Genomic DNA, 57,671 nt, shown 5'->3' on the forward strand with positions numbered 1-57,671 from the left:
CCACCAGCAAAAGCCGGCTTATAGCCTATCTTTTTCATTAAAGGTATCGTAATGACTCCACTTGTTGCTACATTACTAGAAGGCGAGCCAGACAATGATCCTAAAAACGCACTTCCTAATACAGCTGCCTTAGCTGGTCCCCCTCGCGACCAGCCAGTTATAGCTATCGCTAAATCGAGAAACCAATCGCCTGCACCAGATTTCTGCAATAGTTGTCCGAATATTAGGAAAACTATAATGATAGACGTAGCAATCCCTAATGGTAGACCATATATTCCACCTGTACCTACATAGAATGCGTACGTTAATCGATCTAATGTAAATCCAGGTCCATGTAAAAGCCCTGGTAAAAAATGTTGGTACGAGGCCATAAGCAGCATGATAACGATCAAAATGGGTAAAACCCACCCAGTTAATCTTCGTACAGCCTCTAATAAGGAGATTGCTAAAAATAAAGCTAAGAAGATTCCCAAAACGTCTAAATATCCGTACGAACTATACTCAATAACGCGGGAATTATAGAATAGTGCAACATAAGCTGTTCCAACTAAACCCATCAGCAAAAATATAACATCTAAAGCTTTCCTTATTTTACTATTACCTGTATCATTTTGTTGCCCAAAACGAAGAAAGACTAATATTAATATAAATATTAGACTAATAGCGCGATGAACTGTAGCTGGGACAATAAATCCTAGCATTGTTGGTAATCCACTTATAACGATAATCTCATATAAAGCCGTTATTCCGGCTATTATATTAAGTACCTTTTTTGAAGTAGTAATAGTACTCCCTCCCTTAGGAATTCCGGAATCCATAGAGATTCCGGAATTTTATATTCTATTAGGTTATTTTAATAATTCATCTTGTCGTTTTTGCAGTTCATCTGTCCAAATTCCCTTTTCTTCAAAATACTTGATTGCTCCTGGATGGAACGGTACTGAAAAATTAGTATTCTTTATACTATTTTCAGCAACCCAAGCACCTCCGCTTGCATGAACAGCACTTAGTTGGTCTTTATTCTCATCTAGGCCTTTAACGATTTCATAAACTAACTCGTCTGATAGACTGCTAGCACCTGCTAACACTGTTGAATACGTTAAGAATGGATAATCCTCGTCTTGACCTTTATACGTTCCCGCTGGATTAACAGATATAAAAGCTCCATTAGTTACATTTGGATGATTCATAATTTCTTGCATTTTGTCATCTGTAATCTTAACAAATACGACATCGGTTGTTTGTGCTAACTGGGCAACTTGCGGGGTAGCAATTCCCCCTGGTAAAACAACAGCGTCTACAGTTCCCTGTTCCAACGCTTGGACGGTCTCATTCGTTTCAGAAGTTTGCATGACTTTTACATCGTCCTCAGTAAGCCCATATACATCCAATACCGTTGCGGTAAATTCATCGATACTTTTTAATGCTGGTCTTTTTCCAATAAGCCGCTTACCTTTTAAATCGGCAGGTGTTTCAATACCAGCATCTGCTCGCGCAATCAAATAAACTCCTGTTTCTTGTCCTTGAAGAACTTGTCTCACGTCAACTTTTTGTTCGAAAGGTTCCTCACCTGCATAAGCTCTTCTTAACGCCCATGTGTGAACCATACCCATATCTGTTTTACCATCACCTATTGCACGTAATGTTGCATCTGCTCCGCCAGTAGTAATCGCACTGGCTGATATACTTGTATTCTTAGAAACAATATCTGCAAAGCCTACTGTTAAAATATTATAAAGACTTCCTGCAGAAGAAGTTCCAATGCTTACCGTTTGTTTTTCTTTTGCTTTTTCGTCATTTCCACCTTGTTCTTGTTGGGTATTCCCTCCGTTTCCACTATCTGTAGCTGACGAATTTGTAGAATTTGTAGAATTTGAATTTGTAGAGCTACATGCAGCTAAAAAAAATAGAAAAAGTACCGATAGAATTAAAGTCTTGTAATTCACCTTCTGAATTTTCATTTACCTAACCTCCTTGTAATAATTATTTTTTAGATTTAAAGTGTTTTTACCGATTTAAAAACACTAGGAGTAAATTGTTTCAACTTTGGCATCACACCTTCTGCAAAACGATTCATATTCTCAATTACCTGGTTATGCGGCATCGTTCCAAACTGCAGCATCGGAACAACCATACCAGCTCCTACCTTATCAGCGATTTCCATAATCGTTTCAGCAACAGTATCTGCACTTCCAACAATCGCATATTTCGTTTCGATTAATTCCTCATATGGCTTTCCTCTTGTCGCACCACCCTTCATTTTTAATACTGCTTCCATTGAGCGTTCAGATAAGTAGCCTGGTGGAAATAACGATTGCGGTGGGCGATGTTGTAGTTTTTGCACTAAATATTCTAAATGCGGCTTCGCTTCGTTATAGGCTTTTTCATCTGTGTCACTTATATATACCGGCATCGCCCAACCTACTTGGTCCTCCGTAGGAGTATAGCCAAAATCCTCCTGACAGGCATGATGGAAACTCCCCAACACTTTTTCGATGTTCTTGATTGGGCTGAATGTTTGCAGCAATGTATAGTGGTTTTCAGCTACCCAATCAATAGTTTCTCCGCTCCCCTGAGTAGGAATCCATATTGGAGGATGTGGATCCTGATAAGGCCGTGGCCACGGATTTACGTACCTTGCACTATAATGCTCCCCGTACCATTCGAACGGACCTGGTTTTGTCCAGGCTGCGAGTATTAAATCATGTGCTTCATGGAATCGATCTCTAGAGGTAGTAGGATCAATCGGAAATACATGGTATTCACTTCCTATACCTCTCACAAATCCACAAATAATTCGCCCCTTGCTCATGTTATCTAACATTGCTACTTCCTCGGCAATCCTTAATGGATGCTGTCGTAAAGGGAGTGCATTACCTAATAATGCAATTTTCACCTTAGAGGTTCGTTGTACTAATGCCGATGCCACTACATTAGGGCTAGGCATTAATCCATAAGCTGTTTGATGATGTTCATTTACACAAATGCCATCAAATCCTAAATCTTCTGCATAGCTTAATTCTGTTAAGTAATTTTCGTATAATTCAGCACCCTTTTTAGGATCATAATTTTCATTGGAATATGTTACCCATGAAGATTTGTTATTTTCTTTAAAATCATCTGGCAAGTACTGCCAAGGCATTAAATGAAACATAAATACTTTCAATGAGTTCCCCTCCTACTGTTTAATGTCTCTCTAGGAAAGCAGTTACCATCTTGACAAAATAATCTGCTTGTTCCAATTGTGGAACATGTGAGCTTTCCTCTACATATTGGATTTGTGCATGTGCGATATACTTTTTAAATTCCTCTGCATAGCGTGCTGATAAAATCTTATCTTCTTTTCCCCAAACAATAAGTGTTGGCGCCTTAATCCGATGTAATCGGAATTTTAGTTTAGGATCATGAAAACGCGGCGTCCAAGCTAATCTTGACGTCATTGCTTGAGCTCTGGCCAATTCTAAAAATTCTAGCTCTCTTTCTACTTTATTTTCCGAATTAAAATATCTAAGTTTATTATGTTCTTCACTTGAGATCATATATAAATCTGGTATTCTTAAATCTGGTCGATAAAGCCCCATAGAATCTACTAATATTAAATTTTTTACGCGTGCTGAATATCGACTTGCAAAATCAGCAGAAAGCCATCCGCCTAATGAATGTCCAACAATATTGACTCTTTCTACCTTCAGATTATCTAAAATATCAAGCAAATAAAAAGACAAATCATCCATCTTAGTTAACCAATCTGGTCTTTGCGATTCGCCAAAACCAGGTAATTCAAGCGCAATTACGCGATAATTGGCTGACAATTGTTCCTGAAATGAATGCCATTGTGTCACTCCATTATAATCGTGTAAAAAAAGTAAAGGTTCTCCCGTCCCTTTCTCTTGATAACGAATTTTTTTTCCATTTATATCAAGTTCTTCAAATGTCAATTGTGTTGGCGACATTAATGTCCCTCCTTATCACTTGCTGAATATCAGATATTTCTATAAATTCTGAAATCATTTATCAGAGTAATTCTACCTTCCCATTGATAATTCCTTTTTTAATTACGGAGATAACTGCTCATTGAAACCACTTCTTTTGCTAATTCCCCAATCCTTATTTTCACATCTTGATCAACTATTTGATTTGTACTATCAAAATGTTCACTATGTGCATAAACAAAACCCGGGGCAATGTAAGATCTAAAATAGCCACCTATTGGTTTCAATTGGTTCTCGACAACTAAGAAATGCTGATAAGTTCCCCCATTTGCTACAAATCCGATTACTTTTTTACGAAAGGCAGTCGGAGGTATTAAATCAAATAAGTTCTTTAACACTCCGGTCATTGAACCTTGAAAAATGGGTGTACCAATAATATAGGCATCTGCACAACAAACCTTATCAATGACTATTTTAGTATCACCTGTATAGGTGGCTGGGTCTCTACCATCACAGAATTGGATGTTATAATCCTTCAAATCAAGCAATTCTATGTCAACCTCTTCTATACCACTGCTCATTTGCAGAATTTCTTCTAGTACATTCTCAACTAACACTCTCGTTTTCGTGCCTACGATCGTCCCAGAAATCCCTAATATTTTCATATTAAGACTCCTTTCACATTTTACTACTTCGCAAAGAAACTAAGTATAAAGTATAAGCCTTTACAATATCTTAAAATTAAATAATAATAGAAAAAAGAATTGCTATAAAATGGTTATGTTTAATAAATAGAATGCTGGGGGTTTTTATTATGACATTTGATCAAATCTTAACGTTTGTAAGCGTTGCCACTACAAATAGCTTTACTAAAACTTCACAAGAGTTACACCTATCACAGCCTTCAGTAACTAGTAGAATTAAGAACCTTGAAGAAACATTAGGTGTAACCCTATTTGACAGAGATAATAAGAAATTAAGCTTAACAAAAGATGGCGAAATTCTACTAAACTACTCGAATCAGATTATTGATCTTTATAGTAAACTTTTAACAGACCTCAACAAAGCTTCTAATGAAGTTACCATAGGTGCAACACCTACAATTGGTATTTACATTGTGCCTGAACTTGTAGAAAAGTTACTAGTCCTAAATTCCAGCTATACGTTTGATTTAAAACACGGCTCTTCTGCTCAGTTACTAACGATGATTTTAGACGGGAAAATTGATTTAGGTTTTGTCATTGAAAAAATTGATCATCCGGATGTATATCATTTCGAAATAAGAGAATCGTTAAAAGTCAAATTAGTTGCTTCAGCAGGTCATCCAATCCTGAAAGAAGAAAAGATCAGTTTAGAGATGCTGCAAAGCTATAAGATTGTTAAATTAGATAATATGGGCTTATTTTGGGAACAAATCAATGATCAACTAAAACAAATAAATATGAAAACATTAATTAAAGTAGATCATCCCGAAACCGCCAAAAATATCATGCATAATACAACCTCATTGGCTTTTATGCCCAATGCTGTAATTGAAAAAGAACTTAAGGATGGCAGCATTAAAACGATTAATATTGATGGTATATTACCTTATGACTTCCCAATCTACCTGCTATATCATAAGCGTCAAGAAAGCATCCCAAAGTTCAAACAACTATTAAAACTTTTTAAAGAAATAGTATAGAGCACTCTCTTCGCTAAAGATCATTGAAGAATTCTATCTATCTAATAAAAAGCTAACGGCTAATCGATTGAACTGCTCATGGTGCTCAATATGTGCGCAATGTGAACAATTATCAAACATTTCCAGATATGAATTTGGAATTTTATCGGTTAATTTTATACCATAGTCTACATCTTTTAGTGGATCTTGTTTCCCGCCTACAATAAGTGTAGGTATTTTTATTTGACTGTAGTCTGTTAGTTCTCGTGACCTTTTTGGGGCAAATGGTGCTTTAAATCGTGCTGCAGCTGTGCATTCCCATGAACCTGGCTCCAAGCTTGCCTCATACCTCTTTTCAAGAAACGGTCCTGAATGCCATTTTTCATCATAAAAACACACTTGGAGTATTTTTTTATAATGACCCATCGAGCCATCATATTGACTTAGAATAGCACGCGCGGCATTTTCAGGTGCATTTTCCCCACCACTGATTGCAATTAACTTCTTTATATTCCACCTTGGATTGGTCTCAGCTGCAACCTCAAGGAGCATACTTGCCCCCATCGAATTACCAATAAAATAAGCGCTTTCAATATTTAGTGTTTTCATAAATTCCTTAATATGCTCTTTCCGTTTATTCCGCATATCTGTAAAATCAAATAGCTTTTCAGTTTTCCCATAACCGAGCCAATCTGGAGCATATACCTTAAAATATTGACTTAAATAGTCAATATTATATTCCCAAGAAGTTTCCGCACATCCCCCATATTCGCCACTATGTAATAAAATTAAAGGTTCACCTGAACCTTCTTCAAAATAATGCGTCTTAATGCCACCAGCATATACATATTTTCCTTCTATTCGCACATTTACCACCCTTCGTAATAGAAACTAATGTAATGAAATCGTACGGTTTGTTTATAGTGACTGCGGTACGTTCCATGTTTTAATAAGTTCATCGGTCTTTAGAACACCGCCAAACTTTGTTCTTACATTTCTTACAGCACTTTCATGTTCTTCAACAGAAGGGGCAGAGGTTCCATCTTCGACTAATGTTACATGGTAATCATAACTAATCGCATCTCTAAGCGTACTTTCCACACATACATTCGTCTCTAGACCAGTAAATATCAATGAATCTCTTTTTAAAGATTGAAGAATCATATGAAGATTCGTTCCAGCAAAAGCACTATATTTATTCTTAGTAATGACTATATCTTGTTCCTGTGGAGCAATTTCATAAAAATCAGCACCCCATGTGCCTGTTTTACATTTTGTAGTATTGGGATTGTAGCTAGTATTTTTACGATGGCGGTAAATCCATGCTGTTGAATCAACAATGGCATTATGTTCGGTACGTATAAAAATAACGGGGATATTTCTAGAGTGTGCGGATTCGATGCATTTTTTTATATTAGAAACCATAGGATCTATTTGCTTAATATTTTTCCCCTCAAGACTGCATAATCCATTAGGGTCACAAAAATCATTTTGAACGTCAATAACAATTAAAGCACATCTATTTCCACTAAAAACATCTATTGTGTTAATAGTAATTCCTCCTCTTATTCACTTGTTATTTTATTGATTATTTGGAATTTATTGAAAACTCATTTTACAATGTTAATTATAGTCTTAATATTATTAATATGGAAATAGAATTATTTTATCAATTTATTAAAAACTTCTATTGTAAACTTTCTTGAATAATAAAAAGGTGTCAGCTATATAGTGCATTAGAATAAATGACACTATGCTGACACCTAATTATTCAGATTTAACTTTGTTCACAATAAGGAGGTACCAGAATCCCCCTAAGTTACCCCATTACTTGAGATTTAGACATTACATCATTCAAGGCAACCTGCAATGTTCCTTTAAATTCAGCATGATGGTTAATGGCTACGTTAGATTGGATAATATTTTTTACAATTTCTGCGCGCAAGCCTGTAATAATTGTTTTACATCCCATCATTGAAATCCCTTCTATTATTTTGAGTAGCTTATTTGTTATTTCTTGTTCCATCGGTGTAACCCCAGAAAGATCAATAATAAGTGTTTGGATATGGCGATTCTCAATTTCATTCAGTACTTTATCTTGAATCGTATTTATTCGCACTGAATCAACCAAACCAATAACAGGTAGTATACAAATATCACTGTTGATAGGAATAATTGGTACTGAAAGATTTTCTACTAACTTTCGTTGTTTTTCTAACAACTCATCACGATATCTTGTATAACTAATAAAGAAATAGGTCAGAAATTGATCAATCCGCTCATTTATCTTCTTTTCTAAAGAATAAAATTCTATCCGGTCCGGTACAGTTTTACTATATGAATCAAAGTTATAAAGAAAGTCCCATAAAGTTCTTCGAATGGCCTGTATCCATTCTAGTTTAAATGCCAGCGTTAAGGAATACTTCGCCCATGCCACCCCTTCTTGTTTAGCCAATGAAATTAATTCGTGCTCTCGTTCCTCTACAACAAATAGCACAAGTTTATGCGCATTATTTAATAGATTAATATTACCAACGTTATGTATTTCTTCTATTTTATCTTTTACATTGATCGCCTCAGCTAGCAATCTTTCTTCAAATTCATTACGATTTTCGTGCAGAAATTCTTTTATAGTGAATGTATGTTCATATTCTAATTTCAAATTTTTCACCCCAAGTTTTTGAATAGGATTTTGCTTAGGTAATGTAATCGTAAACGTTGTGCCATGATTTTCTATACTGTCTACACTTATTTTTCCACCATGCTGATATATTACGGAAAACACCTGTGTTAATCCCATTCCTGTACCTTGTTCCTTTGTTGTATAAAATGGGGTGCCTAACATCGATAGCTTTTCTTGTGGAATTCCGACTCCTGTATCACTTATAGTCACGATCACTTCAGATTCATTTGAAACATGTGTAATCGTAACACTCCCACTGCCATCAATAGACTCAATTGCATTTTTAATTAAATTGAAAAAAGCCTTTTTGAATTGATTCTTTTGACCACTTATCAATGTATCTGTATTGTAAAATTCCGTTATAAACGTTACATCATACATTTTATCCTGAAAAAGATTTAAGATAGATTCTAACTCAACCGCTAAATTGAAAGTTTTATATTCTTCATCTTCCAAATCTGGCTTAGAAACTTGAAGTAAATTATTCAAAGTTGTCAGCGCATTCTCTAGCTCCGCTTGAGCAATATCAATATATTCATTCTTTTCATCTTCTTGAAGCAACTGCAGAAATCCTTTTACAGCTGTTAGTGGATTTTTAACTTCATGGGCGATACCCGCTGCAATTTGTCCCACAGATGCAAGTTGACTTAAATGGGTATCATTCCTTGATTCAACAATTACTTTTTCATTGTTCATTTGTATTTCTGCTCCTTTCACAAGATGTCCATCATGCGGAGATTAAATTTTAATTATTTAGAATTATTTATACACCAAAATAATAATACTAGAAAAATTTCGATTCGTACATTTAAAGTGCTTTTTAAAGTGGGAAAATCTTGCAAATAGTTAAAAAGTACTAGAGGAGACTATATAATTAAGAACGTAGTAGTGAAGAAATTTTCTTTATCACGATAAAAAAGAATAAATAAAATAATGCACACAAAATCCCTCCAAAGAAATTTCGTGTGCATCTTTTTATCTACATCTCTACAGATAACCTGTTTAGTCTTGCTCAACTTATAATTCTTCCAGCAATTTAACCAATAACGCCAATCTTTTAGAAATTTTATCTTTTTCAATATGTTCATAAACCGCATGCGCCCCATCACCTATAGGTCCCAAGCCATCTAAGGTTGGAATACCCAATGCAGCAGTTAAATTCCCATCACTTATGGCACCTGTTGATGTTTCTTCTAAATCATAACCTAGGTCTTTGGCAAATCCCTTAGCTTTTGTAAATAAATCTACAACACCTTCTGTTCGATCTAAAGGTGGCCTTTTTATGAGTGTATAAATATCTAATTCTGCGCCTTCTAATACTGGTTTCAGTGACTCAATTTCTTTCTTTAGACGTTCTACTTCCTCATTGTTAGGAACGCGAGCGTCTACTTCTAACACAGCTTGAGCAGGTATAACATTTGTACGTGTACCACCTTGAATTACACCACAACTCACAGTCGTTCCTACTTGATAATCTGTAAGCTTTTGAATCTTTAATACTTGGTGTGAAAGCTCTTCGATCGCATTGATGCCTTTTTCATGATCCATACCAGCATGTGATGCTTTTCCTTTTGCAGTTACTTTGAAGTACATGATTCCTTTACGGGCAGTTAATACAGATTCACCAACTCCACCTTCAAGAATCAATGCATATTCGGACTTTTTAGCTTCACGGTTAATAACTGGACGTGATGTCGTACTATTTATTTCCTCATCTGAATTAAACAGCATGGTGATTGGACGCCTTGTTTTCTTATTTAGGTCTTGAATGATTTTCATTGCCTCAATCGCAAAGACGACAGCGCCTTTCATATCGAAAACACCAGGTCCATAAATTTTATTACCCTCCACACGAAACGGCATATCAACTAATGTCCCTTTCTTCCAAACCGTGTCCATATGTGCAATCACAAGGATAGGCTTTAATGTTGGATCTTCACCCGGCCATCTGGCAATTATATGATCTCCTCGATCTTCAACCCCAGAAGGTTCTACTTCGATTTTCGCGTTAAGCTTACTTAATTTTTGTTTAAGTAAATCCCCCACTTGATTAACTGCTTCGCGATCAGTCGTTGGCGATTCTATTTCAATAATCTCCTGTAAAAAATCTAATATTTCACCTTGATAATCTTTTTCAATAAAGCTAATTAGCTCCTCAGTTGTTACGCTCATCCTCTATCTCCCTTCATTATCCGAGTTAGTTATTGACGACTTGTTGTTTATGTTTTGCACGTATGGACTCAATTGTTGATTTAAATGATATTTTATTAGGATCACATACAACTTCTATTAATGCTGGTTTATTAGCTTTCATCGCTTCAAGCAGCACACCTTCAAAATCTGCATCATTTGTGACACTTGCACTAAATACGCCAAATGATTCACCCAGTTTTTTAAAGTCAGGATTTCCCAACAGCGTACCGATTACTCGCTCAGGATGATGCATTTCTTGATGCATTCTAATTGTTCCATACATGTTATTATTAACGACAATCGAAATAATTGGGACATTATAGCGTACAGCTGTTTCTAATTCTTGGAGGGTCATCATAAAGCCGCCATCGCCAGATAAGGATATAACAGGGCAATCTGGTCTTGCGAGCTTGATGCCTACTGCTGCAGGAACACCATATCCCATCGCTCCAGAGATTGGACCGATATATGTTTTCCTATAATTAAATTGATAAAAATTATGCAACCAGCCTGAAAAATTTCCAGCATCATTTGTAAAAATCGTATTAGCTGGTGCATATTTTTGAAGGGCTGCAATAATTTGTTTCATATCAACTTCATTATGATGTTTTTCTTCTTTAATTTCACTAATTGTTTGATATACCGTTCGCCTGTCCTGCGCCCACTTTTTCCATTTTTCTGGTACATTCACAAAATCATCTTCCGCTGTAAGTAATGATTTTAAAGCTTCATTTGCGTCTGCAACGATGCCTACTACAGGAGAATAAACTTTACCTATTGTATTAAAATCAATATCTATGTGGATAATCTTTTGTGCTTTTGATACAACCGAATATCCTTGGGTAGTAACCTCAGAAAAACGAGTACCAATTGCGACTATCGTATCAGCTTGCTTGATTGTTTCTAGAATTTCTACAGGGGTTCCTAAACCTGAGTGGCCGACATACAGCTCATGATTATTAGGAAAAACATCATGACGTCTAAACGAAGCAAGTACCGGCACATTATATTTTTCTGCAAAACGCTGAAGATTTTCTTCACCATTAGAAGCAATAACTCCTCCGCCTGCGATTATCAATGGGTGCTCTGAGTTTTTCAAAACCTGTAAAGATTCAATAATCTCATTTTCTGCAGGCTTCGGCTTAGGATTTGTAATAACAGGTCCAAATTCCATTTCAGCTTTTTGCGATAAAATATCAGCTGGTAAGGAAACTATTACCGGACCAGGTCTGCCAGTCCTCGCTATCCGAAACGCACGTTGCACTAATTCTGGTGTTCTTTCCACATCTCTAATTTCAACAGCCCATTTACAAATATGTTGAAAGAATTGATCAAGTTCTACTTCCTGGAAACCCTCGCGTCCCCTAAACTTACTATCAACTTGACCTAGAAAGACGACCATGGGAGTAGAATCTTGATGGGCGGTATGAACCCCGATGGCTAAGTTTGCTCCTCCTACCCCACGAGTGGCCATTGCGATACCAGGTTTACCAGATGCCTTCCCGTAAGCTTCAGCCATGAAAGCTGCTCCGCCTTCATGTCTATTTGATATTAATTCGATACTATCTTCTTCGTAAATAGCATCCAATAATTCTAAATAGCTTTCACCTGGCACACAAAACGCATGATTTATACCTTCTAATTTAATACACTCAACAATTGCTTGTGCCCCTGTCATAACCTTTTTCATCAAAGTCCCCTCCAACTTAGTCGTTTTTAATTGCTACGCTCATTTCTATTTCAACTGGCGTACTTCGTGGTAATTCAGCTGCACCTACTGCAGAACGCGCATGTCTGCCTTGGTCACCAAAAATCTTTTCAATTAGTTCTGAAGCTGCATCTATTACTTTTGGTTGTTGATTGAACCCTTCAGCAGAATTAACAAACCCAGTAACCTTTAAGAATTTATCAACTCTGTCGAGACTACCAATCTCTTGTTTCAAACAACTCAACCCTTGTAGAATACAAATTCGTGCAGATTCTTGTGCTTCTTCAATGGATACATTTCCTCCAACCTTTCCCGTTACTTTTACTTCACCATCTACCTTTGGAAGTTGACCACTAATATAGGCAACATTGTTATGAACAACTACTGGTACATATATAAATGAGGGTGTAGCAGCTACAGGTAATTCATATCCCAATTCTTTGATTCTTTCTTCAAACATTTTGAGTCCTCCTTAATGTATCTAAATAATCCTCACATGCTTCTTTTACTGTATATTTAGGAGTAAATTTAATCTCGCTTTCGACTCTAGATGTATCCATTAATGGATATACAGTAGCTCCGCTCGTCGAACAGTCAAATGTCAATTTATATTCAGGTAAATAATTTCTCACTATATTTACCATTTCTTCCACAGTTGTCGTGTGACTTTTTACATTATAAATATCGCTTAGTTGTTCCTTAGCAATCGCAAGCTGATAAAATAATCCTGAGACATCTTTAACATACATTAAATCAACTAATTCTGGGCCACCTTTGACAATTACTTCCTCACTTGAATTGCAATTTTCAAACATATCTACGAATGCGCCACCTGCTCCCTTATACCAACGGCCAGGCCCATAAACAAGCGGCAATCTTACGGATACAACTTCCATGTTATATTGATTTCGATAAAACTGAGTCATCAATTCATCCATTACTTTAGTAGAACCATAGAACGTTTCCGGATTTCTTGCAGACTTTTCATCTACTAGTTCTTCCTTATACCATTCAGCCGGTGCGTACACCGTACTAGAACCAGACCATAGCACTCTTTTCACACCAGTTTGTTTAGCAGCCTCTAAAACATTATAAAATCCGTTTATGTTAACATCGATTGCCCTTTTAGGGTTATCTTGCGCTGATTTTGCTAATCCGTCTTTCCCGGCACCATATGCAGCTAAATGAATCATTACATCCGTTGTATTATTAATATGAGCTTGAACTAAACTTTCATATTCCATAATATTGCCTTCAATGAATGTAATGCGATCCTGAATATCTCCAATTAAATTTTCAGCTAACTTTAGTCCAAATAATGTTACGTTATGACCATTCTTAACAAATTCTCTAGTAATATGAGATCCTACAAAACCATCTCCGCCAATAATCAATACATTCATAGAGTCACCTCATTTGATTAAGTGTAATAAAGTAAACTAGTTTTTTACTCCATCTAGATTCAATTCTGCAGCAAAGTGACACGCTACAAAATGTTCAGGCTGACCGTGTTTATCTTCATTTATGTTTTTAAACAATGGCTTTTCCTTTTTACAAATTTCTTGACTATAAGGACAACGAGTATGGAATCGACAACCGGTTGGAGGATTATCTGGATTCGGCACATCCCCCTTAAGTACGATTCTTTTTCGTGTTCTTTGCATACTCGGATTAGCAATTGGAATAGCTGAAAGTAATGATTCTGTATAGGGATGAAGTGGTGTTTCAAAAAGGCTTTTCTTATCAGTTAATTCCACTAGTTCACCTAAGTACATAACAGCTATCCGATCACTAATGTGCTTAACAACACTTAAATCATGAGCTATAAAAAAGTACGTTAAATTAAACTTTTCCTGCAAATCCTGTAAAAGATTGATAATTTGCGATTGAATCGACACATCTAAAGCAGATACTGCTTCATCGCAAACAATAAACTCTGGGTTTAATAGTAAGGCTCTTGCAATTCCAATCCGTTGTCGTTGCCCACCAGATAATTCATGAGGAAACCGTTTTAAATATTCCGAATCAAGTCCAACAATATCCATCAGTTCATTGATCCGTTGTTTTCGTTCTTCCGGTGTTCCTATGTTATACAGTCGAAGTGGTTCTTCTAATATATTTCCAATTTTCATTCGAGGATTTAAAGAAGAATATGGGTCCTGAAAAATCATTTGCATCTTTCTTCTTAACTTTCGAAGATCTTCCTTACTTAAGTCATATATGTTTTTTCCATCGTAATAAACTTCACCATTAGTAGGTTGCAAAAGACGTAAAAGCGTGCGACCTAATGTACTTTTTCCACAACCTGATTCACCTACTACACCTAGCGATTCACCTCTTTTTATCGTAAATGAAACATGATCGACCGATTTTACCCATCCTTTTGTTCTCGATAATAAACCGCCTTTAATAGGGAAGTACTTTGTCAGATTCTTTACTTCTATTAGATTTGCGTTTTTGTTTGCTACTTCATCCTTAACTATTTGCAACTCCATTTAAATCCCCCCTACTTTAGTGGTTTGATTATGTGAGCCATTGCCGTTATCAGTTTCATGTAACCAACAACTTGCACTTCTTCCTGATTCAAACATTGTTACAGGAGGTTCTACTGCCTTGCACTTTTCCATTGCATGTGGACATCTCGGATAATAATTACATCCTATTGGTCTTGATTTCGGATTAGGAATGGCTCCTCCGATTGTATTTAAACGTTTTTCATCAAGATCTAAGCGCGGAATTGACTGTAAGAGCCCTTTTGTATAAGGATGTTTTGGATCTCTAAATATATCCTCAACTGGCCCCGCTTCAACAATCTTTCCTGAATACATGACAGCAACTTTATCTGCCATATCAGCAATTACACCCATATCATGTGTGATTAACATAATCGATAAATTCAATTTGGAGCGCAATTCTTTTATTAGTTCTAAAATTTGCGCTTGAATGGTTACATCCAATGCTGTTGTTGGTTCATCTGCTATCAGTAGCTTTGGGTGACAAGATAATGCCATTGCAATCATAACCCGTTGTCTCATTCCACCAGACAATTGATGTGGATATTGATGTATTCTTTTTTCCGGAGAAGAAATCCCTACCAATTTTAAAATATTAATCATCTCTGATTCGATTTCTTTTGGGTTAAGTCCCCTATGTAAACGAAGGACTTCTCGGATTTGTTTTCCAATTGTATAAACAGGATTCAATGAGGTTAACGGATCCTGAAATATCATTGAAATTTCTTTTCCACGAATTTTTCTAATCTCTGAATCTGGTAATTTCAAAAGATCTTTGCCTTCAAATAAGATTTCACTTTCAGATTTTACTGTTGTTTTACCCTTTTTAAGTAATCTCATGATAGATAGAGATGTCACGCTTTTGCCACTTCCACTTTCACCGATTACACCTAAAATTTCACCCTCGTGAATATTGAAACTAACACCCTCAATTGCGGATACATCACCTTTAGGCGTATGAAATATTGTATAGAGATTTTTTACTTCAAGAATAGGATTCGCCATAATATTCACCCCTTGCATGTCAAGTAATTATCAAGCATTACACTCGATAAAATGAAAGTTTCTCTTCATCAATTTCAATACCACTTCCTATAGAATCACTTAAAATCAATTCACCATTGTTTACCTCCGGTAGTTCTTTAATAATAGACTCCTTAAAAATCGTGAAGAAACTTAACTCTGCTGGATAGTTTACAACATTTAATCCAACTGCAATGTGAGCACTTTGCATCGTACCAATCGCCGTTTCTCCTTGAGTCCCTATCAGAGCATCTATACCAAATAATTGAACTAACGCCATCACCTTTTTACTTTCTGTTACTCCAGTTCTAGCAGGTTTTAAACTTACTAAATCAATTGTGTCAGCATTCAATTCTCGCAGCACATCTTTTGCTGTGAAGACACTTTCATCACCGAGTATACAAACATCTGGTGAGGCACTTAGAAAACGATTTTTACTAAAATTCCTCACATAATCCTCTTGCGATAACGGTTCTTCAATAAGGGATACCCCGTACTCTTTTAATTCTCGAATCACTTTACCGGCAGTTGAAACCGAATAACCTTGATTCGCATCTATATATAAGAAAATGTTTTCACCTAGCACACTTCGGATATTTTTGATTAATTCCACATCTTTACTAGGATCAATTCCGCCTTTTACTTTAAAGCTCTTATAGCCCTGCTCATACTTCTCAATAACTTGATCTACCATTTTCTCTGGAGTATCCAGATTAACCATCCACGTAAGTGGTATGTTTTTGGGCTCTCCACCTAAATATCTATATAAAGGTTGATTTGCCTTTCTAGCTTGGATATCATAAAGTGCCATATCGATAGCACTTTTTGCTGTATTGTTAGCAGGAAATTTATTAATCTCTAATTGAATTGAATTAATAGAAAATGGGTTTTTATCCAGAAGGACTGGTTCAAACCATTCTTTGATTGCATTAACAATCGATAGTTGTGATTCACCATATATAGTAGGTCTTGGTATAGCCTCTGCATATCCACTAATTCCTTCATTAGTATGTACAGCAATTAGGACATGGTCTGCTGCATCTGCTTGGCCAGTTGCCCATTTTAATGTTTTTCCATACGGAATCTTAAACGGTATCGCTTCTACCTTCGTAATTTTCATCCATTTCACCCTTTACTTTTCCGAATGCGGATCCAATAAATCACGCAATCCGTCTCCAATAAGATTAAAACTAAATACAGCTAAAACCATAAACAAGCCTGGTAGAATTGAAATCCATGGAGCAAATAGTAAATAATCAATTCCATCGTTTAAAATACTACCCCATGAGGCTGCGGGAGGTTGAACACCTAATCCTAGAAACCCAAGTGCTGCCTCAAGTTGAATCGCTACAGCGAGTCCCACAGTAAATTGAACAGTTACTGGTACAATTGAATTTCTTAAAACATGTACAAACATAATATACGTATCATTCATCCCAAGTGATCTAGCGGCCTCAACGTATTCGCGCTCTTTTTCTTTTACTACACTACTGCGCATTGTTCTATAAAAAACAGGGATAAATACAATTGCAATCGCAATAATTACATTTTTAACACTTGGTCCTAAGATACCAGCAATAAATATACCTAGAATTTGAGATGGAAAACTATATAAAACATCAATAAGTCTTCCCATGATATTATCTAATTTCCCTCCAAAGTATCCAGATATCAATCCCAATGTTCCTCCTACTATCGCTGCGAGCATCATTGAACCTACCGAAATCCCAAGAGAGACTCTTGTTCCCCAAATAACTCTCGATAATATATCTCTTCCAATATGATCCGTTCCAAACGGATGTTGTAATGATGGGGCTAATAAACGAAGCGCACTATCCGTTTGTATCGTTACATCCTTTGAAAAAAATAAAAAAGGGAAAAGAGTGAAAATAAAGAAAATAAAAATAAAGATACTACCAACCAGTAGTGTTTTATGGCGGAATAATGTCTTCAACCAATTTGGAAAAACACCTTTTTTCTTTTCAATATGATTATTTTTATTTAATTCTGCTTCTAGCATACCCACGCATCTCCCCCCTTTTAATCGTACCTAATTCTAGGATCAACAAATTTATAAATAAGATCAATCATTGTATTAATTATTAAAACTATTACTGTAACAAATAAAATCCCCGCTATAACGATAGGAAAATCACGTTGTACTAAACTATTAAAAATTAACTGGCCTACACCTGGTAAACTAAATACAACTTCAACTACAACAATTCCACCAAGTATTTGTCCCATCTCTAAGCCGACTGCAGTAATTACAGAAATCCAGATATTCTTTAGCGCATGACCAAAAATGACCGCTGTTTCTGTGATACCCTTTGATCTAGCAGTACGAATAAAATCTTGGCCAAGCGTCTCTAGCAAGGACGATCTTGTCATCCTCATAATTACAGCGCTACTTGCAATTCCAAGAGCAATGGCAGGCAAGATCATAATTTGTAAATTCTGAGATAAAGATTCCCAAGGATACTGATATACTACTGGAGGTGCCCACGGGAAAAATAGCGAAAAGATTAGAATAAGTAATGTACCTTGAAAGAAGACCGGAATTGAAACACCTGCTAATGAAAGGACTCTTAAAATGTTATCTATGAAACCATATGGCTTTAATGCAGCAACGATCCCTAATGGAACACCGATTACCACACTAACGAGTACCGAGAAAATAGCCATTTCACCTGTTATAATAAAGGCATTTAATAATGTCGGTAAAATAGGTTCACCTGAGCGCCATGATACACCTAAGTCGCCGACTAATACTCCGCTAATCCAATTCCAATATTGGACGATAACAGGTTGATCTAAACCAAAAAATTCTTCTAATTGCTTTTGGGCTTCTGGATTATTCCCTTCTATCCCTAACATTTGCTCAACAACTGTACCTGGAATTAGCTGCATTAGTAAAAATACTAATAAACTCACACCAATTAAGGTAGGTATCATTGATAGAATACGCTTTACAACATAAACACCCATTTACGTCACTCCCCTCTTAGGCAATACAAGATGTTTTGGTTAATGAGATGTAAGTATCTAGCAAAAGTTAGATACTTACATCCTTCCTACTAACCTAGTTAAATATTAATTATTAACTTTAGCGTATGTTAAACCATACCACCAACCGGATGGATGATGTTTATAATCCACGATATTTGTTTGAGTTACAGCAATACTATCCGGTGAAAATAATGGAATACTCGGTACTTCCTTGGCCATTAATTTCTGGAATTCGTTATATAACTGTTGTCTTGCTGCTTGATCGGTTTCAACTCTAGCTTTGTCTAGTAGCTCTGATCCTTCTTGGTTATTCCAACGTCTCCAATCCCCACCTTCTGGTTGTGCTCTAAAGTGACGATAGTATAGTAAATCTGGATCTGTGAATCCGCCCCACTCATTGAATGTATTTGGTGTTTTATAATTACTCCAATCTTTAATCCAAACACCCAAATCTACTGTTTCAATTTCAACTGTAATTCCAATATCTTTTAGGTTTGATGCAATTACTTCAGCAGCAGGTCTCATCCAAGCAAAACTACTGATGATACGAAGTGGCATTTTAAATCCATCAGCATAACCCGCTTCAGCTAATAGTTTTTTCGCTCCTTCTACATCCCTTGTTTGATTTTCTAGTTCAGCATTTGGTACTACCCATTTACTAAATGCAGGTGGCATTGTCCCGATTACTGAGCCAACACCGTCAGTTGCCGCAATCATTATTTCTTCCTTATCAATACCTTTTAAGATAGCTTGTCTTACACGGGGATCATTAAATGGCTCCACATCATTAGCAAAGTCTAATGTTGTCCATCTTAACGCTGGATGACGCTCAACATTTAACTTTGGATTGTCTTTAATCATTGCATAAAACTTTGAATCTGTTAAAAGTGCTGCGTCAATTTGAGCTGATCGTATACCTGCTAATAAACTATTTTCATCAGGAACAATTTGGATTGTTATCTTATCAATAAACCCTCTCTCATCGCTCCAATATTTATCAAACTTCTCAAGAACCATATTATTATTTGGCGTCCATTCTACTAGTTTATATGGACCTGTACCGATTACATCGTTTTTCAAATTACCATTATCATATGTCCCTTTAGGTACAACACCGCCGTAACGCCCACCTAATGCAGCTAGTAAACTAGCAAATGGAGTTTTTAAATTAAATTTAATAGTAGTTTCATCAACAATTTCTATGCTTTCAACTGCTGTAAAATCACCAGCTCCACCAGTTCCAAAAGACTCATCAAGAAATAAGTCGTAACTATATTTAACATCTTCTGCAGTCATTTTATTGCCATTATGGAAATAAACATCATCACGTAAAGTAAATGTATAAACTTTTCCATCTTCACTGATTTCCCATTTGCTAGCCAATCTCGGTTGAACTTGCATTTGGTTATCAACCCATGTTAGTCCTTCATACATTAATACAGTACGTCTAGAACGTTCGTCTGCAGCTTCTAAAAATGGATCTAAACTAGGAGTTTCAGTGACTGTACCAAAAATAATTTCGCCACCACTAGTATTTCCTGTTTCTGTCGTTGAAGTATTGCTTGATTCAGAGGAATTAGATGAATTTTCTACTTGAGAGTTGTTACTACACCCTGCAAATACCATAACTACCAAAATCAAAACACTTAGAAATTTGGACTTTCTTAACCAACTCATAACAGCAACCCCTTTCTTTCCTTTAAGTTATTATTTTATATAAAAAATTTACAACCCATTTTAAAAAGCTTTAAAAAGCGAGGATAGACCCTTCAGTTGCATATTTATTGATTAATTCATTATTTAGGGTTATCCCTAGACCTGACCCTTCAAGAACTTCGATAAAACCATCTTTCACGATAATATTTTCGTGAACAATATCTGTTCGAAGTGGATTATTACTAGTATCATATTCAAATAAAATAGGAGATGGCTCATTGAGCGTATGAGGATGACTAGGCAAATAAGACATAAATTGCATTGCAGCTGCAACCCCAATTGCCGTTCCCCATACATGTGCTGAAACATTTAAATTATAGGTTTGTGCTAAAGTTGTAATAGCTAGCGCTTCTGTTATCCCACCACACTTACTTATGTCTGGTTGGACGTAATCTAGCAAACCTTTTTCAAAATATTCTCTGAACCCGTACCTTGTAAATAAAGCTTCACCTGATGCGATCGGGATATCCGTTCTATCCTTTAAATAACGGAAACCTTCAATATCTTCAGGAGATACTGGTTCCTCAAACCAATGAATATTAAAATCTTCTATTAACTTAGCGCATTTCAGAGCACTATCTCTTTTATAATTCCCATTAGCATCTACTAGAATCAGAACATCATCACCTGCTATTTGTCGGGTTAACTTTACTCGCTCACGGTCGAATTCTGGATTCACACCGATTTTAATCTTTACTGCTTTAAACCCTTGTTCCATTGCATACTCGATTTGGTTTGCAAGTTCTTTGGTTGATGATGTTTCACTTAAATAACCGGTAGAGGCATAAGCCATTATTTTATTTCTAGACTGGCCACCTAGTAATTTCGCTATAGGCTTGTTACAAGCCTTGCCAATTATATCCCATAACGCCATATCTATACCGCTTAAGGCGGCTATATGTAATCCTCCATGACCCAAGTGATACAATGAATTCATGCTCTTTTTGAATAATAGCTCCCTATCAAAAGGATCTTTATTAATGAAGAAAGAAGAAACTTGTTTAACATGCTCGACGGAAGGTGAACCTCCTCCCCATGTCTCACCTAGTCCTATAAGGCCTTCGTCAGTTTTTACAATGACAAGTGTTGAACCACGTGATGTTATTAAACCTCGGGACATTCCATACGGTGCGTCGACGTTGTATTTTAAATTTACGACATCAATATTCGTTATCTTCAATTTGACTCACTCCTTTTTTGAATATTCAGAAATAATTAGCTAAAAAAATGAACCAAAAATTATAATGTGTCCATTTGTTTGTTAATGTGTAGTTTCATTAACAATTGTGCTCTTTCGTTGTTTTTATCTTCTATGGCCTTTAATATTTCTTCATGAATCCAAATATAATCTTGTATCTCTTTCTCATCTTGATATACTTTATCTGATAAATTTTCCATCACGGTTTCCCAGAATACTTGATCCATCAACGAAAATATCAATTCCATCGTTTTTTCTAGAACCGTGTTTTGTGTTGCTTTAGCTATGGCAAGATGGAATTCCATATCTGCCTCTCTTGGATCTTGACCTGACAAAATCAATCCTCTTTGTCTCTCAAAAGCACTTCTTAAACGTTTTATATCTTCTTCTGTTCTGTTCTCTGCAGCTAAGTATGCGGCTTTAACCTCAATTGGTTCCCTTACCTCCAAGATATCAATCGGACTTTGATCACTTAAAGCACTGGCTAGCGCTCGAAAGGCATTTTTCTTTGAAGGGACAACCTCGTTTACAAATGTGCCCGCACCATTTTTTGTATAAATGAAATTTGCAGCCTGCAAGGAACTCAATGCTTCTCGAAGTGGTCCTCTGCTTATCCCCATTTTTTCAGCTAGTTCTCTTTCAGATGGTAAGCGTTCGCCTGGTTTATACTCACCATTCCTAATAGATTCAATTAATTTTTGAGCTACCTTAAATGCAAGTCTGTTGCTCGGAATTTGAATATACCCCATATTACTCCTCTCTTTCATACCTTTAATCTGTAATACCAATTTTCTATTACTTTTCAAATATTTCTGTATCTGTAATACCAATTCTAAATGCTGATGAAAGCGTTGTCAACAATAATTTGTATATTTTTTTCAAGAAAGTTACACTACAAACCCTTGATTAACGGCATCGAAGAGCTATCTCAACAAATCCCATTATTATTATCAGTTGTTTAGATTGTTAAAATTAAAAAAACAAAAGCTGATTTCTAAGTACCTGTAATACCAATTTTTATACCGAAAGGCATTAACCTGTAATACCAATCTTATTAACATTAACTTAACCTTATTTATTAATTTTCTCAATCACTTCGGGAGTTTTTCTAACAAGGTTTTCCTAAATAAGTTGAAAAAACATACATATATGTGGATAGTAGGAGCTATATCAAACAAATATAATTACAGAAGTGGAGGGGATGCACAATAAGAAATCTTGTACCCAAACAAAATATCGAACACAGTCTGAGTACAAGTACAACCAACTAAGATTTCACAATATAAAATAATTTTAATTAATTTTATATCTTTCTATCACATCCCGATTCACTTCAATGCCTAAGCCGGGTGCTGAAGGAATATCAACCATACCATTCTTCATACTGATAGAGCCATATATCAAATCCTGTCTAAATGGATGTGAAGATTGATCATATTCTAACATTGGTTCTATTGGTTTCAGACATAATGGCGCTGGTGGTATATTCGCAATGTATTGTAAAGATGCCGCTAATCCAATTCCTGTCCCCCATACATGTGGATTAACCATCATATTCCATGAACTAGCTAGTGCGTTGATTCTTTTACAGGCAGTAAAACCTCCTGAAGATGCCAAGTCTGGTTGGATCACATCTAACGCTTTTTCAGCAATCCAATTTCTAGCACCAATGCTGCCAAAAATATTTTCACCTGCAGCAATAAAAGTTGATGTCAAGCCAATTAGTTGTTTGTAGCCTTCGATATCTTCCGGTGGAAGCGGCTCTTCAAACCAATGTAATTTAGCTGGTTCAATTTCATACAGAACTCTTCTTGCTGTTGCTGCATTAAATGCGCAATTAGCATCTGCCATTAACAATACATTAGGACCAATTGCTTCACGAACAGACAAAATGTAGTCAATGTCTTCTTTCATACCAAAGCCTGTTTTAAGTTTCATCGCATCGAAGCCATTTTCTAAATGCCTATGCGCTTCTTCTATTGCTGTTTCAGGATATTGTTTCCCTTTTATTCGATAAAAGCCAGTTGCGTAAGGTTTTACAGCTTTACGATACGCACCACCTAACAACTGATATGTAGGTTTATCATGAGATTTACCAAGAATATCCCACAGCGCAATGTCAACAGCGCTAATTGCATTTACTGTCGCACCCGCTTGACCATATGGTCGTGTTAGATTATACATCTTATCCCATAGCACTTCTACATCGCTTGGATCCTCTCCGATAAGAATTGGTTTCAGAGCAAACTCTACAATACTAGCAGCTATTTGTGGAGGTTGTAATCCATGACATAGTGACTCACCCCAGCCAATAATTCCCTCATCAGTTAGTATTTCAACTATCATTGTCGTTCTATTTACAGCATAGCCTTGTGAAAATGCAAATGGCTCAGCCAACGGTGCAGATAATACGTGAATATTAAGATCAACTATTTTCATAACATTTCCTTCTTTCTTATATACTCATTATAAGCGCTTTCACTTTTCTATTATTTTAAAAAACTATTATAAATCAACTTTAGCAGATTATAATTCACAAATAAATGTTATTTATTTCATTCTTCTAAATAATATATATTCTTAAAAAACTAAATCCGCAAAAGAACAAGTTAGTACTTTTACGGATCTAAATTTCACTCTTATTTCAAATAACCTATAATAATTAACCAAAATCAAGACAATCATAGTTGGTTTACTTTATTTGAAACTTAAATAATTGATCGTCATTTTCACGTGGGGTCCCTCTACCATCACGATTATTTGTAATAGTAAACAACGCATCCTTTTCAATTAGAACATCCCTAAGTCTTCCTGCATCTTGAAAAAACGTTTCTACTGTACCATTTGTTAAATTATAGCTGCGTATGCTTTCACCACGTAAAGTTGCAATATAAATTTTATTGTCTTTTATTTCAATCCCTGAAGGAGCCCATGTTACTTCACCTGTATGGAAGATGGGGGAAGTCATATTTGCAGCCTGTTGTTCCCCCTCAATTAACGGCCACCCATAATTACCTCCTTTTACAATGAGATTAATTTCATCATGGGCACTTTGGCCATGCTCTGTGCTATAAAAATTCCCTGCATCATCCCAAGCCAAACCCTGTGGATTTCGATGGCCATATGAATATACATATGAATTTTTAAAAGGATTGTCATTTGGGATTGTCCCATCTAACTCCATACGCAAAATTTTACCAGCTAAACTGTTTACATTTTGAGCATTTTCCGGTTGACCCGCATCTCCGACGGTTATATAAAGTTTACGATCGGGTCCAACTTTAACTCGACCTCCATTGTGAATGCTTCCGCCTGGAATTTTATCAAGTAAAACTCGTTGTTCATTCCATGTTTCTTCAGATAATTTTAATACAATTACGCGGTTAAAAGTCCTTCCCTCTTTTTCATATGTATGGTATGCGATTGCCTCTTTAGAAACTGGAAAATCAGGAGCTAGTATAAAACCTAGTAGCCCTCCTTCCCCTAAATGGAGAACTTCTCTTGACACAACAACGTTTTGAACTGTTTTTGTGCCAGTGCTACCATCTACTTTAATTACTGAACCGGAACGTTGGCTTAAATAAAAGATCTGGTCATGCTTGGTTATATTCCAAGGAATATTTAAATCCGTTGCCAATACCTCTACCGGTTGTGTATTTACTTCTATAGCATTTATTTCTTCATTGTACTTAGTTTGTTTAGAACCATTTGAAGTGCATGCTCCTATAAAAAAAACTAAAATGACTATCCACAATAAATTCTTCACTTCAATCCCTCCATATTCGCCAACAGTTTAACCATAATTGCTCCTGGATAAAAGTTCTTAAACATCCCTAAGCAATTCAACATTTTACTTCAATGTTTATTGAAGAGGAAACATTGACCATAATGAAATAATGTAAATTAAAACTTTCTTAACAAAATAGTTTGTTAAATAAATATTATCCTTGCAGGAGAATGAACCAAAATGTCCATCCAATTAATTGAGATTTATTCGTCTAAATTAGATCTAGAGGATTTACATAGAGCTCTTAGTCAATTTCCAATCATTTATGATTGGATTACTAATGAAAAGGAGGATCGCACCTTATTAAAGATTTTTGTAAAGGGGGAACATACAGAAGAAGTGCTCAATTATTTAGAAACGATATCCTCTAAACAACCTAATATTCATGTTTTTTTATACGAAGTTAAAACATATATACCTGATTTAAATGAATGGAAGATTACTTATAACAAGAAAAAAACTCAAGAAAATGACAAAACAAAAGAATTCGTGCGTGCAAGTAGGCATGAATTATACTCTATTGTTAAAACATCCTCAGAAACAAGTATAAGTTTTACATGGTTTATAATTTTATCTACCATTGTTGCTATTGTCGGGATTATTAAAAACAGCTCTGCTATTGTAATTGGTGCGATGGTGATTGCACCTTTAATCGGGCCCTTTATCGCCACGGCCTTTGCAAGTGTATTAGGTGATTATAGACTGCTTTATAAATCCTTGTTAACTTCGCTTTATGGACTATCAATCCCATTTTTTATAGCAGCGATTTTTGGACTCTTTTTCCCACTTCCTATTCATAGCACGGAGTTCTTATCAAGAACAAATATTATATTTGTTGACATTATTGCTGCACTGGCTTCCGGAGCTGCAGGAGCTATTTCTTTTGTTAAACAATTACATGGAACACTTGTAGGTGTAATGGTTTCAATTGCACTTTTACCACCAACCATCGTTTTTGGAATGATAGTTGGTGCTGCACAATGGAAAGAGACTGTTACTCCATTACTTCTATTACTAATAAATATAAACTCGATTATTTTTTCGGCGATCGCAGTATTTTGGTTAAGCGGAATACAGCCTATTAAATGGAAGGAAATAAAAGATGCAAATATTTCAAAAAAATATTCCTTATTATTTTCAAGTATAATAATCATTTTCCTCGCTATCGCTATATACTTGGTACAATTTTAGCTCTTAAATATTTTCTATCTTGTTTTACTTCCGTATTACTGTATATCAAAAACTTTATGTATAAAACAACAGGTTGCTTATCAAACTTATGGTAATACCAAAAATTAGCGAGTGATTATATGCAATTACTTTTATTTCTTAATTTAACCATTATTGTTTTAATAGCATTCTTTTCTACGCACAAAAATCTTAATATCCTTGAAAACATATTTCTCTTCTTGTTTATCGAGTTGATATTTAATAGCTATATCGCCGTGTTATATATTAATTTTAGCAATTGGGAAATAGGAGCCAGCAAAGATAGTACTATAATCTTTCGTTTGTGGGAGCTTGTACTCGTACCACTTTTATATGTATGGTACTTCAATTTTGTAGCTACCTTTAAAAGAAAATTTGTAAAATTGTACATCACACTGTTTTTTATAGGAAGTATATATATGCTTGAACTTTTATTAGCTAGATTAAAAGTAATCACATACAAAAATTGGCAACCCGAATTATCAATACTTTGTATTAGCCTAATCCTTCTGCTTACTTATTTTTTAAAACATCTTTTTCACAATCGTCTACGAAATGAGGGCATAGCAAGCTAATGCTTTTACCACAGAATTTTGACAAAAATGAATGGTTTATTATAATTGGCTTACTTGTATCATATACACTAATTTTACGAATGCCAAAAAAACTTCCTATTAGTATCACAATTCTTATTATGCTGTTTTCTGCTACTATTGCAAGAATGGCAGACCATCTATTAGCAGCACCGAACATTGACCTATATGATATTACAGATACAGGAAAATATGAATTATTCGACTTCCTAACATACATGTTGTACGGGCCATTTGCTTATCTTTTTGTTTATATATACGTCTTACTATCTATTAAAGGAATAGGCAATCTCCTCTATATAATAACTTGGTCTCTTTTAGCAACGCTATTCGAAGGTATTACAGCCTTATTTGATATTTTTAACTACAAGAATTGGGAGTTATCTTATTCTTTTACCGCATATTTAATGATCCAATCCTATACACTGCTTTTTTATAAATATATAAGTAAAAAATACACACTACTTCATGAATCTAAGAAAAATGTTTAATAAACCCTGTACTTTTAAAATTCATTAAATCCACACAATGGTTATAGAATTTGATGTATGGGGCAAACTAGTATGTATATATCTATAGGAAAGAAGTTGGAGAGTTACATGCAAATAGTAAAGAATTCAATGTACGAGATTGGTTTATTGTTGGAAAATTATCTAGAAAAGGAAATGACAGATTCTCTTGGGCACCGTGTATATGAAATTACACTATTGCTACATGAACATCGAGACGCTTAAAGGATAAATAGAATACAATTCTACGTTACGATATACTTAGCAATAAGAAAAAGGGCAGTTACTATAACTGCTCCTTTTTCATGATGACCGCTGTCCCCTCAATTACCATTTTATCGTTTTGATTATACGCATTTGTCTGTAGAGTTAGAATGCTTTTACCCTCATGCTTTTCGATTACTTCTCCCACTATTTTAATGGTATCTCCAATTCGAACAGGTGCCGTAAACTTACAGCTCTGTGATAAATAGATTACATTCCTTCCGGGAAAAACCGTACCAAGTAGGGTAGAAATAAAACCGGCGGTTAACATACCATGAGCGATTCTGCCCTTAAACATCGTTTTAGCTGCATAATCATCATCAATATGAATAGGATTTACATCCCCAGTTAGAGTAGCAAAATCAAGAATATCCTTTTCAGTTACTATTCTCTTAAATATTGCTTGCTCACCAATGGAAATATCTTCAAACGGCCGATTTAATACTTTTCTTGACTTTTCAAGTAATTCAGAGTGTTGGGATTGCAATCCTTCCACCTCCAATAATTGCTTTCATTTAGATTGAGCTTTCTTAGAAGTCTGTTTTGTTTGCCCCTCTACCATTTCTAACCATTTTTTTTGCGACTCCTTCACTTGTGCCATCATGTTTTCAATAAATACTTTTGATTCAGCTTGAACTTTAGACTGTTCAGCAAATGAATTTTTCGCTAATTCGCATATTCTATGTTGAGATTGTTCCATCATTGTTAACATTGCTTTACTTGGCGTAATAGAAAGTTGCTGTGTCTTATTAAAGATTTCTGTTATTTTCTCATTCCATTTACCAAAAAAACGTGCAGCATCTTCATTATATAAGACCTTATTTTCATTAAATGCATGTACATATTCATTTATTGAATTTTTCATTTCCTCTTCCGCTTTATTAAGATTAACGGTTACTGCAGCAAACATATCTTGTTGTTTTTTTAAATTTTCTAATGAAAGTTTTCCAAACTCTTGCCCTTGATCATAAGCCTTTTGAACTCCATTTTCCCAATTCTCCCAAACTATATTCATAAATTTAGTACTTTGTTCCATTGTACTTGTAAACATGTTCACTCCTCCTTAATAATTATAAAAACTAATTTTATATGTGGCTGCAGATTTCTCGGCAGTTTCACTTTTCTTCAGGCTCATCTTCCCCGCGCTTTTGGATCGGTGGCATAAACATGTTTGTATACATATTAAAAAAGCTATCAAGCATGGTTTGGTATTGTTCAAGTGAGTTAGCCCATAAATCTAAATACTGTTCGCCAGCATGTGTTAACGAATAGATGCGTTTTGCAGGACCACCACTAGATGTATCCCATTCAGATTTTACTAAATCATCCTTCTCAAGCTGTCTAAGCGCTCTGTAGACATTACCTTGGTCGATCGAAGAGAACCCAAATTGAGTAAGCTGTTGAATTAACTTATATCCGTGTAAGCTAAATCCTCCTCGCAAACTTAACAGTAAAAATGGAATCATAAAATTTTTGGGCGAACTTCCAATAGTTTTTTCAACATCTCTATTTTCTGATTTTTTTTTATCTGTCATATGAATCACCTAACTACATTTTTCTTATATGTGTAATTTACACCTATATGGAATTTTTGTCAATTAGTGGTAATAAAAACATTTCGACAAAAGTGATAAAATCGACACTTCATGCAAAACATGTAGAATTTTGTTAGAATTTTTAGAACAATTTAAATTGTTTTTAATGCAAATGATCTTTAAACTACAATTTGACAAGAAAAATATGGAAAGGAGATTCGAACATTGTCTAATCAAAAAACGTTTGACCCATTTTCAATGTGGCAGGACTATTACAAAAATGCAGAAAATTATTGGGGGAAGACAATTAACGAAAAAATTGGAACAGAAGAATTTTCCGAATGGTTGGGTAAAGTTTTAGAAGGTAATTTACTTTATAAGCAAATGAATGATAAGACTACCAAACACTATCTAGAACAAATGAATCTACCATCTCGCGAAGATTTATCTAACCTTTCATCACTAATTGTCAATCTCGATACAAAAGTTGATGATCTAGAAGAGCAATTAGAAGCAAATCTCGAAAATCAGCTTTCACCAGATGTTGTGAAAAAAGATCTTACAGCTTTAAAGAAAGAAGTTAAAGAGATTGGCAGTAAATTAGACGAAGTTCTGCAATTTATTAGAGAAAGCCAAAAAAATACTGCTTCAACAAAGAGTACTACTGAAAACAGCAATTAACCTTTCAATGCAAAGTAATATTAAAACAGAAGAAAAATAAAAATAATTCAGGGAGTGTGTGGGAATATGACTACTAATCTACAAGGTAAAGTTGCGATTATCACTGGGGGAGCTGTAGGTATCGGAGCAGCTATTACTAGAGAATTAGCTCAAAACGGGGTAAAGATTGTAATCAACTATAATAGCAGTAGCCAAGCTGCTGAAAAATTAGTTGCATCTATTCAAGAAAACGGTGGAACAGTAATTGCTGTCCAAGCGGATGTTTCAAAATCTACAGAAGCTACTAAACTTATAAATGCGGCTGTTGATACATATGGCCAGTTAGATATTTTAGTTAATAATGCAGGAATTACAAGAGATCGTTCATTTAAAAAGCTTTCAGAAGATGATTGGAGATCGGTGATTGATGTTAATTTAAATAGTTTATATAATACAACATCCGCAGCATTAGAACCAATTACTAAATCTGAAGCTGGTAGAATCATTAATATTGCATCTGTTATTGGCCAATCAGGTGCATTCGGGCAAACAAATTACTCTGCTGCAAAAGCTGGTATTATTGGTTTTACAAAATCTCTTGCTCTTGAATTAGCTAGAACAAGCGTAACTGTCAATGCAGTTTGTCCTGGGTTCATAGAAACAAGTATGGTTTTAGAAATCCCAGAGGAAATACGTGATCAAATTCGTGCAAAGGTTCCTCAAAAACGATTTGGCCACCCAGAAGAGATTGCAAAAGGTGTACTATTCCTATGTAAAGATGGAGCTTATATTACTGGTCAGCAATTAAATATCAACGGCGGATTATACATGTAATTACTCTAGTTAAAAGGTGGGAACAGGGATGATCATGGAAAAACAACTCGATGATCTTGTAGAGTTAATGCCAGAGGAGGCTAAGAAATCGTATCGTCGTTTCAAACGAACTATGCAAGTATTAACAACAGAACCAGAACCAGAAGTCGGATTAACTCCAAAAGAGGTGATCTGGACGAAAAATAAAGCAAAATTATACCGATACATTTCAGAAAAGCCTAAAAAATATAAAACACCCCTATTAATGGTGTATGCTTTAATAAACAAGCCTTATATTCTTGATATTACGAAAGGTTTTAGTCTTGTAGAATACCTTCTTGATCAAGGTTTTGATGTATATATGCTAGATTGGGGTACTCCAGGCTACGAGGATCGTCATATGAAGTTGGATGATTTTATCTTAGACTATATTCCTCGTGCTGTAAAAAAGGTTATTCGTACTTCTAGTGCAAATGATATATCAGTTTTAGGTTATTGTATGGGTGGAACAATGACTTCAATCTTTGCCTCCCTACATCCTGAACTGCCCATTAAAAACCTAGTGTTCATGACAAGCCCGTTTGACTTTGAAGATACTGGATTATACGGTAATTTCCTTGACGAGCGCTATTTTGATGTTGATAATGTCGTAGAAACACTTGGCAACGTGCCGCCTGAAATGATTGATTTTGGTAATAAAATGCTTGATCCGCTTTCGAACTTTTATGGTCCATATGTTACTTTATATGATCGTTCAGACAATCCAAAGTTTGTAGAGAGCTGGAAACTAATGCAAAAGTGGCTTAGTGATGGAATCCCATTTCCTGGTGAAGCATATCGCCAATGGATTCGCGAGTTTTATCAGCAGAATAAATTAATCAAAGATAAGCTTACAATCCGCGGACGACAAGTAGATTTGGGGGCAATTAAAGCTAATGTTCTTAACATTGCTGGTGAGCGTGATGTAATCGCCATGCCACATCAAGCAGAAGCGCTAATGGAGAAAATTTCAAGTACTGACAAGGAATATATTTGTGTACCAACAGGGCATGTCTCTGTTACCTTTGGCCCAAAAGCACTTCAAATCACATTTCCTAAAATTAGTGAATGGTTAGCTAAACGATCAAAATAAAAAAGTTAAGGGCCTTAAATGCTAGCATTCAAGGCCCTTAACTTTTTTATGAAGTATTTACTTTACATATTTGTAATAACGATAATTAATACCTATACTTCAATCATACTTCAATGATAATTGGTAGAATCATCGGTTTCCTTTTCGTTTGTTGATATAAATATTGTCCTACCGATTTTTTTATACTTAATTTAATGTCATTCCACTGATTTTTATTGGATTTTTGTACATCACTAACAGTCTTTTTTATAAGCTGATTTACATCACGAAGAAGTTCTTCGGAATTTCTAACATATACAAATCCACGAGTAATCGTGTCAGGCTCAGAAATAAGTTTCTTGTCTCTTCTACTCATTGTTAATACAATAACAAGCATACCATCCTCTGAGAGTTGTTTTCGATCCCGTAATACAATATCACCTACATCGCCTACACCAATTCCATCTACATAAGTATTTCCAACTGGTATACTTCGTGTTTGCCTAGCAACTCCATTTTCAATATCAACAACATCACCATTATTCATTATAAATGTATTACCCTTTTCTACCCCAACCGATTCAGCTAATATTCGATGCTGATGCAGCATTCTAAATTCACCATGTATCGGTACAAAATATTTGGGTTTCATTAAAGTAAGCATGAGCTTTAAGTCTTCCTGATAGCCATGTCCGGAAACATGCATACCAGATGCACTTCCAGATCCATAAATAACTTTTGCTCCAAGTGCAAATAAATTATCAACGATTCGTGTAATACTTCTTTCGTTACCAGGGATAGGACCAGCTGCAAAAATTACTGTATCGTCAGGTAATATTTCTACGCCACGATAATCACCAGTTGATAAACGTGCAAGAGCAGCTAACGGTTCTCCTTGACTTCCTGTACATAAGATGACGACCTTATCTGGCGGCAACTCATTAATTTCGTTTTGATCAATGATCATGCCTTCAGGTACATCTAAATAACCACGTTCGATTGCAACTGCAACAACATTTACCATACTTCTCCCGAGCAATACTATCTTTCTGTTTGTAAGCTGCGCAGCCACAACAATTTGTTGAACACGATTAATATTTGATGCAAATGTAGATATAACTATTTTTTGTTTAGCTTTCATGAAAGCCTCTATTATATGTTCTCCTACCATTTGTTCAGAAGGAGTACCACCAGGACGTTCGGCATTTGTACTTTCTGAAATTAGTAACAACACTCCATTACTACCAATATCCGCCATTTTATGGATTTCTGAATGTTCATTATTTACAGGAGTTAAATCAAACTTAAAATCACCAGTATGTACAACCGCGCCTTCCGGTGTATTGAAAACTATTCCGACACAATCGGGTATACTATGGTTTACTTTAAAAAATCTTATGTTGATATCATCAAAGTTTAGATTAGTGTTTGAGTCAATTTCATGCAGTTCAGTTTCCCTTAATAATTTATGCTCTTGTAGCTTTAATTCAATTAATCCGAGCGTAAAACTAGTTGCATAAACCGGTACATTTAATTTTTTTAAAAAGTATGCGATACCACCAATATGATCCTCATGGCCATGAGTTAGAATTAAGGCTTTAACTTTATCTCTATTTTCTTCTAAATAAGTAACATCAGGAATTATTAAATCAATCCCCAACAAGCTCTCATCGGGAAATTTATTACCGCAATCAACCACAATAATTTTATTATCATATTCAATAGCATACATATTTTTTCCGATCTCGTTTAAACCGCCCAATGCAAAAATCGATAATGCTTTACTTTTTAAGCTCAACTATAATACCTCCTACTATATAATTTTCTATATAGTATGGCCTAGTTAGCATTTCTTTATTAGAGACTTACTAGTATATTAAAACGGTTTACCAGTACAACAAGTAGATTTACTTTACTACCATTTCCTTATGACTACCCAACAGTTATGGAGACAGTTTATATATATGTATAAAAAAAGACTAGAAGCATGTTACTTCTAGTCTTTTGGTTAGCGTCCCAGGAGAGATTCGAACTCCCGACCGACGGCTTAGAAGGCCGTTGCTCTATCCAGCTGAGCTACTGGGACATACAATTTATATATGGCGGAGAAGGAGGGATTTGAACCCTCGCGCCGGTTACCCGACCTACACCCTTAGCAGGGGCGCCTCTTCAGCCACTTGAGTACTTCTCCAAAATTAAAAATGGCTCCGCAGGTAGGATTCGAACCTACGACCGTTCGGTTAACAGCCGAATGCTCTACCACTGAGCTACTGCGGAACAACTATGATTTAAGAGTATGGTGGGCCTAAATGGACTCGAACCATCGACCTCACGCTTATCAGGCGTGCGCTCTAACCAGCTGAGCTATAGGCCCATTAATAAATCTGGAGCGGGTGATGGGAATCGAACCCACGACAACAGCTTGGAAGGCTGTAGTTTTACCACTAAACTACACCCGCAAAAGGAGTTTTATATTAATTGGAGGCAGCAACCGGATTTGAACCGGTGATAAAGGTTTTGCAGACCTCTGCCTTACCACTTGGCTATGCTGCCATGTTAGAAATGGCTGGGCTAGCTGGATTCGAACCAGCGCATGACGGAGTCAAAGTCCGTTGCCTTACCGCTTGGCTATAGCCCACCAATAAAAAGAATAAAATATATGGGGCGACTGATGGGGATCGAACCCACGAATGCCGGAGCCACAATCCGGTGCGTTAACCACTTCGCCACAACCGCCATATTATTTATAAATGGTGGAGGGGGACAGATTCGAACTGCCGAACCCACAGGGAGCGGATTTACAGTCCGCCGCGTTTAGCCACTTCGCTACCCCTCCGTATAAAATTTAAAGTGGCTCGAGACAGAATCGAACTGCCGACACGAGGATTTTCAGTCCTCTGCTCTACCGACTGAGCTATCGAGCCAAAAAAATCTATATGAACAGTAGAAATTCTACTGATATAAAGATGGCGGTCCGGACGGGACTCGAACCCGCGACCTCCTGCGTGACAGGCAGGCATTCTAACCAGCTGAACTACCGGACCAAATTGCGGGGACAGGATTTGAACCTGTGACCTTCGGGTTATGAGCCCGACGAGCTACCAGACTGCTCCACCCCGCGATAATAATATTATAATAATTTTGTACTTGCTTAGGGATCTGTAGAAAAAATGACTGTCCCTTCCTCTTCTCGTATATTCAAAGATGTTAATGCGTCGGGACAACTCGTAGTTTATTCACGGATGTTTTGCTCGTTGCTCCACCCCGCGATAATACTATTTTTATTAAAGGGCGGAGGAAGAGGGATTCGACCCCCCGCGCGGTTTAACCCGCCTGTCGGTTTTCAAGACCGATCCCTTCAGCCGGACTTGGGTATTCCTCCGCATTAAAGTGATTATGGTGGAGCCTAGCGGGATCGAACCGCTGACCTCCTGCGTGCAAGGCAGGCGCTCTCCCAGCTGAGCTAAGGCCCCAAAGTAATTACATGGTCGGGAAGACAGGATTCGAACCTGCGACCCCTTGGTCCCAAACCAAGTGCTCTACCAAGCTGAGCTACTTCCCGAAATGGCGCGCCCGACAGGAGTCGAACCCATAACCTTCTGATCCGTAGTCAGACGCTCTATCCAATTGAGCTACGGGCGCATTCGTTTAATCTTCTATAAAAGTTTTGTATGTCAGATGTCCCTTCCTCTTCTAGCTTTTCATGGATGTTAGATCCGTCGGGACAACTCGTCGTATTTCATGGATGTTTTGCTCGTCGCTCTATCCAATTGAGCTACGGGCGCATTTAAATGGTGCCGAGGGCCGGACTTGAACCGGCACGGTAGTCACCTACCGCAGGATTTTAAGTCCTGTGTGTCTGCCAATTCCACCACCCCGGCAGGACTTTTGGAGCGGAAGACGGGATTCGAACCCGCGACCCCCACCTTGGCAAGGTGGTGTTCTACCACTGAACTACTTCCGCAATATTGTGTTTTAAAGTGCGGGTGGAGGGACTTGAACCCCCACGCCATAGGCGCTAGATCCTAAGTCTAGTGCGTCTGCCAATTCCGCCACACCCGCAAAAATGGTGAGCCATGAAGGACTCGAACCTTCGACCCTCTGATTAAAAGTCAGATGCTCTACCGACTGAGCTAATGGCTCGTATCAAAGTACGATTATTAATTTTATATTGTGCCAATGTTTCTACTGCATCTACGACACCTCAATCTCATATCGTTTATTCAATGATGTTGTTCGATTGAGGTTCTGAAGCTTATTCAAGGATGCTTACTCGGTTGTGCTCTACCGACTGAGCTAATGGCTCGTACATTTTTTAAGAAAGTGGTGCCGGCGAGAGGAATCGAACCCCCAACCTACTGATTACAAGTCAGTTGCTCTGCCAATTGAGCTACACCGGCAATTATGGTGGAGGATGACGGGATCGAACCGCCGACCCCCTGCTTGTAAGGCAGGTGCTCTCCCAGCTGAGCTAATCCTCCAATTTGGTGACCCGTACGGGATTCGAACCCGTGTTACCGCCGTGAAAGGGCGGTGTCTTAACCGCTTGACCAACGGGCCAAATTACATTGAGATTTCATTTCACTATTTATTGTTCATTTTATTCTCACAAGATTTATATTAACACACACTTTCGTGGAAGTCAATATTTTTTTAGAAAATCCATATGCATTTGCTTGGCAACGTCCTACTCTCACAGGGAGACAGCCCCCAACTACCATCGGCGCTGAAGAGCTTAACTTCCGTGTTCGGAATGGGAACGGGTGTGACCTCTTCGCTATCGTCACCAAACAATTTATTTAACCTGAGGTTGTTCCCTCAAAACTAGATAACAAGCATTCATAAACTGTAGGTAATTGTCCACCTTCCACTCCTAGACTCTCGAGATCAAATAACCTTCCTCCTCCGGAAGTCTATCGACTTCTTCGTCGGAAGAACATTTGCTCATCGAGTCTGAACAGTCGTGTCAGGTTTTCTACTTGGTTAAGTCCTCGATCGATTAGTATTCGTCAGCTCCACATGTCACCATGCTTCCACCTCGAACCTATCTACCTCATCATCTCTGAGGGATCTTACTTACTTAAAGTAATGGGAAATCTCATCTTGAGGGGGGCTTCATGCTTAGATGCTTTCAGCACTTATCCCGTCCACACATAGCTACCCAGCGATGCTCTTGGCAGAACAACTGGTACACCAGCGGTGTGTCCATCCCGGTCCTCTCGTACTAAGGACAGCTCCTCTCAAATTTCCGACGCCCACGACGGATAGGGACCGAACTGTCTCACGACGTTCTGAACCCAGCTCGCGTACCGCTTTAATGGGCGAACAGCCCAACCCTTGGGACCGACTACAGCCCCAGGATGCGATGAGCCGACATCGAGGTGCCAAACCTCCCCGTCGATGTGGACTCTTGGGGGAGATAAGCCTGTTATCCCCGGGGTAGCTTTTATCCGTTGAGCGATGGCCCTTCCATGCGGAACCACCGGATCACTAAGCCCGACTTTCGTCCCTGCTCGACTTGTAGGTCTCGCAGTCAAGCTCCCTTGTGCCTTTACACTCTACGAATGATTTCCAACCATTCTGAGGGAACCTTTGGGCGCCTCCGTTACTCTTTAGGAGGCGACCGCCCCAGTCAAACTGCCCACCTGACACTGTCTCCCGCCCCGATCAGGGGCGCGGGTTAGAATTTCAATACAGCCAGGGTAGTATCCCACCGATGCCTCCACCGAAGCTGGCGCTCCGGCTTCTCAGGCTCCTACCTATCCTGTACAAGCTGTACCAAAATTCAATATCAGGTTGCAGTAAAGCTCCACGGGGTCTTTCCGTCCTGTCGCGGGTAACCTGCATCTTCACAGGTACTATGATTTCACCGAGTCTCTCGTTGAGACAGTGCCCAAATCGTTACACCTTTCGTGCGGGTCAGAACTTACCTGACAAGGAATTTCGCTACCTTAGGACCGTTATAGTTACGGCCGCCGTTTACTGGGGCTTCGATTCAAAGCTTCTCCGAAAAGGATAACCTCTCCTCTTAACCTTCCAGCACCGGGCAGGTGTCAGCCCCTATACTTCGCCTTGCGGCTTCGCAGAGACCTGTGTTTTTGCTAAACAGTCGCTTGGGCCTATTCACTGCGGCTCTCTCGCGCTTGCACGCTATCAGAGCACCCCTTCTCCCGAAGTTACGGGGTCATTTTGCCGAGTTCCTTAACGAGAGTTCTCTCGCGCATCTTAGGATTCTCTCCTCGCCTACCTGTGTCGGTTTGCGGTACGGGCACCTTCTACCTCGCTAGAAGCTTTTCTTGGCAGTGTGGAATCAGGAACTTCGGTACTATATTTCCCTCGCCATCACAGCTCAGCTTATGTGGTAAGCGGATTTGCCTACTTACCAGCCTAACTGCTTGGACGCGCATATCCAACAGCGCGCTTACCCTATCCTCCTGCGTCCCTCCATTGCTCAAACGGTAAAGAGGTGGTACAGGAATATCAACCTGTTGGCCATCGCCTACGCCTTTCGGCCTCGGCTTAGGTCCCGACTAACCCTGAGCGGACGAGCCTTCCTCAGGAAACCTTAGGCTTTCGATGGACAAGATTCTCACTTGTCTTTTCGCTACTCACACCGGCATTCTCACTTCTAAGCGCTCCACTAGTCCTTCCGGTCTAGCTTCAAAGCCCTTAGAACGCTCCCCTACCACTGACACGTAAGTGTCAATCCACAGCTTCGGTGATACGTTTAGCCCCGTTACATTTTCGGCGCAGAGTCACTCGACCAGTGAGCTATTACGCACTCTTTAAATGGTGGCTGCTTCTAAGCCAACATCCTGGTTGTCTAAGCAACTCCACATCCTTTGCCACTTAACGTATACTTTGGGACCTTAGCTGGTGATCTGGGCTGTTTCCCTCTTGACCACGGACCTTATCACTCGTAGTCTGACTCCTAAGGATAAGTCTTTGGCATTCGGAGTTTGACTGAATTCGGTAACCCGATGGGGGCCCCTAGTCCAATCAGTGCTCTACCTCCAAGACTCTTACCTTAAGGCTAGCCCTAAAGCTATTTCGGGGAGAACCAGCTATCTCCAAGTTCGATTGGAATTTCTCCGCTACCCACACCTCATCCCCGCACTTTTCAACGTGCGTGGGTTCGGGCCTCCATCCAGTGTTACCTGGACTTCACCCTGGACATGGGTAGATCACCTGGTTTCGGGTCTACGACCACGTACTACAATCGCCCTATTCAGACTCGCTTTCGCTGCGGCTCCGTCTCTTCGACTTAACCTTGCACGGGATCGTAACTCGCCGGTTCATTCTACAAAAGGCACGCTGTCACCCATAAATGGGCTCCAACTACTTGTAGGCACACGGTTTCAGGATCTCTTTCACTCCCCTTCCGGGGTGCTTTTCACCTTTCCCTCACGGTACTGGTTCACTATCGGTCACTAGGGAGTATTTAGCCTTGGGAGATGGTCCTCCCAGCTTCCGACGGGATTTCACGTGTCCCGCCGTACTCAGGATCCACTCAAGAGAGAACGAAGTTTCAGCTACAGGGCTGTTACCTTCTTCGGCTGGTCTTTCCAAACCACTTCACCTACTTCGTTCCTTTGTAACTCCGTATAGAGTGTCCTACAACCCCAAGAGGCAAGCCTCTTGGTTTGGGCTTCTTCCGTTTCGCTCGCCGCTACTCAGGAAATCGCGTTTGCTTTCTCTTCCTCCGGGTACTTAGATGTTTCAGTTCCCCGGGTCTGCCTTCAGTACCCTATGTATTCAGGTACAGATCCTGTTCCATTACGAACAGTGGGTTTCCCCATTCGGAAATCTCCGGATCAAAGCTTACTTACAGCTCCCCGAAGCATATCGGTGTTAGTCCCGTCCTTCATCGGCTCCTAGTGCCAAGGCATTCACCGTGCGCCCTTATTCACTTAACCTAAGATGATCTTAATCATCAAGATTTTAATAAGAACTTTTCTACAGTAAATATGAATGTTATTGCTATCTAGTTTTCAAAGAACAATATAGAGAGAATGCTCTCTCAAAACTAAACAAAATGTCTAAGCGCGTCTTCGTAATTCTTCCTTAGAAAGGAGGTGATCCAGCCGCACCTTCCGATACGGCTACCTTGTTACGACTTCACCCCAATCATCTGTCCCACCTTAGGCGGCTGGCTCCAAAAGGTTACCCCACCGACTTCGGGTGTTACAAACTCTCGTGGTGTGACGGGCGGTGTGTACAAGGCCCGGGAACGTATTCACCGCGGCATGCTGATCCGCGATTACTAGCGATTCCAGCTTCATGTAGGCGAGTTGCAGCCTACAATCCGAACTGAGAATGGCTTTATGGGATTGGCTCAACCTCGCGGTCTCGCAACCCTTTGTACCATCCATTGTAGCACGTGTGTAGCCCAGGTCATAAGGGGCATGATGATTTGACGTCATCCCCACCTTCCTCCGGTTTGTCACCGGCAGTCTCCTTAGAGTGCCCAACTGAATGCTGGCAACTAAGGACAAGGGTTGCGCTCGTTGCGGGACTTAACCCAACATCTCACGACACGAGCTGACGACAACCATGCACCACCTGTCACTCTGTCCCCCGAAGGGGAACCTTCTATCTCTAGAAGTAGCAGAGGATGTCAAGACCTGGTAAGGTTCTTCGCGTTGCTTCGAATTAAACCACATGCTCCACCGCTTGTGCGGGCCCCCGTCAATTCCTTTGAGTTTCAGTCTTGCGACCGTACTCCCCAGGCGGAGTGCTTAATGCGTTAGCTGCAGCACTGAAGGGCGGAAACCCTCCAACACTTAGCACTCATCGTTTACGGCGTGGACTACCAGGGTATCTAATCCTGTTCGCTCCCCACGCTTTCGCGCCTCAGCGTCAGTTACAGACCAGAGAGTCGCCTTCGCCACTGGTGTTCCTCCACATCTCTACGCATTTCACCGCTACACGTGGAATTCCACTCTCCTCTTCTGCACTCAAGTTTCCCAGTTTCCAATGACCCTCCCCGGTTTAGCCGGGTGCTTTCACATCAGACTTAAGAAACCGCCTTCGCGCGCTTTACGCCCAATAATTCCGGACAACGCTTGCCACCTACGTATTACCGCGGCTGCTGGCACGTAGTTAGCCGTGGCTTTCTGGTTAGGTACCGTCAAGGTACCAGCAGTTAACTGGTACGTGTTCTTCCCTAACAACAGAGCTTTACGACCCGAAGGCCTTCATCGCTCACGCGGCGTTGCTCCGTCAGACTTTCGTCCATTGCGGAAGATTCCCTACTGCTGCCTCCCGTAGGAGTCTGGGCCGTGTCTCAGTCCCAGTGTGGCCGATCACCCTCTCAGGTCGGCTACGCATCGTCGCCTTGGTGAGCCGTTACCTCACCAACTAGCTAATGCGCCGCGGGCCCATCTGTAAGTGATAGCCGAAACCATCTTTTATTCTTAAACCATGTGGTTCAAGAGATTATCCGGTATTAGCTCCGGTTTCCCGAAGTTATCCCAGTCTTACAGGCAGGTTGCCCACGTGTTACTCACCCGTCCGCCGCTGAATCAGAGGAGCAAGCTCCTCGTCATCCGCTCGACTTGCATGTATTAGGCACGCCGCCAGCGTTCGTCCTGAGCCAGGATCAAACTCTCCGAAGAACAGGATGTTCAAGTGTCGACGTTCACAACAGGATGTTGTGGACTTTAGTCGACCGAAAAGGGTTTGATTGCTCAAACTAATAAACTGACTTGGTTGTTGAACTTAGTTCAACTTGTTTTGCACGCTTGACATTTTGTTTAGTTTTCAAAGAACATTTATACATCATCACTAAGCAATAAGGACAAGGGTTATCATAACACCCTTTTTCATGGAAGTCAATATCCTTAATCGTTTTTTCTTTTTTCACTTTCTACAGTCGTTGTGATAACAAAGCTAATATTATCATCTCACTTCGTAGAAGTCAATGGTTTATGTTAAAAATAACCCCCTGTAGGGGATTTGCTTGGCAACGTCCTACTCTCACAGGGGGACAGCCCCCAACTACCATCGGCGCTGAAGAGCTTAACTTCCGTGTTCGGAATGGGAACGGGTGTGACCTCTTCGCTATCGTCACCAAACAAATTTTAAAAGAACATAAAATATATTNACGTCCTACTCTCACAGGGGGACAGCCCCCAACTACCATCGGCGCTGAAGAGCTTAACTTCCGTGTTCGGAATGGGAACGGGTGTGACCTCTTCGCTATCGTCACCAAACAAATTTTAAAAGAACATAAAATATATTAACAACCTTTGATTTTAAAGTCAATTATTTTTTTATTAAATCGTCGATTTGTATGTCCTTATTTATTAATTGGTTTCGGTAACGTTTTTTATACTCTTTTTTTTAAGTAATTCCCCTAATTTTATAAAACAATAAAATCTAAATTCTTTGTTTTATTACTTCTCTTAGGGAATCGATTAATTGATCTGGCAGATTTGCAGGCATTGATGTTTCATCTTCAAAAACCCAACTATTCATAATTTCAAGGTCTGCTTTATTAAAGGTTATGCTATAATTTTGACGATCATATGTAATATCTGCAGTGACATATTCTTGGCTATTAAACCCATCATCAATAATCATTTGGTTAAGCTGATATGGTTTCATATTGCTGCGCCTCCATTCATACTTCTTAAAGTAAGCATAGCTTTTGATTATTTCTTTTTATTTATACTAATTAACTTTTATTACTCGACCATCAATATCTTTTGGAATTCAGACCGTTCTATTCGCCTTTCAAATCCAATAAGATGGAAGGACTATATCGAAATTGTTCATTATATTTTGTTAAGCTCTCAAAAGGCACAGCCTAACAGACACACAGTATATTTATGTGCGTTAAAGCATTATCGGCGACTTTTATTACTGTTATGATATGATATGAATATCTATAGTGATAGAGAGGATTAAATATGACCCTAACTTCTGCTTTACTAGGATTAGTTCTTATTGTCAATATTCTCTTGGCTATTTTTGTGATCTTCAGAGAAAGACGTGACCCAAGTTCAACTTGGGCGTGGTTATTAGTACTGTTCTTTATTCCCTTACTTGGGTTTATCTTATATTTACTCTTTGGCCAAAACCTAAGTCGACACCCAATGTTTCAATGGGAGGATCGAAAGAAAATTGGTATTGAAAAGTTAATCACCGCCCAAATTAATGATTTAAAAGAAAACTTATTTCCATTTCGAAGTCAAGCAACAACAGCTACCAGAAATAATCGCGATTTAATTTATATGCACCTTTTTAATAATGATGCTGTTTTGACAGAAGATAACATTGTAGATTTGTTTACAGATGGAAAAGAAAAATTCAATCAATTATTTAAGGACATTGAAGCAGCAACGGATCACATCCATATCCAGTATTATATTATTAAAAATGATAATCTTGGTTCAAAGCTTATTAATGCGTTAACTAAAAAAGCTCTTGAAGGTGTTAAAGTAAGAGTTTTATACGATGATCTTGGTTCGAGACGACTGCGAAAACGTTTTTTTAAAGGTTTACACGAGGCTGGCGGAAGAGTCGAAGTTTTTTTTCCTTCTAAATTACCATTACTAAATTTCCGTTTGAATTTTCGTAATCACCGAAAGTTAGTAATTATTGATGGGAAAATCGGTTATATTGGCGGCTTTAATGTCGGCGATGAATATCTCGGCCTAGATCCCAAATTCGGCTATTGGCGAGATACACACTTACGAATACAAGGTACTGCCTTACATGCTATCCAAACCCGTTTTATCCTTGATTGGAATCAAGCATCTACTACACATTCCATTACTTATCACCCAAGATACTTTCCAAAGTGTGATTCGTCTGGTAGTGTTGGTTTGCAAATTGTAACAAGCGGACCCGATTCTGAGTGGGAACAAATTAAAAATGGGTATATTAAAATGATCTTGTCGGCGAAAAGTTCAGTAATTATTCAGACACCATATTTTATTCCGGATGCTAGCCTACTTGATGCACTTCGAATTGCATGCTTATCAGGGATAGATGTAAAAATCATGATCCCTAATAAACCCGATCATATTTTTGTATATTGGGCAACTTTATCCTACATCGGTGAGTTATTAAAAGCTGGTGCATCTGTTTATATTTACGAAAACGGGTTTATACATGCAAAGACAATAATTGTTGATGAACAAATATGTTCCGTAGGTACAGCCAATATAGATGTACGAAGCTTTAAGCTAAACTTTGAAGTAAATGCTTTTTTATACGATGAAGACATTGCCAGGAAATTAACGGATGCATTCAATGAAGACGTTCTATTGTCTGATACACTTACACTCAGTAAATATGAAAAACGTCCTCGAAAAGTAAGATTTAAGGAATCGATATCTAGATTACTTTCACCAATACTCTAAGTATGAGGGTTTAGAGATATTGTATTATCTAAACTCTCTTGGTATTTTAAGATCTCACTTGTACAATAAAAACTATGGTATTTGACTTAAACCATTGTCCATAGAGTACTATTTATGCTATTGTATAAATTATCATCTTTTTTCTAGATGAGGTCTGAAATGTATGCCACAATGAAAATAGAACTAATTACTAATAGAATATAGAAAGGTTTTCTAGGGTTCCGCAACTCCTTGTTGGACTGGTCCGAGAGAAAACCCACAGTTATATACTGTGACACGGAAGGAAAAAAGCCTGGGAGATTACAAACTTTGTATTCTACTAGGCTTTTTTTGTTTCCTTTTTTTGATGGAAAGTAAACGTACTATAGCTAAGGAGTGAATAAATTTGCAAAGTTATTGGGTTACCATATTGATCGCTGCAATATTTGAGGTGTTCTGGGTTAGTGGACTAAAACATGCAGATGGCTTTTGGTCATGGGTTCTAACAATTATTTCAATTTTTATGAGCTTTTATTTATTAATTAAAGCAACACAAAAACTTCCAGTCGGTACTGTTTATGCTGTTTTTGTTGGTTTAGGTACAGCAGGATCTGTTCTAACAGAAATTATTATCTTCGGAGAGTCTGTAAAACTGGAAAAATTGCTATTAATTGGATTTTTATTAATTGGCGTTATTGGTTTAAAACTAATTACAAATACGAAGAGTGAGAAAGGGGTTGATTCATAGTGGCTTGGGTCGCCTTAATTGCTGCTGGCTTTTGTGAGATATTTGGTGTAACAATGATTAATAAGTTCAATCAGGATCGAAAATGGACCTCATTATTATTGTTAACAATAGGTTTTATAGCTAGTTTTATTCTATTATCGTTCGCAATGGTTTCAATTCCAATGAGTACAGCCTATGCCATTTGGACAGGTATTGGTGCTGCTGGCGCAACAGTGATAGGAATGTTTTTTTATGGAGAAGCAAAAGATTGGAAACGAATTGTTTTTATATCTATGATATTATGTTCGGTCATTGGCTTAAAGTTAATTTCCTAATTGTTAATACTAAAAAAAATCGCTCATAATAGAGCGATTTTTTATTTAAAATTTGTAGTTTTTGCAATAATATTCATAATCTATTATTTTCCTACAACACGGCTTACAACTTCAGAAACATCTGCCCTACTCATTTTTTCTTTTCCTTCTGTTAATGCATTTAGCGTAGCATGAGCAAGCGCTAATGGAATATTACAAAAGTGAATGATCGTTTCAGTATTAATATCCTTTACATAAGCGTCTGCTTGCGCTAAGTTACGGCGAGCATATGCAAACATATCATTAAGTTCCCATCCATCCGGGAAGAAATTTACCCCTCGACTACGATCTTCTTCATGATTTCGGAGAATATTAACAGACTGCAAGCCACGCCCAAAAGCAATTGCAAGTTCTCGATCTGTTTCAGTATTATCATACCATTTCCATATATCCGATAACATGACCCCAACAAGACCAGCAACGTAATATGTATATGAATCTAGATCCGTTTCAGTGTTAATTTGCCAATCTCGTTTTACCCAGTCGGCCATTCCTTTTGCCATTGTAGATGTTGCATCTAAGACGTTCTCCACAATTTCAGATGGACATAGCTTAATCCAATCTCCAAGCCTAAAAGTGACTTCAGGTAATAGCGATTCATATGGTTGAAAGAGTTCCACAAGCTCATGCTCATTTATTGGCTTTTGAAGAATTTGACTTATTAAATATAATAAATTGGCTTTAGTATTACAATCAAGCTCGGTATGATCTTCAATTTCATCAATTGCTCTCATACATAAATAAGCAGAAGTAACTGTCTCTTTTAATCTTGGTGGTAGGTAACTGATTGGAATAAAGAAAGTACGACTTGTCTCTTTCAACACTTCTGTCGCCTCATGATGCAGTTGATTTAATTCGCTCATAGTATCCTGGCACCTTCCTTCTAAAATCGTTTTTTAATCTAAATAGTAAGAAATTGAGTGAATTTGCAGATGTAGAAAGTTTATATTAAGATCGGCTATATTTGTTTATTTTACAACGTCATTGTCCATTAACACAAATATTTATAATTTATAACTCAATTTTTTTCCTAACGTTAAAAAGCAGATATGAATGATTAATCACTCCACATATAGGTGCATCGATTATTCGGACATTTATTTCTAAAATTAAAGCAAGTCAATATTGTATAAGACTACCTTCTAAACGAACTGATGGAGGTTGATGGGTTTGCTAAATTAGTTTATAATATAATCTTTACTAAATAATGTACCAGCAAAGGTTGGAGGACATTATATAAAACATGTAAGTTTTTATGCGGATAATTAATTGAATAATTTTTCTAAGTAATGAATATATATACTTTTTTTATGAAATAAACTGTGGTAAAATTACCCATGAGTATTTTGTCAGTCAAAAGGATAACATTTATGTCAAGTTACCTATTAATATATATTACATAAATACTTTTGAAACCTAGTTAAAAAATCATTTTCCTTATATAGTATGGTAGAATAAAAAGAATTAATATCCTACTAAACCGATTTACTTAAAGGATAACTATATTCTATCTTTTGATATTAGTCACATTATATTTGACACAAATATTTCAAAAATTCCAACACCTTTTATATCCATAAAATGGTATATTTATAATATGCTAATAAAGAGGAGTTATAAAACGATGAAAGTAAATACAACCGTTGAATCTACACTACTTAAAGAAATCGATTTTCTCAGAGCTAAGCTGATAACTTCAGGAATAACCAATGGCATGAGAGACCCTCAAACCATCCATTTAAGTCAACAGCTCGATCAACTACTTAATAAGTATAATGATGTAACAAGAAATAAAGTTGTATAATATATGAAAATCCATTGACAGAGCCGTTCATTAATTAATGAACGGCTCCCTTTATATTCTATACTGGCACATTTTCTTTTACGAGGAAAGAACTCTTTCCTCATCGATTTCATAAGTCTTTGTTAATAGCGTACCTGCCAATGAGGCTAATATTTGTTGAAATAACATTCCTATAATTACCGGCACAGCTACTGGTGCTGGGAAATAACTAATCGCTAATACTGCTGCGGCACTAATATTTCTCATCCCACTGTTATAAGTTACAGTAATAATGGCCCCTCTCTCCATCTTAAGCGACTTTGCTACTAACCATCCTATCACATACCCTAAAAGAGCTAGAATAAACACCACTCCAATTATTACAATCAACTTCCCGTTTATATCCCTAAAATAAGGAGCAATAGCAGAGCTATTTATGGCAACAACTGCCCCGAGCCCAAGTTTAGAAAAAGGGGCAAGCTTAGGCTCAAGTGACGAATTAACCTTCCCTTTAGTAACAGCATTCAAAGTCATTCCGAAAACCGAAGGGATAACAATCATCCAAATGAGTCCATTCATTATTGCTAACCCATCCATTTCAATTTCTGTCCCTATTAACAAGTGTAGAACGGATGGAACTAAGATTGGGGCTAACATCGTGTCTATAAGTATTATTGACAGTGTAAGTATCACATTTCCCTTATAAATTGAAACCCATATTAAACTTGAAACCCCTGTTGGAATAACAAAAGCCAAAATTAACCCTGTAATGGTATGTTGATCATTCATAAAAATAATTTTACCCGTAACAAATGCTAGCATTGGCATTAATACATGTAACAATCCTAAACAAACAATGAGTGAAATTGGGTTTTGGATAACCGATTTTAGATCTGTAAATTTGGATCCTAAACTTCCGGTAAAAGTCATAAATGCAAAAATCCATGGAACAAGAAAAACAAAAGAATGCAACCACTCAGAAAAAAACACACCAAGCATAACACCTATTGGTGTTATAATCGGCATAATTCTAACTAAATATTGATTTAGTATTCCTAACATAAAAAAGACTCCCTCTATATACAGACCGCTCCGTATAAGTTTATATATACCTGTTACAAGTATACAGTTCTTTTTAGTCAATCTCGACAATTTTATTAAACTCCTCTTCATACCATAAGTTGTTTCATTATGTGTATATATGATTCCTATGTAACAAATCATACTTGAGAGGTGATAAAAATGGCGAAAGATAACAATGAAGACAATCTTTTCGATCAGAACAAATTAAAGAAAGGACTTAAACAAACAGAAACACTTAACCCGAATATTGATCCTCCTGAAGATACTTTAATGATTATTGGTGGTGGTGACCCGAATCTTTCTGCTGATGCCGGAAAGCCATTAATTTAAAACGCTATATCCGACATCAGAACTAATCTATAGACAACAGGAAGCAGCTAGTGTATACAACAATTATTTCTCATATTTATTAAAACTAAATAGACCACTTTTTTCAGTGGTCTACAGTCTACATTTCAGTATTAGTTACTTATTTAATAGTTGAAGTACTTTATTTATTATTTTTTCATCGTTTGATGTAACACTTTTAGGTTGTATGGGTGATATAGCACTCATTTTATCCTGCGGTTTAACAGTTAGAATTTGCAGATAAAACGGTTCAGACTTTCGATCTCCACCTAAGTACCCTCTTAATATTTTCATCTTCTCAGAAGTGCCTGTGATTTTCCCTTCATAGTCCCATTGGATTTCATTTTTGTATGTAGAATCCATCTTTTCCTTTAGAGCTAATGCTTCAGATACCGCTTCCTGAGGGGTTTTGAAAAAAGAATTGGTTCTTTTCAATCCTTTCTTTTTATTTCCATCGCCAGCTTTAGCTTGATAAAATATACTTGTCATTATCGTCATCCTTCCTGTGTTAATCTCACAGCTTCTGTCAGGGAGTCACACATCAGAAGTGCAAGGGTTTTTACCCATTCTACTAGTATACCCTTATTTTCCAATAAACACCATAGTAATATTAAAAATGCATATTATCACTGAGTAAAACATTTAAGCAAATCTCAACATAAAAAGTGTAAGTATGAGATAATATATATAAGCTGTAAGGGAGGTTTTGACTAAATGAGAAGTAATAATAAATTTCAACCAAATGATAAAGTACGAATTAAAGCTAATGGAGAGATTGTAACTATTAGTAAATTTAGTTACGTCCCGAATATGAAACGATATTCGTATACCGTAAAAGAACACCCACAAACTTTTTATTTCGAGGAAGAGTTTGATCAAAACGAGGTTACAACCCTACAATAACTAACGTTCGACTATTAATAATCCTATTTCACAATAGTATATTAAATATTTCCTTGCTTAATTTTGCTCTTTCTGTTATGGTTAATAAGAATTATTTTTGTTCGCAATAAAAGGGAAAAAGATTTAACTTTGCGCCTGGATATCTGATAGAGCAAGAATAGTAATACAAATGTGTGTATAAACACACTAGGAGGCAACAAAAATGGAAAATGGTAAAGTAAAATGGTTTAATGCAGAAAAAGGTTTCGGATTCATCGAACGTGAAGGTGGCGAAGATGTATTCGTACATTTTTCAGCAATCCAAGGCGAAGGTTTTAAATCACTTGAAGAAGGTCAAGAAGTATCTTTTGACGTAGAACAAGGTGCACGTGGACCACAAGCTGCTAACGTTCGTAAGAACTAATTATATAGCTACTAAAAAACAGACTCTTTAGAGTCTGTTTTTTCCTTTAATATTACTGATTTCACTCAAAAGATTTTAACCGTTCCTTAATTCGTCGCTTTTTATATAACATCCTACCTGTTTCCCCAATATCATTGACCATTGATTTATTAATAATGGAACCAAAAATCATCCCGGCAATCGGTATCATTTGAAATAACTTCTTCCAACCAAAATTATCACGGTAACTTATAATTACCTCTCTCCAGCCTTGAACTTGTGAAAGTGTCTCTTCTTTTTTATTTGGATCTAATGAGGAATAATCAGATAACTCACGGAGAATGGCTTGTTTACCAACAATATCTGATGATACAAATTGAAGACATTTTACAATAAAAACTCTCTCCTTTTTATCATTGGGATCAAACCCATAACTCAACGCTATTTCTTGAAGTGTTTTTAAAGATATACCTAAAATAAAAGGAATATCAATAGTAAGGGTAAAAACACCACCAATACCCGTCGTAGCTCCTTGCGTCATTGCTACCCTTTTTCGTGAGGTTATTATTTCTTGACTAATTTCATCCATAGTTGTGAGCGGTAATTCAGAAATATACGAGATCGTCACTTCACTAACTCCGGTCTTTTTACTTATTTTATTGAAAATCCCCATTTCGCTTACTAAATATCGTCCGCCTGTCTGTAGATAGCTGCCAATCTCATCTATAGCCATACCAATTTTATTATGAATAATTTGCGGAGTAATCCTGTCTAAGATTTTAAACGGAAGTCGACCTAGCTTTTCCCAAAACCACAGCCCCTTTTGCTCTTCTTCCCATTTATTAATAATTGCTAACTCTTCTTCTAGATATTCTTTTGTCTCGCCGGATTTACATACCATATCTTTCTCCCCTTTAATGCAACTACTATATTTACGAATTAGACACCTACTAGTTTCAATTTTAATTAAATTTTTACTGTCTTACTAGAATCTTACTAAAGACCATTTGTATATTATCCCCAAGTTTTTCTAAAAACAATATACCAGTTATAATGAAATAGAAATACTAACATGATGTGAGAATATGAAATATAGAACATTAGGAAGAACCGGGCTTAATATATCTATTATCGGGGTAGATACATGGCAATTTGGTGGGAGGTAGGGCGTAAACTTCTCTCAAGCTGAAGTTGATAATATATTAAGCACAGCTGAAAATGTTGGTATTAACTTCATTGATACAGCTGAATGCTATGGTAATCATTTGTCTGAACAATTTATTACAAAATTTAGCAGTTCTTGCACAAGTGTCATTATCAAGTGGATATTTAAGCTGAAAATATAAATCAGGATCTACCTTTAGCAATAATGATATACGATCTACCCATGATCCTGTTGAAACTGCTAGGCTGTTCCAACAAGTTGAGGAAATTAAACACTCTGAAGTTCCAGAAGTCGTTTTGGGCGTTAGCATGGTGTTTAAACCATCCGGCAGTTACCCCTGTTATTCCAGGATATAAAAATCCTGAACAAGTAATATTAAATGCTAAAGCAGTAGACCTAGTTATAGATAATCATCCTCAAGCTGTAGAAATATGAATCTCCTTATTAACATATAAACTTTTATCTAAATTTTATTACTGTTCTTTCCTGACTGGCTACCCATTAACGAGTTTAATAATAATAAAAAAACACTTCTATGCCTTTCCTGAGCATAAAAGTGTTTTTTTATTCAACCAAGACAAAGCATCCTGGTGTGTCATTTTAAAATTAAGCAATGGTCGTGCACCTATGTTTATATCTTTTCACCATATTAAGATCATTATATCCTGCGAGTTGTGCCACTATTGATAGATCTAACCCCTTTTTGATAAGATCTTGACAAAATGTATGACGCAATTTATGAGGATTAGTATTATACTTTTCCAGCATATACTGTACTGTTCTTATAGTTAAACGCTTATTTTGTTTAGATACAAAAAACGGTCGGCTCTGCTCGGTGCATGTACTCATGTAATGTTGTAGATGAAATACCGCGTCTTTAGGTATCGGAATTTTTCTTGCTTTATCCCCTTTTACTGTAACTGTTCCCTTTTGGCCATATATTTCTACATCTTCAAAATCTAAATTACAAAGTTCTGAGATTCGAATGCCTGTATATAATAACATGTTCACTATAGCTATATTCCTCAGGTCTTTATCATTTTCAACTTCATAAAGTAGATGTTCTTGTTCATCTTTATCTAGGCAGTCAGGTGCTGTTTGATATATATTTTTTTCTTTTTGTATTCGTTTAATATTTTCAACAATTTGAGGCATATTTCTATATTGTGAAAAAACTCTTATACTAGCAAAAACTTTATCAACTGTTGATGCTGTCTTTCCTTGTAATTTTAGCTCATCCATATAGTTCTGAATATCTTCTCGGCATAAATTAGTTAGATTTTTTTTGTTATCTTCTAACCATAAACTTAACTTTGTAATTACATTTATATATGTCTTTATCGTATTTTCGGTTTTTCCTTTATCATTTAACCATTCTTCAAAAGAACTAATTAATTCTATTCTATGTTTCATTATAAATCCCCCCATTTCCTGGGTAGTTTATATGAATTATAATATAAAATATAAAATAAGTCTAAATGTATATATTGGAAAATAACATTACTACCTGTATTGTAGAAATTACTCTTACAGCCTATAACTATTACGAGTTCTTTATAATAAAAAAGATCAAGAGAAATATTTTCTCTTGATCTTTTTTTATGACCCGTACGGGATTCGAACCCGTGTTACCGCCGTGAAAGGGCGGTGTCTTAACCGCTTGACCAACGGGCCATATTAATAAAATCTACTGGCGGAGAAGGAGGGATTTGAACCCTCGCGCCGGTTACCCGACCTACACCCTTAGCAGGGGCGCCTCTTCAGCCACTTGAGTACTTCTCCGTTTGGCTCCACAGGCAGGATTCGAACCTGCGACCGATCGGTTAACAGCCGATAGCTCTACCACTGAGCTACTGTGGAAAAATATGGGCCTGAATGGACTTGAACCATCGACCTCACGCTTATCAGGCGTGCGCTCTAACCAGCTGAGCTACAGGCCCATGTTTAAATGGAGCGGGTGATGGGAATCGAACCCACGACAACAGCTTGGAAGGCTGTAGTTTTACCACTAAACTACACCCGCTAATTATTAATAAATTGGCTGGGCTAGCTGGATTCGAACCAGCGCATGACGGAGTCAAAGTCCGTTGCCTTACCGCTTGGCTATAGCCCAATAAATAATGGGGCGACCGATGGGAATCGAACCCACGAATGCCGGAGCCACAATCCGGTGCGTTAACCACTTCGCCACGGTCGCCATGTTTTTTGGCAGGGGCAGTAGGAATCGAACCCACACCGGAGGTTTTGGAGACCTCTGTTCTACCTTTAAACTATGCCCCTAAATCAATGGTGGAGGGGGACAGATTCGAACTGCCGAACCCACAGGGAGCGGATTTACAGTCCGCCGCGTTTAGCCACTTCGCTACCCCTCCATATAAAATTTAAAGTGGCTCGAGACAGAATCGAACTGCCGACACGAGGATTTTCAGTCCTCTGCTCTACCGACTGAGCTATCGAGCCATAATAATATGGCGGAGGAAGAGGGATTCGAACCCCCGCGCGGTTTAACCCGCCTGTCGGTTTTCAAGACCGATCCCTTCAGCCGGACTTGGGTATTCCTCCATACTATTAAATAGCGGCGGAGGGGATCGAACCCCCGACCTCACGGGTATGAACCGTACGCTCTAGCCAGCTGAGCTACACCGCCATAATTCAAATGTAATAATTTAAGTGGAGCCTAGCGGGATCGAACCGCTGACCTCCTGCGTGCAAGGCAGGCGCTCTCCCAGCTGAGCTAAGGCCCCAAAGTAATTACATGGTCGGGAAGACAGGATTCGAACCTGCGACCCCTTGGTCCCAAACCAAGTGCTCTACCAAGCTGAGCTACTTCCCGAAATGGCGCGCCCGACAGGAGTCGAACCCATAACCTTCTGATCCGTAGTCAGAGGCTCTATCCAATTGAGCTACGGGCGCATTCGTTTAATCTNAGTAATGGGAAATCTCATCTTGAGGGGGGCTTCATGCTTAGATGCTTTCAGCACTTATCCCGTCCACACATAGCTACCCAGCGATGCTCTTGGCAGAACAACTGGTACACCAGCGGTGTGTCCATCCCGGTCCTCTCGTACTAAGGACAGCTCCTCTCAAATTTCCGACGCCCACGACGGATAGGGACCGAACTGTCTCACGACGTTCTGAACCCAGCTCGCGTACCGCTTTAATGGGCGAACAGCCCAACCCTTGGGACCGACTACAGCCCCAGGATGCGATGAGCCGACATCGAGGTGCCAAACCTCCCCGTCGATGTGGACTCTTGGGGGAGATAAGCCTGTTATCCCCGGGGTAGCTTTTATCCGTTGAGCGATGGCCCTTCCATGCGGAACCACCGGATCACTAAGCCCGACTTTCGTCCCTGCTCGACTTGTAGGTCTCGCAGTCAAGCTCCCTTGTGCCTTTACACTCTACGAATGATTTCCAACCATTCTGAGGGAACCTTTGGGCGCCTCCGTTACTCTTTAGGAGGCGACCGCCCCAGTCAAACTGCCCACCTGACACTGTCTCCCGCCCCGATCAGGGGCGCGGGTTAGAATTTCAATACAGCCAGGGTAGTATCCCACCGATGCCTCCACCGAAGCTGGCGCTCCGGCTTCTCAGGCTCCTACCTATCCTGTACAAGCTGTACCAAAATTCAATATCAGGTTGCAGTAAAGCTCCACGGGGTCTTTCCGTCCTGTCGCGGGTAACCTGCATCTTCACAGGTACTATGATTTCACCGAGTCTCTCGTTGAGACAGTGCCCAAATCGTTACACCTTTCGTGCGGGTCAGAACTTACCTGACAAGGAATTTCGCTACCTTAGGACCGTTATAGTTACGGCCGCCGTTTACTGGGGCTTCGATTCAAAGCTTCTCCGAAAAGGATAACCTCTCCTCTTAACCTTCCAGCACCGGGCAGGTGTCAGCCCCTATACTTCGCCTTGCGGCTTCGCAGAGACCTGTGTTTTTGCTAAACAGTCGCTTGGGCCTATTCACTGCGGCTCTCTCGCGCTTGCACGCTATCAGAGCACCCCTTCTCCCGAAGTTACGGGGTCATTTTGCCGAGTTCCTTAACGAGAGTTCTCTCGCGCATCTTAGGATTCTCTCCTCGCCTACCTGTGTCGGTTTGCGGTACGGGCACCTTCTACCTCGCTAGAAGCTTTTCTTGGCAGTGTGGAATCAGGAACTTCGGTACTATATTTCCCTCGCCATCACAGCTCAGCTTATGTGGTAAGCGGATTTGCCTACTTACCAGCCTAACTGCTTGGACGCGCATATCCAACAGCGCGCTTACCCTATCCTCCTGCGTCCCTCCATTGCTCAAACGGTAAAGAGGTGGTACAGGAATATCAACCTGTTGGCCATCGCCTACGCCTTTCGGCCTCGGCTTAGGTCCCGACTAACCCTGAGCGGACGAGCCTTCCTCAGGAAACCTTAGGCTTTCGATGGACAAGATTCTCACTTGTCTTTTCGCTACTCACACCGGCATTCTCACTTCTAAGCGCTCCACTAGTCCTTCCGGTCTAGCTTCAAAGCCCTTAGAACGCTCCCCTACCACTGACACGTAAGTGTCAATCCACAGCTTCGGTGATACGTTTAGCCCCGTTACATTTTCGGCGCAGAGTCACTCGACCAGTGAGCTATTACGCACTCTTTAAATGGTGGCTGCTTCTAAGCCAACATCCTGGTTGTCTAAGCAACTCCACATCCTTTGCCACTTAACGTATACTTTGGGACCTTAGCTGGTGATCTGGGCTGTTTCCCTCTTGACCACGGACCTTATCACTCGTAGTCTGACTCCTAAGGATAAGTCTTTGGCATTCGGAGTTTGACTGAATTCGGTAACCCGATGGGGGCCCCTAGTCCAATCAGTGCTCTACCTCCAAGACTCTTACCTTAAGGCTAGCCCTAAAGCTATTTCGGGGAGAACCAGCTATCTCCAAGTTCGATTGGAATTTCTCCGCTACCCACACCTCATCCCCGCACTTTTCAACGTGCGTGGGTTCGGGCCTCCATCCAGTGTTACCTGGACTTCACCCTGGACATGGGTAGATCACCTGGTTTCGGGTCTACGACCACGTACTACAATCGCCCTATTCAGACTCGCTTTCGCTGCGGCTCCGTCTCTTCGACTTAACCTTGCACGGGATCGTAACTCGCCGGTTCATTCTACAAAAGGCACGCTGTCACCCATAAATGGGCTCCAACTACTTGTAGGCACACGGTTTCAGGATCTCTTTCACTCCCCTTCCGGGGTGCTTTTCACCTTTCCCTCACGGTACTGGTTCACTATCGGTCACTAGGGAGTATTTAGCCTTGGGAGATGGTCCTCCCAGCTTCCGACGGGATTTCACGTGTCCCGCCGTACTCAGGATCCACTCAAGAGAGAACGAAGTTTCAGCTACAGGGCTGTTACCTTCTTCGGCTGGTCTTTCCAAACCACTTCACCTACTTCGTTCCTTTGTAACTCCGTATAGAGTGTCCTACAACCCCAAGAGGCAAGCCTCTTGGTTTGGGCTTCTTCCGTTTCGCTCGCCGCTACTCAGGAAATCGCGTTTGCTTTCTCTTCCTCCGGGTACTTAGATGTTTCAGTTCCCCGGGTCTGCCTTCAGTACCCTATGTATTCAGGTACAGATCCTGTTCCATTACGAACAGTGGGTTTCCCCATTCGGAAATCTCCGGATCAAAGCTTACTTACAGCTCCCCGAAGCATATCGGTGTTAGTCCCGTCCTTCATCGGCTCCTAGTGCCAAGGCATTCACCGTGCGCCCTTATTCACTTAACCTAAGATGATCTTAATCATCAAGATTTTAATAAGAACTTTTCTACAGTAAATATGAATGTTATTGCTATCTAGTTTTCAAAGAACAATATAGAGAGAATGCTCTCTCAAAACTAAACAAAATGTCTAAGCGCGTCTTCGTAATTCTTCCTTAGAAAGGAGGTGATCCAGCCGCACCTTCCGATACGGCTACCTTGTTACGACTTCACCCCAATCATCTGTCCCACCTTAGGCGGCTGGCTCCAAAAGGTTACCCCACCGACTTCGGGTGTTACAAACTCTCGTGGTGTGACGGGCGGTGTGTACAAGGCCCGGGAACGTATTCACCGCGGCATGCTGATCCGCGATTACTAGCGATTCCAGCTTCATGTAGGCGAGTTGCAGCCTACAATCCGAACTGAGAATGGCTTTATGGGATTGGCTCAACCTCGCGGTCTCGCAACCCTTTGTACCATCCATTGTAGCACGTGTGTAGCCCAGGTCATAAGGGGCATGATGATTTGACGTCATCCCCACCTTCCTCCGGTTTGTCACCGGCAGTCTCCTTAGAGTGCCCAACTGAATGCTGGCAACTAAGGACAAGGGTTGCGCTCGTTGCGGGACTTAACCCAACATCTCACGACACGAGCTGACGACAACCATGCACCACCTGTCACTCTGTCCCCCGAAGGGGAACCTTCT

The 57,671-nt window shown here is 38.4% G+C and carries 46 protein-coding genes, 37 tRNA genes, 7 rRNA genes, 1 pseudogene and 1 riboswitch (2 of these 92 running past the window's edge); of the genes and pseudogenes, 15 read left to right on the plus strand and 76 right to left on the minus strand.

Translation table 11 applies throughout. The features are described from left to right. From C1724_RS21860 to C1724_RS21880, 5 genes are all read right to left on the minus strand, one after another. Positions 1–818, minus strand: partial view of a TRAP transporter permease gene (locus tag C1724_RS21860; protein WP_102348911.1) — the start only. It extends 1,117 nt beyond the left edge of the window; only the first 818 of its 1,935 coding nucleotides appear in the window; the start codon lies at positions 816–818; its stop codon lies beyond the left edge, outside the window. 30 nt (positions 819–848) lie between these two features. Further along, on the minus strand, positions 849–1,961 hold the full coding sequence (locus C1724_RS21865) for a TAXI family TRAP transporter solute-binding subunit (protein ID WP_102348912.1): 1,113 nt from the start codon (positions 1,959–1,961) through the stop codon (positions 849–851). A gap of 35 nt (positions 1,962–1,996) precedes the next feature. After that, positions 1,997–3,166 (minus strand): LLM class flavin-dependent oxidoreductase, encoded by a 1,170-nt coding sequence (locus C1724_RS21870; RefSeq protein ID WP_102348913.1) that lies wholly within the window; start codon positions 3,164–3,166, stop codon positions 1,997–1,999. Between the two features lie 19 nt (positions 3,167–3,185). Next, positions 3,186–3,953 (minus strand): alpha/beta fold hydrolase, encoded by a 768-nt coding sequence (locus C1724_RS21875; RefSeq protein WP_102348914.1) that lies wholly within the window; start codon positions 3,951–3,953, stop codon positions 3,186–3,188. Between the two features lie 98 nt (positions 3,954–4,051). Then, entirely contained in the window at positions 4,052–4,597 is a 546-nt protein-coding gene (locus tag C1724_RS21880; RefSeq protein ID WP_102348915.1) for an NADPH-dependent FMN reductase, read from the minus strand. 149 nt (positions 4,598–4,746) lie between these two features. On the opposite strand from C1724_RS21880, the gene C1724_RS21885 reads away from it, so the two are divergent. Beyond that, the gene (locus C1724_RS21885; RefSeq protein ID WP_180994408.1) at positions 4,747–5,616 is read left to right on the plus strand and encodes a LysR family transcriptional regulator; all 870 of its coding nucleotides are present in this window, start codon (positions 4,747–4,749) and stop codon (positions 5,614–5,616) included. Positions 5,617–5,649: 33 nt separating this feature from the next. On the opposite strand, the gene C1724_RS21890 is transcribed toward C1724_RS21885, so the two are convergent. From C1724_RS21890 to C1724_RS21970, 17 genes are all read right to left on the minus strand, one after another. Then, positions 5,650–6,462: an alpha/beta fold hydrolase gene (locus C1724_RS21890; RefSeq protein WP_180994409.1), complete on the minus strand. Its 813-nt coding sequence runs from the start codon at positions 6,460–6,462 to the stop codon at positions 5,650–5,652. A gap of 51 nt (positions 6,463–6,513) precedes the next feature. Further along, positions 6,514–7,164 (minus strand): cysteine hydrolase family protein, encoded by a 651-nt coding sequence (locus C1724_RS21895; protein ID WP_102348918.1) that lies wholly within the window; start codon positions 7,162–7,164, stop codon positions 6,514–6,516. Positions 7,165–7,414: 250 nt separating this feature from the next. Continuing rightward, positions 7,415–8,974: an ATP-binding protein gene (locus C1724_RS21900; RefSeq protein ID WP_102348919.1), complete on the minus strand. Its 1,560-nt coding sequence runs from the start codon at positions 8,972–8,974 to the stop codon at positions 7,415–7,417. A gap of 321 nt (positions 8,975–9,295) precedes the next feature. Then, on the minus strand, positions 9,296–10,450 hold the full coding sequence (locus C1724_RS21905; RefSeq protein ID WP_102348920.1) for a M20 family metallopeptidase: 1,155 nt from the start codon (positions 10,448–10,450) through the stop codon (positions 9,296–9,298). 25 nt (positions 10,451–10,475) lie between these two features. Further along, on the minus strand, positions 10,476–12,161 hold the full coding sequence (locus C1724_RS21910; RefSeq protein ID WP_102348921.1) for a thiamine pyrophosphate-dependent enzyme: 1,686 nt from the start codon (positions 12,159–12,161) through the stop codon (positions 10,476–10,478). 16 nt (positions 12,162–12,177) lie between these two features. Further along, positions 12,178–12,639, minus strand: coding sequence for a RidA family protein (locus C1724_RS21915; protein WP_102348922.1), 462 nt, complete (start codon positions 12,637–12,639; stop codon positions 12,178–12,180). Continuing rightward, positions 12,632–13,582, minus strand: a complete 951-nt coding sequence (locus C1724_RS21920; RefSeq protein WP_102348923.1) for an NAD-dependent epimerase/dehydratase family protein — start codon at positions 13,580–13,582, stop codon at positions 12,632–12,634. The genes C1724_RS21915 and C1724_RS21920 overlap by 8 nt, the downstream gene beginning before the upstream one ends. 36 nt (positions 13,583–13,618) lie before the next feature. Beyond that, complete coding sequence (locus C1724_RS21925) at positions 13,619–14,674, minus strand: ABC transporter ATP-binding protein (RefSeq protein ID WP_102348924.1); 1,056 nt, start codon at positions 14,672–14,674, stop codon at positions 13,619–13,621. Next, positions 14,675–15,697 carry an ABC transporter ATP-binding protein gene (locus tag C1724_RS21930; RefSeq protein WP_102348925.1) on the minus strand — a complete coding sequence of 341 codons (1,023 nt, stop codon included), beginning with the start codon at positions 15,695–15,697 and terminating at the stop codon, positions 14,675–14,677. Between the two features lie 37 nt (positions 15,698–15,734). Then, positions 15,735–16,835, minus strand: a complete 1,101-nt coding sequence (locus tag C1724_RS21935) for a mandelate racemase/muconate lactonizing enzyme family protein (RefSeq protein ID WP_102348926.1) — start codon at positions 16,833–16,835, stop codon at positions 15,735–15,737. Positions 16,836–16,847: 12 nt separating this feature from the next. After that, complete coding sequence (locus tag C1724_RS21940; RefSeq protein WP_102349022.1) at positions 16,848–17,735, minus strand: ABC transporter permease; 888 nt, start codon at positions 17,733–17,735, stop codon at positions 16,848–16,850. A 20-nt stretch (positions 17,736–17,755) separates the two neighbouring features. Beyond that, entirely contained in the window at positions 17,756–18,703 is a 948-nt protein-coding gene (locus tag C1724_RS21945) for an ABC transporter permease (protein ID WP_102348927.1), read from the minus strand. Between the two features lie 105 nt (positions 18,704–18,808). Further along, complete coding sequence (locus C1724_RS21950; RefSeq protein ID WP_102348928.1) at positions 18,809–20,401, minus strand: ABC transporter substrate-binding protein; 1,593 nt, start codon at positions 20,399–20,401, stop codon at positions 18,809–18,811. A gap of 70 nt (positions 20,402–20,471) precedes the next feature. After that, a complete protein-coding gene (locus C1724_RS21955) occupies positions 20,472–21,620 on the minus strand; it encodes a mandelate racemase/muconate lactonizing enzyme family protein (RefSeq protein ID WP_102348929.1) in 1,149 nt (382 codons plus the stop codon). 59 nt (positions 21,621–21,679) lie between these two features. Next, positions 21,680–22,387, minus strand: coding sequence for a FadR/GntR family transcriptional regulator (locus tag C1724_RS21960; RefSeq protein WP_180994410.1), 708 nt, complete (start codon positions 22,385–22,387; stop codon positions 21,680–21,682). 544 nt (positions 22,388–22,931) lie between these two features. Beyond that, positions 22,932–24,077: a mandelate racemase/muconate lactonizing enzyme family protein gene (locus tag C1724_RS21965; RefSeq protein ID WP_102348931.1), complete on the minus strand. Its 1,146-nt coding sequence runs from the start codon at positions 24,075–24,077 to the stop codon at positions 22,932–22,934. Between the two features lie 253 nt (positions 24,078–24,330). Beyond that, the gene (locus tag C1724_RS21970; protein WP_258000497.1) at positions 24,331–25,404 is read right to left on the minus strand and encodes a PQQ-dependent sugar dehydrogenase; all 1,074 of its coding nucleotides are present in this window, start codon (positions 25,402–25,404) and stop codon (positions 24,331–24,333) included. Between the two features lie 201 nt (positions 25,405–25,605). Here C1724_RS21970 and C1724_RS21975 point away from each other — a divergent pair, with 201 nt between their 5' ends. The 3 genes from C1724_RS21975 to C1724_RS26235 all read left to right on the plus strand — a co-directional run bounded on the left by C1724_RS21975 (position 25,606) and on the right by C1724_RS26235 (position 27,961). Then, entirely contained in the window at positions 25,606–26,616 is a 1,011-nt protein-coding gene (locus tag C1724_RS21975) for a TIGR00341 family protein (RefSeq protein WP_102348932.1), read from the plus strand. Positions 26,617–27,208: 592 nt separating this feature from the next. Next, positions 27,209–27,718 carry a hypothetical protein gene (locus C1724_RS21985; protein ID WP_102348934.1) on the plus strand — a complete coding sequence of 170 codons (510 nt, stop codon included), beginning with the start codon at positions 27,209–27,211 and terminating at the stop codon, positions 27,716–27,718. A 108-nt stretch (positions 27,719–27,826) separates the two neighbouring features. Beyond that, the gene (locus C1724_RS26235; protein ID WP_258000498.1) at positions 27,827–27,961 is read left to right on the plus strand and encodes a hypothetical protein; all 135 of its coding nucleotides are present in this window, start codon (positions 27,827–27,829) and stop codon (positions 27,959–27,961) included. A 61-nt stretch (positions 27,962–28,022) separates the two neighbouring features. Here the strand turns inward: C1724_RS26235 and C1724_RS21990 are convergent, their stop codons facing one another. The 3 genes from C1724_RS21990 to phaQ form a co-directional block, all read right to left on the minus strand. Then, positions 28,023–28,487, minus strand: coding sequence for a MaoC family dehydratase (locus C1724_RS21990; protein WP_102348935.1), 465 nt, complete (start codon positions 28,485–28,487; stop codon positions 28,023–28,025). A gap of 24 nt (positions 28,488–28,511) precedes the next feature. Then, entirely contained in the window at positions 28,512–29,051 is a 540-nt protein-coding gene (locus tag C1724_RS21995) for a hypothetical protein (protein ID WP_102348936.1), read from the minus strand. Between the two features lie 64 nt (positions 29,052–29,115). Continuing rightward, the gene (gene phaQ / locus C1724_RS22000; protein ID WP_102348937.1) at positions 29,116–29,535 is read right to left on the minus strand and encodes a poly-beta-hydroxybutyrate-responsive repressor; all 420 of its coding nucleotides are present in this window, start codon (positions 29,533–29,535) and stop codon (positions 29,116–29,118) included. Between the two features lie 225 nt (positions 29,536–29,760). Here phaQ and phaR point away from each other — a divergent pair, with 225 nt between their 5' ends. From phaR to phaC, 3 genes are all read left to right on the plus strand, one after another. Beyond that, positions 29,761–30,216 (plus strand): polyhydroxyalkanoic acid synthase subunit PhaR, encoded by a 456-nt coding sequence (phaR, locus tag C1724_RS22005; RefSeq protein ID WP_102348938.1) that lies wholly within the window; start codon positions 29,761–29,763, stop codon positions 30,214–30,216. A 66-nt stretch (positions 30,217–30,282) separates the two neighbouring features. Continuing rightward, positions 30,283–31,029, plus strand: coding sequence for a 3-oxoacyl-ACP reductase (locus tag C1724_RS22010; protein ID WP_102348939.1), 747 nt, complete (start codon positions 30,283–30,285; stop codon positions 31,027–31,029). Positions 31,030–31,057: 28 nt separating this feature from the next. Then, on the plus strand, positions 31,058–32,140 hold the full coding sequence (phaC, locus tag C1724_RS22015) for a class III poly(R)-hydroxyalkanoic acid synthase subunit PhaC (protein WP_102348940.1): 1,083 nt from the start codon (positions 31,058–31,060) through the stop codon (positions 32,138–32,140). 103 nt (positions 32,141–32,243) lie between these two features. Here phaC and C1724_RS22020 read toward each other — a convergent pair whose 3' ends face one another. The 30 genes from C1724_RS22020 to C1724_RS22165 form a co-directional block, all read right to left on the minus strand. Beyond that, entirely contained in the window at positions 32,244–33,917 is a 1,674-nt protein-coding gene (locus C1724_RS22020; protein WP_258000499.1) for a ribonuclease J, read from the minus strand. A gap of 214 nt (positions 33,918–34,131) precedes the next feature. After that, positions 34,132–34,205, minus strand: a tRNA-Arg gene (locus C1724_RS22025). 14 nt (positions 34,206–34,219) lie between these two features. Beyond that, a tRNA-Ser gene (locus tag C1724_RS22030) sits at positions 34,220–34,310 on the minus strand. Between the two features lie 11 nt (positions 34,311–34,321). Continuing rightward, a tRNA-Asn gene (locus C1724_RS22035) sits at positions 34,322–34,396 on the minus strand. Positions 34,397–34,416: 20 nt separating this feature from the next. Next, positions 34,417–34,493, minus strand: a tRNA-Ile gene (locus tag C1724_RS22040). 11 nt (positions 34,494–34,504) lie between these two features. Further along, positions 34,505–34,578: transfer RNA gene (locus tag C1724_RS22045), tRNA-Gly, on the minus strand. Between the two features lie 20 nt (positions 34,579–34,598). Then, a tRNA-Cys gene (locus C1724_RS22050) sits at positions 34,599–34,672 on the minus strand. A 10-nt stretch (positions 34,673–34,682) separates the two neighbouring features. Continuing rightward, positions 34,683–34,757, minus strand: a tRNA-Gln gene (locus C1724_RS22055). A gap of 22 nt (positions 34,758–34,779) precedes the next feature. Next, positions 34,780–34,855: transfer RNA gene (locus C1724_RS22060), tRNA-His, on the minus strand. A 15-nt stretch (positions 34,856–34,870) separates the two neighbouring features. Further along, positions 34,871–34,955, minus strand: a tRNA-Tyr gene (locus tag C1724_RS22065). Between the two features lie 15 nt (positions 34,956–34,970). Continuing rightward, positions 34,971–35,043, minus strand: a tRNA-Phe gene (locus tag C1724_RS22070). A 43-nt stretch (positions 35,044–35,086) separates the two neighbouring features. Further along, positions 35,087–35,163: transfer RNA gene (locus C1724_RS22075), tRNA-Asp, on the minus strand. Positions 35,164–35,166: 3 nt separating this feature from the next. Continuing rightward, positions 35,167–35,240: transfer RNA gene (locus tag C1724_RS22080), tRNA-Met, on the minus strand. 171 nt (positions 35,241–35,411) lie between these two features. Next, positions 35,412–35,501, minus strand: a tRNA-Ser gene (locus C1724_RS22085). 15 nt (positions 35,502–35,516) lie between these two features. Beyond that, positions 35,517–35,592, minus strand: a tRNA-Ala gene (locus tag C1724_RS22090). Between the two features lie 12 nt (positions 35,593–35,604). Then, a tRNA-Pro gene (locus C1724_RS22095) sits at positions 35,605–35,681 on the minus strand. Between the two features lie 3 nt (positions 35,682–35,684). Beyond that, positions 35,685–35,761: transfer RNA gene (locus C1724_RS22100), tRNA-Arg, on the minus strand. A 150-nt stretch (positions 35,762–35,911) separates the two neighbouring features. Further along, positions 35,912–36,000, minus strand: a tRNA-Leu gene (locus C1724_RS22105). Positions 36,001–36,008: 8 nt separating this feature from the next. Then, positions 36,009–36,083: transfer RNA gene (locus C1724_RS22110), tRNA-Gly, on the minus strand. A 17-nt stretch (positions 36,084–36,100) separates the two neighbouring features. After that, positions 36,101–36,181: transfer RNA gene (locus tag C1724_RS22115), tRNA-Leu, on the minus strand. A gap of 5 nt (positions 36,182–36,186) precedes the next feature. Beyond that, positions 36,187–36,262: transfer RNA gene (locus C1724_RS22120), tRNA-Lys, on the minus strand. A gap of 181 nt (positions 36,263–36,443) precedes the next feature. Next, positions 36,444–36,519 (minus strand) — tRNA-Thr (locus C1724_RS22125). A gap of 5 nt (positions 36,520–36,524) precedes the next feature. Further along, a tRNA-Val gene (locus C1724_RS22130) sits at positions 36,525–36,600 on the minus strand. 4 nt (positions 36,601–36,604) lie between these two features. Continuing rightward, positions 36,605–36,679 (minus strand) — tRNA-Glu (locus tag C1724_RS22135). Between the two features lie 114 nt (positions 36,680–36,793). After that, a 5S ribosomal RNA gene (rrf, locus tag C1724_RS22140) occupies positions 36,794–36,910 on the minus strand. A gap of 188 nt (positions 36,911–37,098) precedes the next feature. Beyond that, positions 37,099–40,035 (minus strand): 23S ribosomal RNA (locus C1724_RS22145). A 152-nt stretch (positions 40,036–40,187) separates the two neighbouring features. Next, positions 40,188–41,736: ribosomal RNA gene (locus C1724_RS22150) — 16S ribosomal RNA — on the minus strand. 342 nt (positions 41,737–42,078) lie between these two features. Then, positions 42,079–42,195: ribosomal RNA gene (gene rrf / locus C1724_RS22155) — 5S ribosomal RNA — on the minus strand. 21 nt (positions 42,196–42,216) lie between these two features. Then, a 5S ribosomal RNA gene (rrf, locus tag C1724_RS22160) occupies positions 42,217–42,333 on the minus strand. The 16S, 23S and 5S rRNA genes sit together here with 23 tRNA genes alongside, the layout of an rRNA operon. Positions 42,334–42,499: 166 nt before the next feature. Further along, positions 42,500–42,727, minus strand: a complete 228-nt coding sequence (locus C1724_RS22165; protein ID WP_102348941.1) for a hypothetical protein — start codon at positions 42,725–42,727, stop codon at positions 42,500–42,502. A 305-nt stretch (positions 42,728–43,032) separates the two neighbouring features. On the opposite strand from C1724_RS22165, the gene cls reads away from it, so the two are divergent. From cls to C1724_RS22180, 3 genes are all read left to right on the plus strand, one after another. Continuing rightward, a complete protein-coding gene (gene cls / locus C1724_RS22170) occupies positions 43,033–44,490 on the plus strand; it encodes a cardiolipin synthase (RefSeq protein ID WP_102348942.1) in 1,458 nt (485 codons plus the stop codon). A gap of 202 nt (positions 44,491–44,692) precedes the next feature. Further along, positions 44,693–44,791: riboswitch (guanidine-I (ykkC/yxkD leader) on the plus strand. Positions 44,792–44,875: 84 nt separating this feature from the next. After that, entirely contained in the window at positions 44,876–45,217 is a 342-nt protein-coding gene (locus tag C1724_RS22175; RefSeq protein WP_102348943.1) for a DMT family transporter, read from the plus strand. Continuing rightward, the gene (locus tag C1724_RS22180; protein WP_102348944.1) at positions 45,217–45,531 is read left to right on the plus strand and encodes a DMT family transporter; all 315 of its coding nucleotides are present in this window, start codon (positions 45,217–45,219) and stop codon (positions 45,529–45,531) included. Before C1724_RS22175 ends, C1724_RS22180 begins: the two co-directional genes overlap by 1 nt. 83 nt (positions 45,532–45,614) lie before the next feature. Here C1724_RS22180 and C1724_RS22185 read toward each other — a convergent pair whose 3' ends face one another. After that, positions 45,615–46,433 (minus strand): squalene/phytoene synthase family protein, encoded by an 819-nt coding sequence (locus C1724_RS22185; RefSeq protein WP_102348945.1) that lies wholly within the window; start codon positions 46,431–46,433, stop codon positions 45,615–45,617. 761 nt (positions 46,434–47,194) lie between these two features. Between C1724_RS22185 and C1724_RS22190 the strand changes: the two genes are divergently transcribed. Continuing rightward, positions 47,195–47,374 (plus strand): aspartyl-phosphate phosphatase Spo0E family protein, encoded by a 180-nt coding sequence (locus C1724_RS22190; protein ID WP_102348946.1) that lies wholly within the window; start codon positions 47,195–47,197, stop codon positions 47,372–47,374. Between the two features lie 78 nt (positions 47,375–47,452). On the opposite strand, the gene C1724_RS22195 is transcribed toward C1724_RS22190, so the two are convergent. Then, entirely contained in the window at positions 47,453–48,415 is a 963-nt protein-coding gene (locus C1724_RS22195) for a bile acid:sodium symporter family protein (RefSeq protein ID WP_102348947.1), read from the minus strand. Positions 48,416–48,595: 180 nt separating this feature from the next. On the opposite strand from C1724_RS22195, the gene C1724_RS25830 reads away from it, so the two are divergent. Beyond that, entirely contained in the window at positions 48,596–48,766 is a 171-nt protein-coding gene (locus C1724_RS25830; RefSeq protein WP_180994411.1) for a hypothetical protein, read from the plus strand. 135 nt (positions 48,767–48,901) lie between these two features. On the opposite strand, the gene C1724_RS22200 is transcribed toward C1724_RS25830, so the two are convergent. After that, positions 48,902–49,273: a hypothetical protein gene (locus tag C1724_RS22200; RefSeq protein ID WP_102348948.1), complete on the minus strand. Its 372-nt coding sequence runs from the start codon at positions 49,271–49,273 to the stop codon at positions 48,902–48,904. A 225-nt stretch (positions 49,274–49,498) separates the two neighbouring features. Here C1724_RS22200 and C1724_RS22205 point away from each other — a divergent pair, with 225 nt between their 5' ends. Then, positions 49,499–49,687, plus strand: coding sequence for a hypothetical protein (locus tag C1724_RS22205; RefSeq protein WP_102348949.1), 189 nt, complete (start codon positions 49,499–49,501; stop codon positions 49,685–49,687). A gap of 202 nt (positions 49,688–49,889) precedes the next feature. Further along, entirely contained in the window at positions 49,890–50,090 is a 201-nt protein-coding gene (locus C1724_RS22210; protein ID WP_102348950.1) for a cold-shock protein, read from the plus strand. A gap of 61 nt (positions 50,091–50,151) precedes the next feature. Here C1724_RS22210 and C1724_RS22215 read toward each other — a convergent pair whose 3' ends face one another. Continuing rightward, positions 50,152–50,970, minus strand: coding sequence for an EcsC family protein (locus C1724_RS22215; RefSeq protein WP_102348951.1), 819 nt, complete (start codon positions 50,968–50,970; stop codon positions 50,152–50,154). 184 nt (positions 50,971–51,154) lie between these two features. On the opposite strand from C1724_RS22215, the pseudogene C1724_RS22220 reads away from it, so the two are divergent. Continuing rightward, positions 51,155–51,669 (plus strand): annotated as a pseudogene (locus C1724_RS22220) (aldo/keto reductase). A gap of 171 nt (positions 51,670–51,840) precedes the next feature. On the opposite strand, the gene C1724_RS22225 reads toward C1724_RS22220, so the two are convergent. The 17 genes from C1724_RS22225 to C1724_RS22310 form a co-directional block, all read right to left on the minus strand. Continuing rightward, positions 51,841–52,647, minus strand: coding sequence for a tyrosine-type recombinase/integrase (locus C1724_RS22225; protein ID WP_102348952.1), 807 nt, complete (start codon positions 52,645–52,647; stop codon positions 51,841–51,843). Between the two features lie 189 nt (positions 52,648–52,836). Beyond that, positions 52,837–52,908 (minus strand) — tRNA-Glu (locus C1724_RS22230). Between the two features lie 17 nt (positions 52,909–52,925). After that, positions 52,926–53,016 (minus strand) — tRNA-Ser (locus C1724_RS22235). 3 nt (positions 53,017–53,019) lie between these two features. After that, positions 53,020–53,094 (minus strand) — tRNA-Asn (locus C1724_RS22240). A 6-nt stretch (positions 53,095–53,100) separates the two neighbouring features. Next, positions 53,101–53,174, minus strand: a tRNA-Ile gene (locus C1724_RS22245). Between the two features lie 9 nt (positions 53,175–53,183). Then, a tRNA-Gly gene (locus C1724_RS22250) sits at positions 53,184–53,257 on the minus strand. 15 nt (positions 53,258–53,272) lie between these two features. Beyond that, a tRNA-Gln gene (locus tag C1724_RS22255) sits at positions 53,273–53,347 on the minus strand. Positions 53,348–53,355: 8 nt separating this feature from the next. Further along, a tRNA-His gene (locus C1724_RS22260) sits at positions 53,356–53,431 on the minus strand. Between the two features lie 9 nt (positions 53,432–53,440). Continuing rightward, positions 53,441–53,514 (minus strand) — tRNA-Trp (locus C1724_RS22265). A 7-nt stretch (positions 53,515–53,521) separates the two neighbouring features. Continuing rightward, positions 53,522–53,606, minus strand: a tRNA-Tyr gene (locus C1724_RS22270). Positions 53,607–53,621: 15 nt separating this feature from the next. Next, positions 53,622–53,694, minus strand: a tRNA-Phe gene (locus C1724_RS22275). Between the two features lie 9 nt (positions 53,695–53,703). Next, positions 53,704–53,796 (minus strand) — tRNA-Ser (locus C1724_RS22280). An 11-nt stretch (positions 53,797–53,807) separates the two neighbouring features. Further along, positions 53,808–53,881, minus strand: a tRNA-Met gene (locus C1724_RS22285). 24 nt (positions 53,882–53,905) lie between these two features. After that, positions 53,906–53,978 (minus strand) — tRNA-Ala (locus C1724_RS22290). Between the two features lie 12 nt (positions 53,979–53,990). Further along, positions 53,991–54,067: transfer RNA gene (locus tag C1724_RS26515), tRNA-Pro, on the minus strand. Positions 54,068–54,111: 44 nt separating this feature from the next. Beyond that, a 23S ribosomal RNA gene (locus C1724_RS22305) occupies positions 54,112–56,993 on the minus strand. 152 nt (positions 56,994–57,145) lie between these two features. Further along, positions 57,146–57,671: ribosomal RNA gene (locus C1724_RS22310) — 16S ribosomal RNA — on the minus strand; it runs 1,023 nt beyond the window's last position.

It is taken from the genome of Bacillus sp. Marseille-P3661 (assembly GCF_900240995.1).
Lineage (GTDB): Bacteria > Bacillota > Bacilli > Bacillales > Bacillaceae_J > OESV01.

Bases quoted from the DNA above. Each gene is read 5' to 3' on its own strand.
- C1724_RS21865 (WP_102348912.1), bottom strand. From the start codon at position 1,961: ATGAAAATTCAGAAGGTGAATTACAAGACTTTAATTCTATCGGTACTT.
- C1724_RS21875 (WP_102348914.1), bottom strand. From the start codon at position 3,953: ATGTCGCCAACACAATTGACATTTGAAGAACTTGATATAAATGGAAAA.
- C1724_RS21880 (WP_102348915.1), bottom strand. From the start codon at position 4,597: ATGAAAATATTAGGGATTTCTGGGACGATCGTAGGCACGAAAACGAGA.
- C1724_RS21885 (WP_180994408.1), top strand. From the start codon at position 4,747: ATGACATTTGATCAAATCTTAACGTTTGTAAGCGTTGCCACTACAAAT.
- C1724_RS21900 (WP_102348919.1), bottom strand. From the start codon at position 8,974: ATGAACAATGAAAAAGTAATTGTTGAATCAAGGAATGATACCCATTTA.
- C1724_RS21905 (WP_102348920.1), bottom strand. From the start codon at position 10,450: ATGAGCGTAACAACTGAGGAGCTAATTAGCTTTATTGAAAAAGATTAT.
- C1724_RS21910 (WP_102348921.1), bottom strand. From the start codon at position 12,161: ATGAAAAAGGTTATGACAGGGGCACAAGCAATTGTTGAGTGTATTAAA.
- C1724_RS21915 (WP_102348922.1), bottom strand. From the start codon at position 12,639: ATGTTTGAAGAAAGAATCAAAGAATTGGGATATGAATTACCTGTAGCT.
- C1724_RS21920 (WP_102348923.1), bottom strand. From the start codon at position 13,582: ATGAATGTATTGATTATTGGCGGAGATGGTTTTGTAGGATCTCATATT.
- C1724_RS21925 (WP_102348924.1), bottom strand. From the start codon at position 14,674: ATGGAGTTGCAAATAGTTAAGGATGAAGTAGCAAACAAAAACGCAAAT.
- C1724_RS21930 (WP_102348925.1), bottom strand. From the start codon at position 15,697: ATGGCGAATCCTATTCTTGAAGTAAAAAATCTCTATACAATATTTCAT.
- C1724_RS21935 (WP_102348926.1), bottom strand. From the start codon at position 16,835: ATGAAAATTACGAAGGTAGAAGCGATACCGTTTAAGATTCCGTATGGA.
- C1724_RS21940 (WP_102349022.1), bottom strand. From the start codon at position 17,735: ATGCTAGAAGCAGAATTAAATAAAAATAATCATATTGAAAAGAAAAAA.
- C1724_RS21945 (WP_102348927.1), bottom strand. From the start codon at position 18,703: ATGGGTGTTTATGTTGTAAAGCGTATTCTATCAATGATACCTACCTTA.
- C1724_RS21950 (WP_102348928.1), bottom strand. From the start codon at position 20,401: ATGAGTTGGTTAAGAAAGTCCAAATTTCTAAGTGTTTTGATTTTGGTA.
- C1724_RS21960 (WP_180994410.1), bottom strand. From the start codon at position 22,387: ATGGGGTATATTCAAATTCCGAGCAACAGACTTGCATTTAAGGTAGCT.
- C1724_RS21965 (WP_102348931.1), bottom strand. From the start codon at position 24,077: ATGAAAATAGTTGATCTTAATATTCACGTATTATCTGCACCGTTGGCT.
- C1724_RS21975 (WP_102348932.1), top strand. From the start codon at position 25,606: ATGTCCATCCAATTAATTGAGATTTATTCGTCTAAATTAGATCTAGAG.
- C1724_RS21985 (WP_102348934.1), top strand. From the start codon at position 27,209: ATGCTTTTACCACAGAATTTTGACAAAAATGAATGGTTTATTATAATT.
- C1724_RS26235 (WP_258000498.1), top strand. From the start codon at position 27,827: ATGCAAATAGTAAAGAATTCAATGTACGAGATTGGTTTATTGTTGGAA.
- C1724_RS21995 (WP_102348936.1), bottom strand. From the start codon at position 29,051: ATGTTTACAAGTACAATGGAACAAAGTACTAAATTTATGAATATAGTT.
- phaQ (WP_102348937.1), bottom strand. From the start codon at position 29,535: ATGACAGATAAAAAAAAATCAGAAAATAGAGATGTTGAAAAAACTATT.
- C1724_RS22010 (WP_102348939.1), top strand. From the start codon at position 30,283: ATGACTACTAATCTACAAGGTAAAGTTGCGATTATCACTGGGGGAGCT.
- phaC (WP_102348940.1), top strand. From the start codon at position 31,058: ATGATCATGGAAAAACAACTCGATGATCTTGTAGAGTTAATGCCAGAG.
- C1724_RS22165 (WP_102348941.1), bottom strand. From the start codon at position 42,727: ATGAAACCATATCAGCTTAACCAAATGATTATTGATGATGGGTTTAAT.
- cls (WP_102348942.1), top strand. From the start codon at position 43,033: ATGACCCTAACTTCTGCTTTACTAGGATTAGTTCTTATTGTCAATATT.
- C1724_RS22185 (WP_102348945.1), bottom strand. From the start codon at position 46,433: ATGAGCGAATTAAATCAACTGCATCATGAGGCGACAGAAGTGTTGAAA.
- C1724_RS22190 (WP_102348946.1), top strand. From the start codon at position 47,195: ATGAAAGTAAATACAACCGTTGAATCTACACTACTTAAAGAAATCGAT.
- C1724_RS22195 (WP_102348947.1), bottom strand. From the start codon at position 48,415: ATGTTAGGAATACTAAATCAATATTTAGTTAGAATTATGCCGATTATA.
- C1724_RS25830 (WP_180994411.1), top strand. From the start codon at position 48,596: ATGGCGAAAGATAACAATGAAGACAATCTTTTCGATCAGAACAAATTA.
- C1724_RS22200 (WP_102348948.1), bottom strand. From the start codon at position 49,273: ATGACAAGTATATTTTATCAAGCTAAAGCTGGCGATGGAAATAAAAAG.
- C1724_RS22205 (WP_102348949.1), top strand. From the start codon at position 49,499: ATGAGAAGTAATAATAAATTTCAACCAAATGATAAAGTACGAATTAAA.
- C1724_RS22210 (WP_102348950.1), top strand. From the start codon at position 49,890: ATGGAAAATGGTAAAGTAAAATGGTTTAATGCAGAAAAAGGTTTCGGA.
- C1724_RS22215 (WP_102348951.1), bottom strand. From the start codon at position 50,970: ATGGTATGTAAATCCGGCGAGACAAAAGAATATCTAGAAGAAGAGTTA.
- C1724_RS22225 (WP_102348952.1), bottom strand. From the start codon at position 52,647: ATGAAACATAGAATAGAATTAATTAGTTCTTTTGAAGAATGGTTAAAT.